Genomic DNA, 57,671 nt, shown 5'->3' on the forward strand with positions numbered 1-57,671 from the left:
AGCGATTTTAATTCAGAGTTAGAAAACGAAACAGGGGCAAAGGCAGCCAAATTCTTTGTAGTTTCTCTTTTTATAGAATTATTAAAATCTAAAAAAGAAGCTGAATATGCATAACTAATATTGTGGTCTTCAATTAAGTATTTTGGGTTTTGGTTATTAGTATTTAACGACTCAAAAGGAATGTTTTGAAGAATATCATTAGATAGAACAATTAGATTTTTATTTTTAATGAACTCTATTGATTTTTTATCAGGGAATAAATTATTAAACAACTTGTTCGAAGTAGAATAAAAATCATTGAACTCCGATTTTTGTGTTAAAGGTTTTGATATGAGTTTTTTATAATGACTAACTAACTCAAAGAAACTTGAATCTATTTTAGCTTTAAAAGTATAATTCTCTTTTTTTGAAGTAAAAAAACCAAATAAATTATTGTTGTTTGAATCTAAATGATAGGAAAGAATAACGGAGTTATCATCCAAGTTTTCTTTCATTTTTTCTAAAGAAATAGGTTGAATATTATTTCTTTTTGAAAAATATTCAGGATACACTTTGGTAATAGAATCTTTAAATCGATCGAAAGAAAGTTTTATATTAAATAAAGAGTCTTTTATTTTTTTATTCTCGTCAGATTTTTCTTCAAGCGAATAGATATCCTCTTGATATTTTTTTAATTGAGATTTTACTTGGTAAGGTAAATTTAGTTGGCTATTATTTTCCTTGATACTTTGAGTAAGTAAAAAAGCTTTATTTTTTTCGATAATTGAATTCATCAATTCATTCTCGCCTAAATGATATGCCGCTAATACACCATAGTTGTAGATTTCAGAAACATCATCTCTCCATAAGAATTTAGTGTTTATTTCAGTACTATTTTGAATGGTGTAGTTTATGAAAGCATCAGAAAAATTAACTGTTTCAATGCTTTCTTTTAAATGTTCTTTCTTTTGAGTTTTATTGTATAGGTGATTTAGAATGTTGAGTTTATCTTTAAAAGCTAACACTATATTTCTCCTGGAAATAGCATTTTTAAAATGGTTTTCGGTCAAAGATAAATTCTCTGTTATTGATATTTCAAAAATAAATTTCAAGGCGTAATTTATTTTTTTCAAAGAATTATTAATTTTATTTTTTTTTAAGTAATAGTTTGCTAAATGTCTATAAGCTTCAGAGATAAGAGCTTTTTTATCATATTCAATTACTTTAGAACTGTATTTTATTCCTTTATTTATGTAAAATACTGAACTGTCTTTATTTTCATATAATAGCAATTCACCTATATTATTGTAGGCAATAGCTATAGAATAATTATCTTTATTTTTCAGTCCAATTTTTAAGCAATGGTTATAGTTTTTTTTTGCTAGTTTATATGAATAATTTTTTTCAACAAAATATAGACTACCAAGATTGTTGAAGAGTAAACTTTTTTCTTTTTGATATTTCAATCTATCAAAAGCATCGATTAAACTATCACATTTTTTTAGATATTTTATACCAATATTAGCTGCTTCTTTAGTTTTAAGTTGATTACATGTATTGGATAAATTGAGAGAATAACTTATTGCATTATTGATGTTTCCTTGTTTTACAAGTAAGTCAATTGACTTTTTATAAAAATTCAGTGATTTATAAAGTTGCCCCTGCATACCATAACATCTTGCCAGTTGACCTAATGATTGACCAACTTTTTTTGGATAATAATTAATCTTTATTGCCTCATGGAAATAAACCGTAGCAGAGTCAAGCTCATTATTTTCCATATAATACTTACCTATTAAGTAATATGAATTATGGAAATGCTTTGGGAAAAATCTACCGTTTTGAGATAAATTGTTTTGAATTTTAGCATATTTAATAGCTAATGATAAGTTATTTTTTTTATAAAATATTCTTGAGTAATCAAAGGCTTTTATTATTTTTTCATTTGTATCTGAATTAAGTGTATTTAGGATGCTATCCGCTTCTTTTTCGTTTATTTTTTTATCACTAGTTGTTTTTAAATTATAGTTAAAAGAATTTTGCCCATAACAGTTTATAGAAATATATAGAATTAAAAAAAATATTATTCCTTTTCTGGACATATTAATTTCTATTATAAAAAAACAAAGTAAAAGAAAAAAGTGCTACGACACCTAATAAATAAATCCAATAAGGAGTAGCTGGATAGGTTGGAGAGGTGTCTCCAATTAATACAAATGACGCCCAATAATAAGGAGATTTCTCCGATAGTGAGTGTTCTTTTAAGTAGTTACGTTTAGCATTGTTTAATGCTTCCGATTTAGATTGGTTATTATTCAGATTTTTATAAAAATCTTTCATAATGCTAGACGTTGAAACATCATTTACATTCCATAAAGAAGAAATTACAGATTTAGCTCCTGAATAGAAGAATCCTCTAGATAAACTAAATACACCTTCTCCTTTTTTAAGTTCCCCTAAATTACTTTCACAAGCACTTAAAACCACTAAATCGGCATTGGTTTTATGAGTGTATAATTCATGTAGATGTAAAGTATCTTTAGAAAAATAAATAGCAGGATTATGCGAAGAACTTGCGTGAGTTGCTAAATGTAAAATTTTATAATCACTACTGTTGTTTAGGAAATTAGTTTTAGTAGCATTGGTATTAGTAAAAAGATCACCGCTAATTTCATTATCAATAGTTTTTACTTCAGCTTCGGTAGCTTGTAGCAATTTTAATTCTGAGTTAGAAAACGAAACAGGAGCAAAGGCTGCTAAATTCTTTGAAGTTTCTCTTTTTATAGAATTATTAAAATCTAAGAAAGAAGCTGAATATGCATAGCTAATATTGTGGTCTTCGATTAAATATTTTGGGTTTTCGTTATTAGTATATAATGATTCAAAAGGAATGTTTTGAAGAATATCGTTAGATATAATAATCAGATTTTTATTTTTAATAAATTTTCTAGATTCATTATCAGGAAACAAATTGTTAAATAATTTATTAGAAGTAGAATAAAAATTTTTGAACTCTGATTTATGAGTTAAAGGTTTTGATATGAGTTTTTTATAATTACTAACTAATTCATAGAAGCTTGAATCTATTTTAGCTTTGAAAGTATAACTGTCAATTTTTGAAGTAAAAAGACCAAATAAATTGTTGTTATTAGAATCTAAATGATAAGAAAGAATAATAGAGTTATCATTCAATTTTTCTTTAATTTTTTCTAAAGAAATAGGTTGAATATTATTTCTATCTGAAAAATATTCAGGATACACTTTGGTAATAGAATCTTTAAATCGATCGAAAGAAAGTTTTATATTAAATAAAGAGTCTTTTATTTTTTTATTCTCGTCAGATTTTTCTTCAAGCGAATAGATATCCTCTTGATATTTTTTTAATTGAGATTTTACTTGGTAAGGTAAATTTAGTTGGCTATTATTTTCCTTGATACTTTGAGTAAGTAAAAAAGCTTTATTTTTTTCGATAATTGAGTTTGTCAATTCATTGTCCCCTAAATGAAACGCTGCTAATACGCCGAAGTTGTAGATTTCAGAAACATCATCTCTCCATAAGAATTTAGTGTTTATTTCAGTACTGTTTTGGATAGTGTAGTTTATAAAAGCGTCACAAAGGTAAACTGTTTTAATGCTTTCTTCTAAATATTCTTTCTTTTGAGTTTTATTGTATAAGTGGTTCAGAATATTAAGTTTGTCCTTAAAAGCTAACACTATGTTTCTTCTAGAGGAAGCTTTTTCAAAATGTATATCATTTAATTCAATTTCCTTTTTATTAAATGGTATCTGGAAACTTTTTTTTATGGCAATATTTATATTTTTTAAAGCTAATTCTAAATTGTCTTTTTTAATGTAACACTTGGATATATTTCTATATATATCAGATTCAATGTCCTTTAGAAAGTTGTCTTTTGATTTTGCAATATGTTTCAATCCTTTATTTAAGAAATATAGCGAGCTATCTTTACCTTCATCAAGGTATAACTCTCCTAAATTTAGATATGCTAATGAAGTTATTTTCTCTTGATTCCTATTAAGACTAAATTTGAGAGCTTTTCTGTAATAATTAGAAGCTTTTTTATAATCATAGTTTGAAGGAAAAGCATATAGTACACCTTTACAAATATCTATTGATCCTATTTCAGGAGTCAAATATTTATTTTTATTTATTAAACTGTCACATTTTTCTAAAAAATGTAGGCCTATACGAGCACTTCTTTTAGTTTTTACTTGATTACATGCGTCTGTCAAACTTATTATGTGAAATAAGATGCTGTTAGGTTTAGCATGTTTTATCAAAAGAGGGATTCCTTCAGTGTAGTATTCAATTGATTTATGAAGATCCCCTTGTTTTCTGTAGCATGTAGCAATTTGACAAAATGATTGAGCGATTTTTTTCGGATAGTGATTTAATTCAAGCGCTCTTTTGGAATAAATAATTGCTGAATCTAATTTATTATTCACCATGAAATACTTACCAATAAGGTAAAAAGAAGTATGGTAATGTTTTGGATATATTTCCCCTTTTTGAGATAAGTTGTTTTGAATTTTGGCATACTTTATAGCGAGCTTTAAATTACCTTTTTTGTAAAAAATTCTGGAATAATTAAAGGCTTTTATTATTTTTTTATTTGTATCTGAATTAAGTGTATTTAGGATGCTATCCGCATCTTTTTCGTTTATTTTTTTATCACTAGTTGTTTTTAAATTATAGTTAAAAGAGTTTTGCCCATAACAGTTTATAGAAATATATAGAATTAAAAAAAATATTATTCCTTTTCTGAACATGTTAATTTCTCTTGTAAAAAAATAAAATAATTGAAAAAAGTGCTACGACACCTAATAAATAAACCCAATAAGGAGTAGCTGGATAGGTTGGAGAGGTGTCTCCAATTAATACAAATGACGCCCAATAATAAGGAGATTTCTCCGATAGAGAATGTTCGTTTAAGTAGTTACGTTTAGCATTGTTTAATGCTTCCGATTTAGATTGGTTATTATTCAGATTTTTATAAAAATCTTTCATAATGCTAGACGTAGAAACATCATTTACATTCCATAAGGAAGAAATTACAGATTTAGCTCCAGAATAGAAGAATCCTCTAGACAAGCTAAATACACCTTCACCTTTTTTAATTTCTCCTAAATTACTCTCACAAGCACTTAAAACGACTAAGTCAGCATTCGTTTTATGAGTATATAACTCATGCAATTGCAGTGTATCTTTGGTAAAATAAATAGCAGGATTATCAGAAGAAGTAGCATGTGTTGCTAAATGCAAAATTTTGTAATCACTACTGTTGTTTAGGAAATTAGTTTTGGTAGCATTTATATTTGTAAAAAGATCGCTATTAATTTCGTTATTAATATTTTTTACTTCCGCTTCCGTTGCTTTAAGAGATTTTAGCTCTGAGTTAGAAAACGAAACAGGAGCGAAGGCAGCTAAATTCTTTGAAGTCTCTCTCTTCAAAGAATTATTAAATTCTAAAAAAGAAGCTGAATAGGCATAGCTAATATTATGATCTTGGATTAAGTATTTTGAGTTTTTATTATTAGTGTTTAACGACTCAAAAGGAATGTTCTGAAGAACATCATTAGATAGAATAATCAGGTTTTTATTTTTTATAAAATCTCTAGATTTTTTATCAGGGAACAAATTATTAAATAACTTGTTAGAAGTATCATAAAAATCTTTGAACTCCGATTTTTGTGTTAAAGGTTTTGATATGAGTTTTTTATAATTACTAACTAATTCATAGAAGCTTGAATCTATTTTAACTTTAAAAGTATAATTCTCTTTTTTTGATGTAAACAGACCAAATAAATTATTGTTATTGGAATCTAAATGATAAGAAAGAATAACAGAGTTATCATTCAAGTTTTCTTTTATTTTTTCTAAAGAAATAGGTTGAATATTATTTCTCTTAGAAAAATACTCTGGATATACTTTGGTAATAGAATCTTTAAATCGATCAAAAGAAAGTTTTATATTAAATAAAGAATCTTTGATTTTTTTGTTTTCGCTAGATTTTTCTTCAAGAGAATAGATGTCTTCCTGATATTTTTTTAATTGAGTTTTTACTTGGTACGGTAAATTTAGCTGACTGTTATTTTCTTTAATACTTTGAGTAAGTAAAAAGGCTTTATTTTTCTCTATAATAGAGTTCATCAATTCATTATTGCCTAAATGAAACGCGGCCAATACACCATAGTTGTATATTTCTGAAACATCGTCTCTCCATAAGAATTTAGTGTTTCTTTCAGTACTGTTTTGGATAGTGTAGTTTATAAAAGCATCAGACAGATTAATTGTTTTAATACTTTCTTCTAAATGTTCTTTCTTTTGAGTTTTATTGTATAGATGATTTAGAATATTAAGTTTATCTTTAAAAGCTAGCACTATATTTCTCCTGGAAATAGCATTTTTAAAGTGATTAACCTTTATTTCAATTTTATCTTCTAAAGGTATTTCAAAGCCACTATTAATAGAGTAATTAATATTTTTAACAGAAAGTTTTGAATTGTTTTTTCTTAAATAATAATTTGATAAAACTCTGTATATATCCGATTTGAGTGCATTTTTATCATAATTTACTAGTTGGTTACAATAAAATAATCCCTTCTTTAAGAAGAATAAAGAACTGTCATTGTCTTTATTTATGTATAATTCACCTAAATTACCATAAGAAACAGCTAATGAGTAATTGTTTTCTTGTTGAAGACCTATTTTTAAAGCTTTTAGATAATTTTTTCTCGCTTTTTTGAATGAGTAATTATCTTCAACAAAATATAAATTTCCTAAGTTATTAAATAGATAACTTTTTTCTCTAATATTTGATAACTGATCATTATTGTTTAGTATACTGTCACATTTTTCTAAATATCTTATTCCGAGTAATGCATACTCTTTCGTTTTTATTTGATTACAGGTTACACTAAAATTTAGAGCATTAGATATCATGGCATAATATTGGCCTTGCTTGAATAATAAATCGACTCCCTTAATATAAAAATCTGATGATTTATGAAGTTCCCCTTTCATTCTATAACAATTACCTATCTGGCATAAGGATTGCCCAATTTTCTTAGGGTAAATATTTAATTTTACAGCTTTGTTAAAATAAATAATCGCAGAATCCAATTCATTTTTTTGCATAAAATACTTACCAATTAAATAATATGAATTGTGATAGTGTTTTGGAAAAAGGTTAAATTTTTTAGATAAGCTATTTTGTACTTTAGCATATTTAATAGCTAATGATAAGTTATTTTTTTTATAAAATATTCTTGAGTAATCAAAGGCTTTTATTATTTTTTCATTTGTATCTGAATTAAGTGTATTTAGGATGCTATCCGCTTCTTTTTCGTTTATTTTTTTATCACTAGTTGTTTTTAAATTATAGTTAAAAGAATTTTGCCCATAACAGTTTATAGAAATATATAGAATTAAAAAAAATATTATTCCTTTTCTGGACATATTAATTTCTATTATAAAAAAACAAAGTAAAAGAAAAAAGTGCTACGACACCTAATAAATAAATCCAATAAGGAGTAGCTGGATAGGTTGGAGAGGTGTCTCCAATTAATACAAATGACGCCCAATAATAAGGAGATTTCTCCGATAGAGAATGTTCGTTTAAGTAGTTACGTTTAGCATTGTTTAATGCTTCCGATTTAGATTGGTTATTATTTAGATTCTTATAAAAATCTTTCATAATGCTGGACGTAGAAACATCATTTACGTTCCATAAGGAAGATATTACAGATTTAGCTCCAGAATAGAAGAATCCTCTTGATAAACTAAATACACCTTCCCCTTTTTTAATTTCTCCTAAATTACTTTCACAGGCACTCAAGACTACTAAGTCCGCATTCGTTTTATGAGTGTATAACTCATGTAATTGTAATGTGTCTTTAGAAAAATAGATAGCAGGATTATCCGATGAAGTAGCATGTGTTGCTAAATGCAAAATTTTGTAATTACTACTGTTGTTTAGGAAATTAGTTTTGGTAGCATTAAAATCTAAAAAAGTATCACCATCTAATATATCATTAATACTTGAAATTTCGTTTCTAGTTGAGTTCAGTGTTTTCAGATTTTTACTTATAAACTCAACAGGAGCTAATCCAAAGAAATTTTTATTAGATTTAGTTTTTTTTGATTTCAATTCATTAAGAAAGGATAACGAGTAGTTATAGCTTATGTTATTATTCTCAACTAAATATCGAGTTGAATTTTTTGTTGTGTTTAAAGCTTCGAAAGGAATATCTTGAATTGAAGCATCTGGTATTATTATTAAATTTTTCTTTTCTCGACTAAGTTTTTTAAGGAGTCATTAGGCAAAAGATAATTATAGAGTGCATAAGAAACATTTTTAAAATTATTAAATTGATTCTCTGTTTTTAAGGGTTTTGAAATTAAGTCTCTAAACTCGTTGCAGTTTTTTTCAAAATTATTATAGTTAATTATTTCAAAGCTATAAATATTATTAGAGCTTATTAACTGTGCCAAAAGTGTTTTTTTTCTGAAATTCTCTTCATTTGATATATAAGATATAACTAAAGTATTTTCATCAAGATTGTTTTGTACAGTTTTAAGGTTTGTCAATTTAATTTCAGAAGTTTTACTCGATAAATTTGGATTTTTATTATAAATAGAATCCTTGAATAGCTCAAATTGTTTTTTTAATTGAAATAAAGAATCCTTTTGACTTGAGTATTCAATACTATTGGATTCTCTATTTAGATTTTCCAGTTCTAAAATATTTTTTTTAAAGGAAATAAACTTATCAGAGATATGTTTTGGCAAGGTGTTAAAATCACTATTTTGTTTTATTCCATGTATTAATAATAGAGCTTTATTTTTTTCCATAAAGTAAAACATCTCATCATTATCATTTAATAATTTTGCAGCCTTTGTTCCTAATAGGTATCCTCTAGAAGCTTCTTGTCTCCATAATAATCTAGTTTCTATTTCACTACTAGAATCTTAAGTTATGTTCACAATTCTATCTACAATTTTAATTGTGTTAATAGCTTTTTTAAGAAAATCTATATTATTGGTTTGAGAATAGAGGTTGATTAAAATGTCCGCTTTATTATTGAAGTAAATGATTATATTTTTCTTATCACTGTGAGTATAAATATTAACATCAGAAGGAATATAATCTATAATATTATCATCAATATTAAAACTAAGGTTAATAGCTTTATTTATATACTTTATAGAGGATTTTAAATCGTTTATGATAAGATTGTAATCTGCAATATTGTTATAAGTGATAGCTCTATTATATTTATCATTTAAGTTGTATTTTAAGCTTTGATTTAAATAATGTATTGCGCTATCATTACCTTGTTTTATATAAAGGTTACTTAAATCAAGGTTGGCTGATGATATTTTAGATGAGTCATTGTGTTTTTTTGCCAAGTATAGTACTTTTCTAAAATGTAATATTGCTTTACTTGAATACATTTTTCTTAGAGAGTCTGACTTATAGTAGACATCAAATAAAGAAGAATATGTATGCCCAATTGCTAAGTCTAGTAAGAAACACTTAGCAGGGGAATTTTTTAGTTTTTCGGATGATTCAACTAATTTGGAAGTTTCATTGATGAGATTTAAACTCTCAGTTATTGATTTTTTTGTGTTTATTAGTATTAATGTATTCACTGTTCCAATATCCGAACTAAAGAGTGAAGATTTTGAATTGTATTTAAGTAAAAATTTTCTTGCTAATCTAAAATAATCCATAGCTCGATAAAAATTACCTTTTTTTTGGTAGCATTTACCAATTTGTCTATAAGTAATTCCTATGAATGTAGTCTTTATGTTTTTAAGCTTTATTAAGTTAAAAAATGTTTTTAAAGATTCCTCATACTCTCCATTGGAATAGTAAAACATACCTTTATTATAAACTAACCTCTGATAAGAAAATTCAGAGGTCTTATTAAGGTTTTCATAAATGTTAATTCCAATATCTGCATATTTTATAGCAATCTCATCCTTTTTCTCTTGATAAAAGTACGTTGAAAAGAAACTTGACATTTTAAGTTTAAGTGAGTCATTAGAAGAATAAAATAATGAATCAACTTTATGTTCAGTAATTAGGTTTTTATTTTTTTTTTAATTCTAGAAATTTTTCATAACAATTTTGACTATTCATTAGCTGAAAGCAAGAAATGGTTAAAAGAAACAATAAAGTCTTTAGTTTACTCATAAAGTTTTAATAAGTATATAATTTTGATTTCAAAAATAGAGAGAACTTTATAAGAAAAAAAGCAGAATATTTTCCTGCTTTTTCAAAGTCATACTACCCTTACTTTTTTATGAAATTCTCTCCAACCTTACGATGTGTTATAATGATTTTCAAGGAAAAAACAAAATTATTATTGGTTTTAACGTTCATATTTCAGAGCAAATTTTCTGAAGTGTAGTAATTTAAAATAATGAGTATACCGAAATAGTTAAAGATTTTAAATAAGTGAAAATTTGCAGAATAATTAGGATAAGTGTCGCTTTTACAAAGACTAATTAATAACTAAAAGTTCATTGCTTAAAACAATGAACTTTTGTTGTAAATATTTAAACCTAATTATTCGAGTTCAAATTCAATCATCTTACCTTCGCTTTGGACAGAATATACTCCAAAATCAGCGCTAAATTTAGTGTTTCCAACATAAAAATTGTCACCAGTTGTAGATGAGTCACTTGGTGTAGAATTAAATGGATCACTTACAACTGTAATATTAGGATTAGGAGGAGTTGTAGGGAAGTGGTATGTTTCAATACCTATTTCATTAGATCTAGCATACTGTTTTTCCATAATAAAGTTTAATCTAAATTTATTACCAGTTACATTATACCAGCTGACATCATAGCTATGAATAACGAATTTGGTTTGTATTTCAGCAAAACTTTTAACAGTACCATCATATATTACTTTTACTTCTTTTAATTCTTTGGTTTGTTTATTATATTTTCCTGTAAATGTTATATAATTACACCCTTCAGTATTCGGTTCGTAAATATCAAGTGTCGCTTTCAAAGTGAAGCTTCCAGTAATTCCATCTGAGCTGGGTTTAAATGAGTTATAGTCTTCACAATTACTCTCTTCATCTACACTTATAAAACCCGTCCTGTTCATTAGGATTTCATCATTATTAGAGTTAATTAACTCTTCATGAGTTTTTACATCATCTTGACATGATATAAATAAAGTTAAGAAAGTTCCAAAAATTAATAATTTTTTCATTTTGTTTTCTGTTTAAGTTAAATTCAACTTCTTGTTCACAAGAAAGTAAAACGTTACCCTCTTTTTTTGAAAAAAAATAAAATAATTGAAAAAAGTGCTACGACACCTAATAAATAAATCCAATAAGGAGTAGCTGGATAGGTAGGGGAAGTATCTCCAATTAACACAAAAGAAGCCCAATAATAAGGTGATTTCTCCGATAGTGAGTGTTCTTTTAAGTAGTTACGCTTAGCATTGTTTAAAGCTTCCGATTTAGATTGGTTGTTATTCAGATTTTTATAAAAATCTTTCATAATGCTAGAGGTAGAGACATCATTTACGTTCCATAAGGAAGAGATTACAGATTTAGCTCCTGAATAGAAGAAACCTCTAGATAAACTAAATACACCTTCCCCTTTTTTAATTTCACCTAAATTACTTTCACAAGCACTTAACACGACTAAGTCAGCATTCGTTTTATGCGTATATAATTCATGTAATTGTAATGTATCCTTAGAAAAATAAATAGCAGGATTATCAGAAGAAGTAGCATGTGTTGCTAAATGCAAAATTTTATAATCATCACTATTATTTAAGAAATTGGTTTTGGTAGCATTTATGTTTGTAAAAACATCACTACTCATTTCGTTGCTAATAGTTTTTACTTCAGCTTCGGTAGCTTGTAGCGATTTTAGCTCTGAGTTAGAAAACGAAACAGGAGCAAAGGCAGCCAAATTCTTTGAAGTTTCTCTTTTTAAAGAATTATTAAAATCTAAAAAAGAAGCTGAATAAGCATAGCTAATATTATGATCTTCGATTAAGTATTTTAAAGATTTCTTTTTAGTAACAAGAGCTTCAAACGGTAAGTTTTGAAGTTCACCGTTAGTTATGATTATAAAATCTTTATTCTTTATTAATCTATTTATTTCACTATTTGGAAATAAAAATGTATTCAATTTATAAGAAACTTCTTTGAAGTCAATAAGTTGTTCTTTTTGAGAAAAAGGTTTAGAAATTAATTTTTTGTACTTAGAAAATAATGAATATTCTTTCTGAGTGAGTGGCACTTTAAAAGAAATAGATTTTTCTCTGGTGTTTACTAATCCTAATAATTCATAATTATCAGAGTTGTAATTTTTTACAATATCATAAGATAAAACAGCTGTTTTATTATCTAACTTCTGTTTTAGTTCAGACAAAGAAATAGATTGGACATTGTTTTTTTTGCTAAAATAATCAGGGTAAATAAGTTTAAGAGAATCTTTAAATCGTTCATACTTTAACTTCAAATTGAATAAAGAATCATTCAAAAATTTATTCTCATTGGTTGTTCTACTCTCGATATCTAGTATTTTTTTTCTGAATAGCGCGTCATCAAGAGTTGCCTTATATGAAAGATTTGAAGTTAGGTTGTTTTGTTTAATACTTTGAGTTAATAAAAAAGCCTTGTTTTTTTCAATAAAATCAAAAAATAAATTATTGTCTTTTAAATAATAAGCGGCTAATACTCCGTAAGAATAAATTTCAGATACATCATCTCTCCAAAAAAGTTGAGTGATAGTTTCAGTACTCTCTTTTAAAATTAAATTGACAAGTAGATTGGATATGTTTACAGATTCAATTATTTGATTTATATATGATACTTTTTGTTCTCTTTCATAAAGTTTAAACAAAATATTAACTTTTAACTTTAAAGCGATTAGAGTGTTTTTTTTATACTGGTTTTTAAGTAAGTTTAGGGAATTAATATCGTTTATATCATTAACAAAGCAATACTTTTTCATTGCTTTGTTAGCATAATCTAATGATTTTTTTAATTTTTTAGAACTTAAAAAGTATCTAGATGCATTTAAATAACTCCCTGCGATTATAAAATTACTGTCTTCTTCATTGACTATTTTTTCTGAGTATTTTAAGCTTTCATAAACATAGAATTTTGCACTATCCCTTTGTTTGTAAATATAGGATTCAGCAATATTCATATTTGTTAGAGCCAAGTAATAGAAGTTTTTGTTTTTAATTGATAGCTTCAAGGCTTTTTTATAATAACCCATGGCTTTTTGTAAACTATCAATAGGTTTTAAAGAATATAAATTACCAAAACCAACGTTCAAATTAATCTTACGAGTATTGGATATTATGTTAGCATTAGATTTTGTAATACTATCAATCATATTAAAATAATAAATGCACTTTAATATAATGTGTTTGTTTTCAGTTTTATAGGCGTTTTGGCTCATGTTTATGGCATGAATAAATGTACTTGAAGGTTTGCCATATTCTTTCAGTAAATCTAATCCTTTAGAATAGTAATTAGTAGATTTATGATAGTAACCTTTTTTAAAGTAATGACGCCCCAATTCGCAATATGCTTGACCTTTTCTTTTTTTGTAAGTATTTATTTCACTTGCTTTTTTCAAGTAATAAATTGCCGAATCGTACCTTTGAGCATATATATTGTATAAGCCTAATCTATAAATTGCACTATGGTAATGATTACTTTCTTCACCTATTTGATCTAAAAGTTTTAGTTCTACGTTAGCATATTTAATGGCTAAGTTTAGATTAGGGTTTTGTTTTTTGTAAAAAAATCTAGAAAAGTTGAAAGCTCTTTTTCTTAGTTTTAAAGTGTCATTTTTTATTTCATTAAGTATTTGATCAGCTTTATGTTCTGTCAAATCATTTTCTTTTATTAGACTATCAATATAAAAGTTTTGCCCATTAACCCAATTGTGAAATGATAGGATAATGAGCAAAATCATTATATTTTTTTTTGTTAAATACAAATTTATATTAAGTAGATATTATTAGGGATTGATACAATCGTTACCATATGAAAAAGCAATTATTTCAGCTTTACGAGGGCAATGATCATCATCGTCATTTTCTACTTTAACATCTTTGCCTCCTGAAGGTATTAATGTCGTGAGTGTCCATGTTTCAGTATCTCCTGAACTGTGAATTAAGCTAAAAAATGTAATACCATGATAAGCTGCAAAACAATCTCTAGTTCTTTCTTTTGAAATATTGTCTAAGCCGCTCTTATAAGTAATAGTGATACAAGTTGTGTTTAGTGATGTTTGTTCTATTAATTCATTATTATGAGGAGTAATTTTAAAAGAATAAATCCCCACAGTTACCAAAGCAATTAATACAATTTTTAATAATTTCATAATTTAAATTTTTATATGTTCCTTACATCTTAGTAATTAAAAAACTAAAATGTTACCCGCGCAAAAATAGAAAATTTTATTTTTGTTTTATAATTGTATTTTATGGATGGAAATTATTACCTCGATGCACTTGTCAAAGGCGACTCAAAAGTAGTTTCAAAAATATATGATGTCAACTTTAAACAAGTAAAACGATTTATATTACAAAACAAAGGAAATACTGAAGATGCTGAGGATATTTTTCAAAAAGCATTGCTGCAAATAGCAGTTCGTCATAAAAAAGATGGGATTCATATAAATACTACTTTCGATGGTTTTTTATTTACAGTTTGTAAAAATTTATGGCGTAGAGAATTAAATAGTCATAAAAGTCGGGTAACAAATAGCGAGATAGTAGAACAAGTAAGTGAGGCTAAAGACAATGCAAGAGCAATTATTGAGCAAAAAAGACAAGAACTGTTTATAGAAATGCTTGATAAAATCTCTGAAAATTGTAAAATGATTTTATCGCTATTTTTTGCAAAAGTATCGTATGCAGAAATTATAGAAACTACCGAATATACTTCGGAGACAGTAGTTCGTCAGCGAGTTTTTAAGTGTAAAAAAAAGCTAACGGATTTAATTAAAGAAGACCTTAGATTTAATTCTTTACGAGAACTATGAATTTAGAAGACGACATATTAATAGAACAATTTTTGAGAAATGAACTTTCTGAACAAGAAAAAGAATCATTTCTTGAAAGAGTTAAAAATGATGCTGATTTTAGAGAGGAGTATCTATTAGAAAAGCAACTTTTTGAATCTTTAAATGAGGAAGAATGGAGTTTTGCTGAAAATATAGACAATAAAGAAACTAATGAATTAGAAGCTTTATTTGAAAGTAAGGAGATACAGAATTTAAAAGAAGTTATTAAGAAGGCTTCAACAAAACCTAAAGTCAGTAGAGGTAAAATAATTAGTTTTTTATCTGGATTTGCAGCAGCAGTTGTGCTCGGCTTTTTGATATTAAAACCAATGTTTTCTCCATCTGTTTTGGATACAAATGTATTGTATGCCGAATATGTAGACTTTAATAATTTACCATCTTTTATAGAAAGAGGAATTGATGATGCTAAAGGCACATTGATTGAAGCCGAAAAGCTTTTCAAGCAAAAAAAGTATGATGAATCAGCAGTCATTTTTCAAGAATTTCTTAAAGAAAACAAAAGTGAAAGTGGAGCTTATATTTATGCTGCATTATCGCACGCTGAACTTAAAAACTTTGATAAAGCAATAGAAATATTGGATACTTTAAAAGAGAGTGATTTAATTGATGCTGAAAAAGCCTATTGGTATAAAAGTCTAATATACTTAAAAGAAAAACAAACTGAAAAAGCTGAAAAGGAGTTACAGTACATTATTGATAATTCGCTTTTCAATAAAATTAAAGCAGAAGAATTAATACGTAAATTTCAGTAAGCTTCATTTGTCAACCTGAACTTGTTTCAGGTTCTCATCAAGTATAAAAATTATGAAATTTGCAATTAAAAAGAAAAGTAGCAACTAATGTTGCTACTTTTTGTTTTGTAAGACCCCTACATCTTACGACTTTACTTCTTCATGTTAACCTTCCCTTCTTTTTACTATTCTAAAATTCCCCAATAACAGAATAGTATGTTGGTTCTTTTTCATGAAGCATATTTTGTACTTATTTCTTATCACAGCAATTTTTTTATTTCACACACTGTGTGATACGAGAAAAATTGTTTAAAAATAAATTGCCTTCAAAGTATAGAAGAACTATATGAAAGACTTATTTACTAGTAAGTTTCAATTGTTGTTAAAATGTTACTATGAAATTTTAAAAAAAAGTAAAAAAAGTTTTAAAATAATTTTTAAGTCCTGATAAACAATGTTTTATTTCAATTCTTTTTTTAAGAATTTAGCGGTATAACTAGTTTTATGAGTTGCTACCTTTTCTGGAGTTCCAGTAGTAATAATTTGTCCACCACCTTTTCCGCCTTCCATTCCAACATCAATAATATGGTCTGCAAGTTTTATAACATCTAAGTTGTGTTCAATAATTAGTACCGTATTTCCTTTGTTAACTAGTTTATTTAAAACCTCCATTAAAACACGAATGTCTTCAAAATGCAGTCCTGTAGTAGGTTCATCTAAAATATAAAAAGTGTTTCCTGTATCTCTTTTAGAAAGTTCCGATGCTAACTTTATTCGTTGTGCTTCACCTCCAGATAGGGTAGTAGATTGTTGTCCTAAGGTAATATAACCCAGTCCAACATCTTTGATAGTTTTTAATTTTCTATGAATTTTTGGAATATGCTCAAAGAAATCAACAGCATGATTAATTGTCATTTCTAATACATCAGAAATGGATTTTCCTTTATATCGAATTTCTAAGGTTTCTCTGTTAAAACGTTTTCCTTGACAAGTTTCACATTCCACATGAACATCAGGCAAGAAATTCATTTCAATAACTCGTAATCCACCACCTTGACAAGTTTCACATCTTCCGCCTTTTACATTAAAACTAAAACGCCCAGGTTTGTATCCACGGATAGAAGCCTCGGGAGTTTTGGAAAACAAACTTCTAATTTCACTAAACACTCCAGTATAAGTTGCTGGATTAGATCTTGGTGTTCTTCCAATTGGAGATTGATCAATATCAATTACTTTATCGATATGTTTTAAACCAGAAATCTTTTTATAAGGCATTGGTTCTTTTACACCTCGGTAAATATGAGCATTTAAAATAGGATATAATGTTTCGTTGATTAACGTAGATTTCCCACTTCCTGAAACTCCGGTAACACAAATCATTTTCCCCAAAGGAAATTCAACAGTAACATTTTTTAAGTTATTACCACTAGCACCAGAAAGTTTAATGCTGTTTCCGTTACCTTCTCTTCTTTTTTTGGGAACTTCAATGGTCTTTCTTTTCGACAAATAATCTGAAGTTAGTGTAGCTTGGGTAATAATTTCTTTATAAGAACCATTACTCACAATTTCACCACCATGTGTTCCTGCTCCAGGTCCGATATCCAAAACATAATCCGCATTTTTGATCATGTCTTCGTCGTGTTCTACAACCAAAACAGAGTTACCAACATCACGAAGTTTAATTAAAGAATCAATTAACTTTTGATTATCTCGCTGATGTAAGCCAATACTAGGTTCATCTAAAATATATAAAACGCCAACCAATTGAGAACCAATTTGTGTAGCCAATCGAATACGTTGAGCTTCACCACCAGAAAGTGATTTAGAGGTTCTGTCGAGTGTTAAATAATCTAGTCCAACATCCACTAAAAATTGGATTCGGGTTTTGATTTCTTTTAGAATTTCAGTGGCAATAGTTAATTGTTTCTTAGAGAGTTGTTTTTCTATATCAGAAAACCAATTTGCTAATTCATTCACATCCATTTGTGCTAAATCGCTAATGGTTTTGTTAATAAACTTAAAATGTAAAGCTTCCTTTTTTAATCGTTTTCCTTCACATGAGGTACACTTTATTTCATCCATAAAACCTTTTGCCCAACGTTTTATAGAAGAACTATCAGTTTTTTTATATTGACTTTCAATAAATGAAACGATTCCTTCAAAATCTATTTGATAGCTTCTTGTAACGCCAGCAGCTTTTGATTCTACTTTAAAAGTTTCTTTTCCTCCATGTAAAATGATTTCAAGAGCTTCATTAGGAATTTCAGAAATAGGATCTGTAAGTTTGAAGGCATAACGCTCTGCAATGGTTTGTAGTTGTTTGAAAATCCAACTATTTTTTTGTTCACCTAAAGGAGTAATAGCACCATTTTTAATAGAGATTGAATCGTCTGGAATAACTTTATGTAAATTCACCTCATTGGTAATTCCTAAACCATTACATTTTTCACAGGCTCCTTTTGGAGAGTTAAATGAAAAAGTGTTGGGTTCTGGATTAGGATACGCAATTCCTGTAGTAGGACACATTAATTCTCTACTGAAATAACGAGGTTTTTCATCATCAACATCAATAACCATTAAAATATTATCACCAGTATATAAAGCCGTTTTAATAGTTTCTTCTAAACGCTTTTCTGAATTTTCATCAACAACTAATCGATCAATAACAACTTCAATATCATGCGTCTTATATCGATCTAATTTCATTCCTTTTTCGATTTCTCGAATTTCTCCATCTACTCGAACACGTAAAAAACCTTGTTTCGAAATTTGTTCAAATAATTCACGATAATGTCCTTTTCTAGACTTGATTAATGGAGCTAAAACAGCAATTCGTTTTCCTTTAAAGTCATTTAAAATAAGTTCTTGAATTTGATCATCAGAGTAGCTTACCATTTTTTCACCAGTATTGTATGAATAAGCATCAGAAGCTCTGGCAAAAAGTAAACGTAAAAAATCGTAAATCTCTGTGATAGTACCAACAGTAGAACGTGGACTTTTATTAGTGGTTTTCTGTTCAATTGAAATTACAGGAGATAATCCTTCAATTTTATCAACATCTGGTCGCTCCAATCCACCTAAAAACTGACGGGCATATGCCGAAAATGTTTCGATATACCTTCGTTGTCCTTCTGCATAAATAGTGTCAAAGGCTAAGGAAGATTTTCCACTTCCACTTAAACCAGTAATAACGACCAATTGTTCGCGAGGGATTTTTACATCTATATTTTTTAGGTTGTGAGCTCTAGCTCCGTATACTTCAATGAATTCTTGTTCTTTCAAGGTTAGGATTTTACACAAAAAAGCAAAGTTACCAAATAGAATTTATTAATTCATGGAGATTTCAAATTGTATTTAGAGTTCTTTATTTAGGTAAATTTTTTAGAAGCTTTTGAGCTTTTTTATACTGAGTAAATTCTGTAGGAAGTTGCGTTAACAACTCTTTACATTCTGAATATTTTTCCTGTTTCAGGTTACTCAAAGCTAAATACCAAATAGCGGTGTATTTATAACTTGAGCTTCCAGTAGCAATAGGTTTCAAAAGAATTGTTGCTTCCTGAAATTGATTAATTTCAATTAAAGAGAATCCTTTGTATAACTTCAACTCCGTGTTTTCAGTGTCTTTTTTCAAAGCTTCCGAAAATAATTTGCTAGCAGTATCAAAATCTTTTTTGTTGAAAGCTTTTTGAGCATCGAGTAGTGTTGTGTTTTCATTGCCTCTAACTGTGAAATTCACATTAGGATACTCTACATACTCCTCGTATGAAAGTTCAGAATTTGGATAAAATAGGTATACACTAATTAATAAAGCTATACTAGCTGCAACAGAATAATACCATTTTTTGCTACCTGTTGATCTTGTCTTTTTGAAATGCTTTCCTGATATTTTCTTAAGGTTGTTTTCAAATTCTTGTTGTTCCTTCTTATTTTTAAAATTACTTTCTAACAAAGTATGAGTTTCTTTGTATAAATTGAAAGACTCATTAAAATCAATATCAGTTTGAAGTAAATTTTCAAATTTTGTAAGCTCTTCTCCTAAAAGCTCTCCTGCTAAATACTGTTCAAATACTAAAAATTTATACTCCATTAAGAATTGTTTTTTAATTCATTATACTCAGAAGTAGCTGAAATTAATTGTGTTAATTTACCTATGCATTGTGATTTTTTCTTTCTAGCATATGCATAAGAAATACCCAGTTTTGTTGCCACTTCTTCCATAGATTGTAGACTAAAGCATACTTTTAATAAGTCTTTACATGCGTTACCTAATTGTTGAAACATTTTTTCAAGTAATTGATGTTTACGTTCAAATACAGAAGCTTCTAAAACCAACTCTTCTAACGCTTCATCTTTAGATACTTCTTCGTTTAAATTTGTTACCTGTAATTTCTTGGCTTTTTTTAATTCGTTTAACCATTTTCGTTTACATAGTAGAAAAAAATATGCATCAAACGGACAAGTGAGTTTCAAATTCTTTTTAGTTGCCTGATTGTAAATGGCTATTAATACTTCTTGAATAACATCTTCTGCTTTTTCAGTATTACCACTATTGTTTTTTATGAATTGAATGATTTTAGGAGCAAACTGTTCATAAATATCATGTATGATTAGTGAGTTATTGGAAGCTAATCCATCAATGTATCGTTGGTCTTTGTGTACCTTTTTTTCAGGCATTTAGGTTGGTTTTTTTGCTAATTTAAAAAAAATGGGGTAACAATATTTCCATCTTGTTGATATAAGGGTGTAAAAACTTTAAAACTTAAAATTATGAAGGCAACAAGATTTTTATTCGGAATGATATTTTCAATGTTATTATTTATGAACTGTTCGAAGGATAATAACGGTTTAGATAACAACTGTGATGGTAATTGTGAATTAGTGAATTACAATTCAATGGAAGAGTTTTTTGAAATTAACGGAGTACAATATCAATCATTTAGTGTTTCAGCTGATGCAGGAGGAGAAATCACAGGAGAAAAAGGAACAAAAATTACATTTCAACCAAACTCATTTCAAGACCCAAGTGGAAATATAGTAACTGGTAATATTGATATTAAGATAAAAGAGCTATTTACTGTTAGTGACATGATTTTATCAAATAAACCAACAAATGCAGTAAACAATTCTGGAGAAAATACTTTTCTATTATCGGAAGGAGAAACAGAAATCATAGCAGAACAGAATGGTATTACTTTAACAAGTGCGCCAGGAAAACCAATTGAAATTAGTGTCCCTTCAACGGGAGGAGAAGATCCTAACATGAGAGCGTTTATAGGTACTGTTGGTGCTGATGATAACATAGTTTGGAATCAATTTTTCAATACAGAAGTAAGATTTCAATCGGCTCCTGATAGTTATATCTATGATGTTTTTGAATTAGGATGGACTAACTGTGATAAGTTTTATAGTTATCCTGGAACTAAGACTACTAATTATGTTGATTTAACATCAAGTCCAAATCAAAGTGAAGCTAGAATCTTTTTAATATTTAAAGAAAATAATTTGCCTGCGGTTGTCAGTTTTACGCAAACTTATGCTAATGGTTTACAAAGTTATGTGAATTCATTACCACTAGGTTTAGAAGTAACTTACGTTGGATTAACGATAAAGGATAATCAACAATATATGGCTACAAAAACGGTAACTATTGGAACTGATGCATACGTTAATTTAAACTTCAATGCTGTTTCAACAGATGATATTTTAGATGCATTGACCTTATTAAATTAATTAATGATGGCACAAAAAGCGACAAAAGAAAATTTAGTAAAGTTTTCAATACTATTATTTATTACTGTGTTAGTGATATTAGTTACGCTGATTTAGAGGCTTGTTTGGTAGCATCTTAATTCTAATTATAGAGTTAAGATGCTTTTTATATATTTACTTAACTATTAGAATGTTACTCTATGCATTTTCAACCAAATCTAAAAGCAACGTTAGTTTTTTTATTCTTTCTATTGATATTCAAATTTCAAGCTCAAGAGATTATAAAAAAGGATACAGTCAGAAAAGAGGCTAAAATTAACTACGTCTTAAAAAACAACGAAATAGTTTTAACGCCAATTCCGCCTAAGCTTACTCAGATTGCTGGAGCTCCTAAAGCCTATTATTCTTACTTCTGGGAGTTTGGGGATGGTAATTATAGTAAAGAGAAATCACCAAAACATACATACAAAGAAAAAGGAGATTATGAAGTGAAATTATGGGTTACCAATCATTACGATTCTGGTAAGCCACCTGCAACAAGACCACAAAAAGTTTCAATTAATGAGAATTCATCTGCAAAAAATACTGTTGCAACTATGAACAACGATTTTGATTTGCTTATTAACAGAAATCCTGTCCCAGATGAAGAAATGGTTTTGGTTTTGAGGTATAAAAATCCGAAACAATATGTAGCAAACGGACAACTGTATGTTTTTTATAATGAAAGACAATACAAGAGCAATAATTTTGAAATAGAAGATATTAGAACACATCATGATGAGAAATTGTTGTTAGAAGAAGAGAATCAAGTAGCTGAGATAAATGAGATAAACGATAATGCTATTTTATATAGTTCACTTTCAGATGAATTTGTAGGCTTTCAGCAATTGCAAGATTCTACAAAAACAGATTTAAATAAAACCTTGAAAGAATCCAAAGAATACTATAAGAATTGGAGCATTTTTAATTTCGATAACTTAAATCCTAATGAGGAAAGAAATGTTTTTTTTACATTAAAAACACCTCCAGAAATGTTAAAAGATACTAGCGCTATCATTACAATTAGAGGAGTGTATGTTCCAGATAGAAACTTTAAAAATCATAAAGTAAAGGAAAAAGAAATGGAAATCGTTACGTCACATGATCCTAATAAAATGTCTTCAAACGGAACAATTTTAAACTATCGATTTGTAAAGTTTAAAACGGTGAAGTATAAAATCCAATTTCAAAATGATGGAGAAGGACCCGCTAAAACGATTCGTTTAGAAACTGATATTCCTGATATGTATGACAAATCAACTATTAAAGTGGTAGATATGTACCCGAAAGCTGTTATTTGTCCGAAAAAACCAGTTACTTATAGCTGTTTGGACACCACCTTTACAAAAGAACAAGCAATTTTTACCTTTAAAAATATTTACCTTCCGGGTAGCAATCAGAAAGGAGTTCAAGAAAAAGACTCTACTAAAGGATTTGTGAAATACAGTATTAGATTTGGAGATGATTTTCATAAAAGAAAAACAGTAAGTAAAACCTCAATTATTTTTGATAAAAATGACCCCATTATAACCAATAGGTCTACCACAAGGTTTTTACCCGGAATATCAATAGGAGCTAAAGCAGGATATAGCTCGTATACCAATTTAAATAATTCAAGCAGTTATTTTTTAGGAGCTACAATTTCTCCTTTTAAATCGTACAGATGGTATTGGCAGTTAGAACTTTTGAACAGTTTACATTCTTATAAAAGTAATACTCAAACCACTGAAGTTGTTGAAGATTTGCCAGCAGTAAATATTAGAAGAACAACCCGAACATCTGTTGTGTCGGATTATTCTAATGTAGATGTTGAAATTCCACTATTAGTTCGATATAACGTAAATAATTACATTGGTTTAGGAGGTGGTATACAAGGTAAGTTTAGCTTGAATGAAAAGAGAACTAACAATACTTCTATAGAAATAACGGAACAACCAATTCAAGGAGATGGAGAAATACAAGTAACTACTAATACAGTTTCAAATAAAGAGAATACTTCGTTTACAAACTTTAGAAAAGGTTTTCTCTTGGAAGCTACAGCAGGATTTTCTAGGATTGGTCCTAGTTTAGGTGCACGTTATGTTTTTAATACGAACAGAGATGATAACTATTGGCAGCTATACTTAATTTGGAAATTTTAATGCATGAGAATATTTCAAGCACTTTTCTTTTGTAGTTTTTTATGCATTTCAGCTCAAAAATTAGAGGGCAAAATTTATACAACCTTAGATGATTTTTTAGCAAATCCGACTGAGGCAGTGCTTCAGCAATTATTAGAAAAAGAGAAAAGTTTTGAAGTTGAAGTTAGTTCAAGAGAAGAACAATTAGCATTGGTAATTCTTCAATGTAATACAGCTTATTTTCTGAAAGAGAAGAGCTTGTTTCAAAAAGCCATTACATATTATGAAAAAGCATGGGCAAGATTTAATAAGAAAGAGCTGAGTAACTATGATATTATTGAATATTGCTTAAAACCTTTGGGTAATTTATATACCCAAACCAATAACTATGCTAATGCAGAGCGGATCATTAAACTCTATATTTCTATAGCAGAAGAGAAACAAAGTCTGATACAGAAAGTAGCGGGAATTATCAATTTGTGTTTGTTGTATCAAAGTATTGGCAAGCATGAAACAGTTGTAACTATCATAGATGAAACACTGCAACTGTATGAGGTAAATGGTAAACAACAACAGCGGTTGAACGTCATTAAGAACAATAGTTATGTTCTGTTGAGAAATTGGAAGGAAGATGTAAATTCAGATTACTTAAACTACAAAAAGAAATTGGTGAATGGTAATTATAAAGAAGCCTATGTGTCTTTTGAAAAAGCAAAAAGTGAACGTTTTAAAGATGTTCAATCCATTCGAGAGAAAGTTAAATGGTGGTTAGAAGAAGCACAGCTTTTACTACTTCTAGAAAAAGAAAAAAACGCAAATCAAATTTTAAACTTAGCCTTACAGGGTTTACTTCCTGATTATAAAGAACCTATTGATGTAAGTGGTTTATATCCCGAAAGTCTTTTAATAGATATTTTTGATATGAAAGCTCAACTGGCAAATAATATCGAATCATCATTAGGGTTTTATGATATGAGTTTTTATGTCGAAGACTTAATGAAACAACAAACAACAACTCAGCAAACTCAGTTATTATACGAAGTGAATTCTAGGAAAAGAAGTGAAAAATGTATTGAGTTAGCTTTAAAAAACCATTCTGAAACTCAGAATAAAAACATGATTGAAAGAGCTTTTCAGTATACTAATAAAGGGAAATCATCAGTGTTACTTAGGAAAAGAAATATTAGAGAGTTAAGAAGAAAAAATACAACTGATAGCTTATTAATTAAAGAAGAATTACTCCAACAACAAAAAGAGAAACTGATAACAAAGTTTAGCAAAGTAAACTATCATTTACAATCTAAAGATTCTATTGAAAAGTATAATTTACTATTTTCAGAAATAGACAAGGAGCTAATAATATTGAATAAAAAGCTATGTGATAAATATCCTTTTTTAGCTAGTGATAACGTTGATTTGTCAGAGATAAAACGGATGGCAAATAATCTGGAAAGTGTTTTTGTGGTTTACTTTTTTGGGAATAATAGAATACATCAATTTATAGTTGATGAAAGTGAATTAAAAGTAAACAGTATTGAGATTACAACAGAATTGAGAGAAGATATAATTAATTACATTCAATTATTTGACACGCCCAAAAATATAGTCAACAATGTAAAGAACTACACAACGCTTTCTTTTAAACTCTACAAGAGCTTGAAATTTGATGAGCTGGCTTCTTACGATAATGTTGGGATTGTAACAGACGGACTTTTAAACTTTATTCCATTTGAAACTTTATTGACTGAAAAAACTGAATCTATTTTTTTTCAAAAGATGCCATTTGTAATCAAACAACAAAATATAGTCTACAACTTTACTACACAGATGTTTTCAGCTAGTAAACCGAGAGAAAAAGATAATTATGTAACAGGCTTTTTTCCAATTTTTAAAAATACATCTAAAGAATTGCAGTTCTCTGAAAATGAAGCTGAGGCAATAAAAGCGAATTTCACATCGAATATCTTTAAAAATGAAGAAGCTAATAAGATAAATTTCATCAGAGAAGTAGGTGAAAATTCAATAATCCATCTTTCTACTCATGCAGAAAATAAAGGAATTTCAAGCGAGGCTTTTATCGATTTTTACGATCAAAAGTTATATCAGAATGAATTGTACAGTTTAAATTGTAAGGCCAATCTAGTAGTGCTTAGTGCGTGTGAAACAGGAGTAGGAGGCTTAGTTAAAGGTGAAGGTTCTATGAGTTTAGCAAGAGGTTTTAGTTATGCAGGTGCAGAAAATATTCTTTTTACCTTATGGCAGGTTAATGATAAATCTTCTTCAGAGATTGTAAGGAATTTTTACGCAAGCTTAAAAAGTAAGGCTGATATCTCAAAAGCAAATCATCAATCTAAAATAAAGTATTTAACCAATCCAACTATAGAGAATGCTTACAAATCTCCGTACTATTGGGGAGCATTTGTGTATTATGGCTCTATACAGCCTAAAGAAGATTCTAATCAATTATTATTTATGATTTTTAGTTTACTACTATTATTTATAATATTTTTACGGTTAAGAAAACAGATAAAGTTATGATAGTTAATGGTATTAGACACTTTTTCGAACGAAATGGTTTTGATGTCTCATCAAGACTGGCAGATCGTTTAGGTATGAGAGCAGTAAATGTACGTTTGTTCTTTATTTACATTTCATTTGTTACTGTTGGGCTGTCGTTTGGATTGTACTTAATTATTGCATTTCTACTTCGACTAAAAGATATGATTTATACCAAAAGAACTTCAGTTTTTGATTTATGATTCGAATTGTACTAAGGTCTCGTTTATACAAAGCTGTTTTTTTTACAGGATTAACTTTTTCAATAGGAATAATGGGTTATTTCTTGTTGTTCGGTTATTCGTTTGTTGATGCTTTTTACATGACGGTTATAACTGTAACTACTGTCGGGTTTGGAGAAGTTCATCCTTTTACATCTGAAGAAAAGGTATTTACTATATTTTTAATTTTATCGAGCTTATTTACATTTGGGTATGCAGTTTCTTCATTTTCTGAGTACCTTATCAGTGGAGATTTTTTTCATCAACTAAAAATCAAAAGAGTGCAAAAACAAATAGAATTATTAGATGGTCACATTATTGTTTGTGGATTTGGTCGAAATGGAAAACAGGCATTAGCTAAATTAAAGAGTTATAAACGTAATGTAGTAGTTATTGAAAAAAATAAAGAACTTATTAAACTGTTAGACGAATCTAAGGTGCTAAATGTTGAAGGAGATGCTACTTCTGATGATACGCTATTAAAAGCAGGAATTAATAAGGCGAAGTTTTTAATCACAGCTCTACCTTCGGACGCAGATAATTTATTTGTAGTATTAACAGCTAATCAGTTAAATAATCAATGTAAAATTATTAGTAGAGCATCAAAAGAAACTACTTACAATAAGTTAAAAATTGCTGGAGCTAGTAATGTTATTATGCCCGATAAGTTAGGTGGCGATCACATGGCTTCGTTAGTAGTTACTCCAGATGTAATCGAATTTGTTGATCGATTAACTATTGATGGTGATACTTCTGCTAATTTAGAAGACATAGATATTGATGGTTTACCAAAAGAATATTTAAACAAAACAATTCTGGATTTAGATTTAAGAAGGAAAACAGGTTGTACAGTTATTGGTTATAAAACAGCTGATAATGAGTATATAATTAATCCAGAGTCTTCACTAAAATTAGAAGCTGGAGGAAACTTAATTGTATTAGGTAGACCAGAACAAATAATAAAACTTAGAGAGCTTTTTTAGTTTTATTAAAATAATATTTGTCTAATTTTTCCTGTAAATACTTGAGCTTAGTCTTAAAATAATCAAAAAAAAACTATTAAAATTCAGTTTTAACTTGAAAAACTTGGCAAAAGGTCAGTTTTTTAAGATATTGCGCACCACTAATTCAAAAAAACTATTATTTACACTATTATGAATAAAAAACTATTAACGTTACTACTAACTATAGTACCGATGTTAACCTTTGCTCAAGAAAAAGGTTTGGATCAACAAATTGACGAAGCCTTTAAGCCAGTTTCAGACTTCTTTAGCAGTGTTATTTTCTTTCCTATTTTTGGAACTCCTTTCGTATTAATTTTGTTAGTAGCCAGTGCTGCTTTCTTTACAATTTACTTTGGGTTTCCTAATATCAGGTATTTCATGACGGCTATTAATGTTGTTAGAGGAAAGTATGAAGATATTGAAAAACATGGAGCTCAAATTTTATATGGTGAAGATGGTATTGCTCAAGGAGTTGATATGAACAATGTAGATAATATTGAAGAGCATATTGAAAATATTGAGAATTTACACAGCGATTTAGAGATTGATGGTGATATTAAAGATACCATTAGAGATGAGAGCGAACAAGGTGAGGTTTCGCATTTCCAAGCGTTAGCTACAGCTGTATCTGGTACTGTAGGAAATGGAAATATTGCCGGAGTAGCACTTGCAATTGCTTTAGGTGGTCCAGGAGCAACATTTTGGATGATTATCTGTGGATTATTAGGAATGTCTACAAAATTTGTTGAATGTACTTTAGGTGTTCAATATCGTGATGTTGGAGAAGATGGAACCGTATACGGAGGTCCAATGTATTATTTATCGAAAGGACTTAAAGAGAAAGGATTCCAAAAACTTGGTAAGATTACAGCAGTATTATTTGCTATTTTCTGTATTGGTGGATCTTTCGGTGGAGGTAACGCAGCTCAATCAAATCAGGCTACTATTGTTATCAAAGAATTATTAGGATTAGAGAGTACTGCTGCTGGAGCTATCATTGGTGTTGCCTTAGCTATTCTTGTAGGAATTATAATCATCGGAGGAATTAAAAGAATTGCTTCGGTTACTGAGAAAGTAGTGCCTTTTATGGCAATATTATATTTATTAGCTTGTTTGTATATTTTAGGAGCTAATTTTAGCTTAATTGATGATGCAATATCATTAATTTTAAGAGAAGCTTTTAACCCTACAGCAATAGGTGTAGGTGGTGTAATTGGGGTATTACTTGTTGGATTTAAAAGAGCGGCCTTTTCTAACGAAGCAGGAGCAGGATCAGCTTCAATTGCCCATTCAGCAGTAAAAACTAAGTATTCAGCTTCAGAAGGTTTAGTAGCATTATTAGAGCCTTTTATCGATACAGTTGTAATTTGTACAATGACAGCTTTAGTTATTATTATTTTCAACTTCGGAGGTGAGTTTGTGTATGGAGGAGATGGAACAGGAACCGTGTTTATCGACGGAGTAGCTTATGAAGGTGCAGGAATTACTTCTAAAGCATTTGCTAAATACATACCATATTCTAATCTATTTTTAACGGTAGCAGTAGTTTTATTTGCTGTTTCAACAATGATCTCTTGGTCTTACTATGGTTTACAATCATGGAAATTTTTATTCGGAAGAGGAAAGAAAGCAGATTTAACGTATAAACTTTTATTCTTAACTTTTGTTGTAATTGGTGCTGCTGCAAGTATGAAATCAATTTGGGATTTCTCTGATGCTATGATCTTTGCAATGGTTTTCCCTAACATGGTAGGTTTATACCTTTTAATGCCAGTTGTTAAAAAACAATTGAAAAGGTATTTAGGTGATATTCAACTGAAAAGAGACGCAGTAGAATAATAGTTGTTTTATATAAATATGAAAAAAAATAAACTCCATTTCTGGTACACAAAAAGCCAACGAAATGGAGTTTTGTTTTTAATTATACTTATTTTTTTAGCGCAATTAGTTTATGTTTTTGTAGATTTTTCTACTACAGATGAGGTAAATTTAAACACCTCCGAAATCATTGCTTTTGAAAAGGAAATTGATAGTTTAAGAAACGTTGAGATAGAAAAAAGAAAGCCAAAGTTATTTCCATTTAACCCTAATTTTATTACTGATTTTAAAGGTTATCAATTGGGAATGTCTACAGAGGAAATAGATAGGCTTCATCAGTTTAGGTTAACTGATAAATATGTAAACTCGGCTCAAGAGTTTCAAAAAGTTACAGGGGTGTCAGATTCATTACTTTTAATAATCTCACCTTATTTTAAATTTCCTGATTGGGTTACTAATAAAAAAGTAGTAGCATCTTCAAAACAAACCAGTTTTAATAAAGAAGTCAATATTTCTACTAATGATATTAATTTAGCCACTCAAGAAGATTTTAAAACAATTAATGGTGTAGGAGATAAGTTGTCAGAAAGAATTATTAAGTATCGTTCTAAATTACAAGGTTTTTCATTCGATGACCAGTTAAATGAAGTGTGGGGTTTAGAGGATGTAGTAGTTAAAAGAATCTTAAAAGTTTTCTCAATTCAATCAATACCTACTATTAAAAAATTGAATGTTAATACGGCTAAATTCAAGGAAGTATTGGCTATTCCTTACATAGACTACGATTTATGTAAGAAAATTTTCGAGTACCGAGATGAGGTAGCCGAACTACAAGACATTGCAGAATTAAGAAATATTAAAGATTTCCCACAAAAAAAATACGATAGAATAGTCTTATATTTGAACGCAGAATAAACAAACAACCAAATTAAAATTTATATACAGTATGTATTTTACTGAAGAGCATGATTTTTTTCGTAAAAGTTTTAGAGACTTTTTACAGAAGGAGGTAGTACCGCATATAGAGAAATGGGAGGAAACTGGAACTATAGACCGTTTTATCTGGGAGAAATTCGGAGAAATGGGCTATTTTGGTTTAAATCAACCCGAAGAGTATGGAGGACTAAACCTCGATTTATTTTACACTGTTATTTTTCTTGAGGAATTACAAAGAATTAATTCAGGAGGTTTTGCAGCTGCAATGTGGGCGCATGCTTATTTAGCAATGACACACTTGAATAAAGAAGGAGATGACAGAATCAAAAGAGAATATTTAACACCAAGTATTGAAGGAAAAATGATTGGTTGTCTTTGTATTACTGAACCTTTTGGAGGAAGTGATGTTGCAGGAATGAGAACTACTGCTATCAAAGATGGAGACAATTATGTAATTAATGGTTCAAAAACATTTATTACTAACGGTGTGTATTCAGATTACTTAATTGTAGCGGCTAAGACAAATCCAGATGATAAACACAAAGGAATGAGTATCTTTTTAATTGATAGAGATACGCCTGGTGTTTCTTCTACCAAATTAAATAAACTTGGATGGAGAGCTTCAGATACTGGTGAGATTGCTTTTGATAATGTTGTAATCCCTAAAGAAAACTTAATGGGAGAAGAAGGAAAGGGTTTTCCTTATATAATGCAACATTTTGCGTTAGAAAGATTGGTAATGGGAGTAAACGCTCATGCTAGAGCCGAATATGCTGTCGACTACGCTATTCAATATATGGATGAACGTGAGGCTTTTGGAAAAAAGATTAATAATTTCCAAGCATTGCGTCATAAAGTAGCTGAAATGGCTTCCAAAGTAGATATGTGTAAAGAATATAATTATTCAATCACAAAAAGATTAAATGACGGAATTTATGTAGTAAAGGAAGCAAGTATGAGTAAATTACTGTCTACAAAAATGGCTGATGAGGTAATTTACGATGCCTTACAGTTATTAGGAGGTTACGGTTATATGGAAGATTATCCGTTAGCGAGAATGTTTAGAGATAGCCGTTTAGGACCTATTGGAGGAGGAACTTCTGAAATTCTTAAAGAAATTATTGCGAAAATGGTTATTGATAAAAAAGAATATAAGCCAGCAACGTAATACTATATTGATACAACTATATTAAAAATGAGAATCTTTTTAGGTTCTCATTTTTGTTTTTATACTATTTCGGACTATTATTTTTATTAATTCATCAATTTATTAACACGAAATCGTTTTCGTTTCTACACCGATTTCGCAATTTGGTTTTCAATACATAACTTCACTAAAAACAAAAACTTACATAAAATGAAAACCTTTCAAAAACTATTGATTATCATTTTGTTTGTTCATTATTCATGTTCAGATGAAACAACTATTCAACAAGATAATCAACAATTAGAATCTAATTTAAAAGAGAACGTAAATGTATCATCAAGAGCTGGGCTTAAACAAATTGGTACTGGTGTAATGATGCAAGCATTTTATTGGGATGTTCCTGCCGGAGGAACTTGGTGGCAAGTTGTAGAAGGTAAAGTGCAGGATTGGAGTAATGCTGGTATTGATGCTATTTGGTTACCACCAGCTTCCAAAGCACAAAATGGAGCTTTTTCAATGGGGTATGATCCATTTGATTATTATGATTTTGGACAATATAACCAAATGGGAAGTACAGAAACCAGATTTGGTTCTAAAACAGAACTACAGAGTTTAATCAGTAATGCACACAATGTTGGACTAAATGTTATTGCTGATATAGTAATTAATCATAATAGTGGAGGAGATTTAGAACCTAATCCATATACTGGGACCCCATATTATACAGATTTTAATCCTTTATCTGGGAATTTTTACAGAAGTAATGCAGATTTTCACCCAAACAATGTTCATAGTAATGATTCAGGAGGTTTTGGTGGTTTCCCTGATTTATGTCATCATCAAGCATACGTGCAAGACTGGTTATGGAAACGTAGTAATAGTGTTGCTAAATATTATAAGAATGTAATCGGATTTGATGGATGGAGATTTGATTATGTGAAAGGGTTTGAGCCTTGGGTTGTAAGAGAATGGAAAAATGCGGTTGGAGGTTTTTCTGTTGGTGAATATTGGGATGGTAATGCTGGGACTTTAGATTGGTGGTCTGGAGAAGCTCAAGCATCTGCATTTGATTTTGCTTGTTATTACAGAATGAGAGATGCTTTTGAAGGTAATAATTTGAATAGATTAAATGATGATATGTTATGGAAGCGAAACTCTTCAAAGGCGGTAACGTTTGTAGCAAATCATGATACTGATGAGATTTATAATGGTAAACTATTGGCGTATGCTTACATATTAACTCATGAAGGATATCCGACTATATTTTACAGAGATTATGAAGAGTGGTTAAGCAAGTCGAAATTAAATAATCTTATTTGGATACATAATAATTTAGCAGGTGGAAGTACCTCTATTTTGTATACGGATAATGATGAATATGTTGCTAAGAGAAATGGATACAATAATGCAGGTCTTGTAGTGTATATAAATAATTCAAATTCTTGGCAAGAGCGTTGGGTAGAAACAAATTGGTCAAATACTAGAATTAAAGATTATACAGGACATTCAAGCTGGGAACCAGTTACTCAAGGAGGTAGATGGGTTAAGATTCAAGTTCCTCCAAAAAGTTATTCTGTTTGGGCGCCTAAATAAAATTAAAATAAATAGAAAAATAAAAATTAATATGTATATTTGCAGCCCAATAAAAATATAAAAACTATTATTTACAGCTATTTAAATAGTAAGTAGATAACAAAATATATAAGATACATATGGAAGGAGGTGCAAAAACATGTTAATTATTCCAGTAAAAGAAGGTGAGAATATCGATAGAGCTTTAAAACGTTACAAGCGTAAGTTTGACCGTACAAAGACAATGAGAACATTACGTGATCGTAAGCAGTTCACTAAACCATCTGTAGCAAAAAGAGCTCAGAAAATTAAAGCATCTTACATTCAAAGATTAAGAACACAAGAAGAGGTAGGATAGTATGCTACTCTGCTTTAAATTATTTAGACAACCTGTACAATTATGTGCAGGTTGTCTTTTTTAGTATATTTACTAATCATGTATATTAATTCTTTTTTAGACTATTTATTATTAGAGCGAAACTACTCTAGTCATACAGTAAAAGCATATCAAACCGATTTATTAGCTTTCAAGAATTTCTGTGTGGAGAGTTTTGATATTAGCTCTTTAGATGAAGTACATTATAATATGATTCGTAATTGGATTGTGAGTTTAGTAAACCAAGGAGTTTCTAATCGTACAGTTAATAGAAAAGTGAGTAGTTTAAAAACGTTTTATAAGTACCTTCAAGAAATAGAGGTTATTACTATTAATCCTCTAGCTAAACATAAATCATTAAAAATAAAAAAAGAACCCCAAATTCCTTTTAGTTTTCAAGAAGTAGAACAAGTACTTCGAAATTTAAATGAAGAAGATTTCGACTCTTTAAGAGATAAATTGTTAATAGATCTATTGTTTTCTACGGGTATGAGAAGGATCGAATTAATCAATCTTAAAGAAACAGATATAAAGTTACATTCAAGAACAGCAAAAGTTTTAGGAAAAAGAAATAAAGAAAGGTTGGTGCCTTTATTACCAGAGACTATTAAAGTCTTTAATAAGTATTTAGGAGAGAAGTCAAAATTAGGCTTTGATAAAGAATATTTATTTGTTACTTCAAAAGGTAATAAATTATATGAAACACTTGTTTATCGAATAATAAATTCTTACTTTAGTAAGGTATCAGTTAAGGTAAAATGTAGCCCACATATACTCAGACACACTTTCGCTACAGAATTACTCAAAAAAGGAGCTGATTTAAATTCGGTTAAAGAATTACTAGGACATTCAAGTTTAGCCTCAACCCAAGTTTATACTCACAATAACTTGGAACAATTAAAACAAGTGTTTAATAATGCTCATCCTAGGAGCCCAAAAAAAGGTTGAAAATTATGAAGGTATTCACACAATCTGTAAATTTCAAAGCGGACATTGATTTAGTTAAATTTATTGAAAAAAAAGTCGGGAGCTTAGATAAGTTTCACGATAAAATTGTAGATGCTGAAGTTTTTATGAAAGTTCAAAAAACGAGTGATAAGGAAAATAAAATAACTGAAATAAAAATCAATATACCCGGTAATGAACTTATTGTCAAGAAAACGACAAAAACCTTTGAAGAAGGAGTGAGTTTAGGTGTGGAATCACTAAAAAGGCAGTTAAGAAAGTCTAAAGAAAAGCAAAGAGATGCTTTAGTATCATAAAATCGAAAAAAAAACTTTAAAAAGTTTTACAAATTCGAAATTACTTTTTACATTTGCAGTCCGTTAGAAATAACGGATTGTTTTTTTATGGCAAAAGCCGATATAGCTCAGCTGGCTAGAGCAGCTGATTTGTAATCAGCAGGTCGTGGGTTCGAGTCCCTCTATCGGCTCAAAATAGAAAAAAATAAGTTCATTAAAATAGTAAAAATTTGTAGGGGAGATTCCAGAGCGGCCAAATGGGACGGACTGTAACTCCGTTGTCTTACGACTTCGCAGGTTCGAATCCTGCTCTCCCCACAATTTTTTAAAAGTTTAATTATTGCGGGAGTAGCTCAGTTGGTAGAGCGTCAGCCTTCCAAGCTGAATGTCGCCGGTTCGAACCCGGTCTCCCGCTCTAAATTATCCAGGCCGGTGTAGCTCAGTTGGTAGAGCGCATCCTTGGTAGGGATGAGGTCACGGGTTCAAATCCCGTCATTGGCTCTATTAAAGTAGAGTTTATAAATAACACTAAATATATTTAACTAAGAATTAAAATTAATAATCATGGCAAAAGCAACTTACGATCGTTCGAAACCGCACTTAAACGTGGGTACTATCGGTCACGTAGATCACGGTAAAACTACATTAACTGCTGCTATCACTAAAGTTTTAGCTGACGCAGGTTATTCTGAGGCTAGAGATTTCGATCAAATCGATAACGCTCCGGAAGAAAAAGAGAGAGGTATTACAATTAACTCTTCTCACGTAGAGTATGCAACTGCTAACCGTCACTACGCGCACGTTGACTGTCCAGGTCACGCCGATTATGTAAAGAACATGGTAACTGGTGCTGCTCAAATGGATGGAGCTATCTTAGTAGTAGCTGCTACTGATGGACCAATGCCACAAACTCGTGAGCACATCTTATTAGGGCGTCAGGTAGGTATTCCAAGAATCGTTGTATTCATGAACAAAGTGGATATGGTTGATGATGAGGAGTTATTAGAGTTAGTAGAAATGGAAGTAAGAGATTTATTATCTTTCTATGAGTATGATGGAGATAATGGTCCTGTAGTAATGGGTTCTGCTTTAGGTGCTTTAAATGGAGAGCAAAAATGGGTAGATACAGTTTTAGAATTAATGGAAGCTGTAGATACTTGGATTGAGGAGCCACCAAGAGATACTGATAAGCCATTCTTAATGCCAATCGAAGATGTATTCTCAATTACTGGTCGTGGTACTGTTGCTACTGGTCGTATTGAAACTGGTATCATCAACTCTGGAGATCCTGTTGAGATCATCGGTATGGGTGCTGAGAAATTAACTTCTACAGTTACTGGTATTGAAATGTTCCGTCAAATCTTAGATAGAGGAGAAGCTGGAGATAACGCTGGTATCTTATTAAGAGGTATTGCTAAAGAAGATATCAAGAGAGGTATGGTAATCGTTAAGCCAGGTTCTGTAACTCCACACGCTAAGTTCAAAGCTGAGGTATATATCTTAAAGAAAGAAGAAGGTGGTCGTCACACTCCTTTCCACAATAACTACCGTCCACAATTCTACGTACGTACAACTGACGTAACTGGTAACATTAACTTACCTGATGGAGTAGAAATGGTAATGCCAGGGGATAACTTAACTATTACAGTTGATTTAATCCAACCAATCGCATTAAACATCGGTTTACAGTTCGCTATCCGTGAAGGAGGTAGAACAGTTGGAGCTGGTCAGGTAACTGAAATCTTAGACTAATTATAGTTTATAAATAAGTTAAAGGTATCCCTTTAAGGGATGCCTTTCTAATACGGGTTTAGCTCAGTTGGTAGAGCACTGGTCTCCAAAACCAGGTGTCGGGAGTTCGAGCCTCTCAACCCGTGCAAATTTTCTAGAAGCAATGAATAACTTTATACAATACATAAAAGACTCTTTTGAGGAGTTAAATACTAACATGACTTGGATTTCTCGTGAAGAGGCTCAAAAGTCTACAGTAGTTGTAGCAGTTTTTACTATTATTTTTGCATTAGCTGTTGCAGTAATAGATAAGGTTTTTCAAACAGGTTTAGATAACTTCTTTAAAATATTCTAAGAAATGGCTGATTCGGTGATGAAATGGTATGTGGTGAGAGCTATCGGTGGTCAAGAGAATAAAGTGAAGACTTACATAGAGACTGAAATAGCTAGACATGGGCTTTCAGATTATGTTAGTCAGGTTATTGTTCCTACTGAAAAAGTTGTTCAAATTAGAAATGGAAAAAAAATAAACAGAGAAAGAGTTTACTTTCCTGGTTATATTATGGTTGAGGCTAACCTTGCAGGTGAAGTTCCTCACGTAATTAAATCTGTTACTGGTGTAATAGGTTTTTTAGGGGAAACAAAAGGAGGAGATCCTGTACCTATGCGTAAATCTGAAGTTAATAGAATGCTAGGTAAAGTTGATGAGTTATCTGTTAATGAAGAAGCTGCAGCTATACCATTTTCTGTTGGAGAAACTGTAAAGGTAGTGGATGGACCATTTAATGGTTTCGACGGTATTGTCGAAAAAGTTAATGAGGAAAAACGTAAGCTTGAAGTAATGGTTAAGATTTTCGGAAGAAAAACACCATTAGAGTTAAGTTACATGCAAGTAGAGAAAATATAACTGTTACATATATATTTTAAGTGTGTTTGAAGCTTCCACGACAAACGCACAATTAAATCTTAAACAATGGCAAAAGAAGTAAGTAAATTAGTAAAACTACAAGTTAGGGGAGGTGCTGCGAATCCGTCGCCACCAGTTGGACCCGCTTTAGGTGCTGCCGGTGTTAATATCATGGAGTTCTGTAAGCAGTTTAATGCACGTACACAGGACAAACAAGGTAAAGTTTTACCTGTTGTTATTACAGTTTATAAGGACAAATCTTTCGAGTTTGTTGTTAAAACACCACCAGCTGCAGTACAATTATTAGAAGCGGCCAAAATTAAGAAAGGTTCAGGAGAACCAAATAGAAAGAAAGTAGCAAACGTTACTTGGGATCAAATTAGAACTATTGCAGAAGAAAAAATGGTAGATTTAAATGCCTTTGAAGTAGAATCTGCAATGAGAATGATCGCTGGTACTGCTCGTTCTATGGGATTAACAGTAACAGGTGATGCACCTGCTTAAACTTAAAAGAGATTTAAAATGGCAAGATTGACAAGAAAGCAAAAAGAAGCTCGTGCAAAGATTGACAACTCTAGAGTTTATGACTTAAAGGAGGCATCTGCATTAATCAAAGATATTACAAAAGTAAAATTTGATGCATCTGTTGATATAGCAGTACGTTTAGGAGTAGATCCTCGTAAAGCTAATCAAATGGTACGTGGAGTTGTAACATTACCTCACGGAACTGGTAAAGATGTAAAAGTTTTAGCATTAGTTACACCAGATAAGGAAGCAGAAGCTCAAGCAGCTGGAGCTGATTATGTTGGTTTAGATGAATACCTACAAAAAATCAAAGGAGGGTGGACTGATGTTGATGTTATTATAACAATGCCTAGTGTTATGGGTAAATTAGGTCCTTTAGGTCGTGTTTTAGGACCAAGAGGTTTAATGCCAAACCCAAAGACAGGTACAGTTACTATGGATGTTGCAAAAGCAGTACAAGAAGTAAAAGCAGGTAAAATTGACTTTAAAGTTGATAAAACAGGAATCGTACATGCTGCTATCGGAAAAGCATCTTTTGATGCTCAAAAGTTAGCTGAAAACGCAAATGAATTAGTTCAAACACTTATTAAATTAAAGCCAACAGCGGCAAAAGGAACATATATTAAGAGTATTTTTATGTCTTCAACTATGAGTCCTAGTGTTCCTGTAGATGTGAAATCTGTTTCATAAGGCAGTTAAAATGTATCAATCATGACTAGAGAAGAAAAATCACAAGTAATACAAGATTTAACAGCACAATTAGCAGATACAAGTACAATCTATTTAGCAGATATTTCTGGTTTAGATGCTTTAACTACATCAAATTTACGTAGAGCTTGTTTTAAGGCTAACGTTAAATTGGCTGTTGTGAAGAATACATTGTTAGAGAAAGCAATGGAAGCTTCAGATAAAGACTTTGGTGATTTACCAAATGTTTTAAAAGGTAATACGTCTTTAATGATTGCAGAGGCAGCTAATGCACCAGCAAAATTAATTAAAGAATTTAGAAAAAAGTCTAAAGATAGACCTTTATTAAAAGGTGCTTTTGTTGAGGAAGCTGTTTATATTGGAGATGATCAATTAGATGCTCTTGTAAACATCAAATCACGTGAAGAACTTATCGGAGACGTTATTACATTGTTACAATCTCCTGCTAAGAACGTTGTTTCAGCGTTACAATCTGGAGGTGGTAAGTTAGCTGGTATCTTAAAAACGTTATCAGAAAAATAATTAAGCGCACTAATAAACTAATAATAAAAAATTAAAAACAATTTAAAATGGCAGATTTAAAAGAATTCGCAGAACAATTAGTTAACTTAACAGTAAAAGAAGTTAATGAATTAGCTGATATTTTAAAAGAAGAGTACGGTATTGAGCCTGCAGCAGCAGCTGTAGCAGTAGCAGGTCCAGCTGGTGGAGCTGGAGGAGATGAAGCTGAGGAGAAGTCAGAATTTGACGTAATCTTAAAAGCAGCAGGAGCTTCTAAATTAGCAGTTGTTAAATTAGTTAAAGAATTAACTGGTTTAGGATTAAAAGAAGCTAAAGGTATCGTAGATAGTGCTCCAGCACCTATTAAAGAAGGAGTATCTAAAGATGAGGCTGAAGGTCTTAAGAAGTCTTTAGAAGAAGCAGGAGCTGAAGTAGAGTTAAAGTAATATAACTCCCCACAAAAAAGTGGGATAACAAAATACAGGTTTAGGTGCTAGAGCTTTAGCTTTAGCCCTAAACCATTTTGTGTATATATTTGTTCTTATAAAATCACAATATTAATTTGTGTTTTTTTAAACTTCTTTAAAGTTGATTATTAAATTGTTAATTATCAATTTTAAGTAGTAAAAATTGCAAGAAAAACTGTAAAAGTTTTTTAATAAAATATTTTTAATTAAAAATAGATACTCTTTTGGCAACGATAAACACTACTGAAAGAATCAATTTCGCATCTTCTAGAATTGGATATGATTATCCAGATTTTTTGGATATACAAATTAAATCTTTCCAAGATTTTTTCCAATTACAAACAAAAGCAGAGGAGCGAGGTGAAGAAGGTTTATACAAAACCTTCATGGATAATTTCCCAATTACCGATACTAGAAATCAATTCGTATTAGAATTTTTAGATTACTTTGTTGATCCACCAAGATATAGCATTCAAGAATGTATTGAAAGAGGATTAACGTATAGTGTTCCATTAAAAGCAAGACTTAAGCTTTACTGTACAGATCCTGAACATGAAGATTTTGAAACCATTGTTCAAGATGTGTATTTAGGTACAATACCTTATATGTCTGGTTCTGGAACATTTATTATTAACGGAGCTGAGCGAGTTGTAGTTTCTCAGTTACACCGTTCTCCAGGGGTGTTCTTTGGACAATCTTTCCATGCAAATGGTACTAAGTTATATTCAGCAAGAGTTATTCCTTTCAAAGGATCTTGGATTGAATTCGCAACAGATATCAACCAGGTAATGTATGCCTACATTGATAGAAAAAAGAAGTTGCCTGTAACTACATTATTCCGTGCAATTGGATTTGAAAGGGATAAAGATATCTTAGAGATTTTTGATTTAGCAGAGGAGGTTAAAGTTTCTAAAGCTGGATTGAAAAAAGTATTAGGTAGAAAATTAGCTGCGAGAGTATTAAAAACATGGCACGAAGATTTCGTTGATGAAGATACAGGAGAAGTAGTATCGATTGAGCGTAACGAAATTATATTCGATCGTGACACATATTTAGAGAAAGAACATGTAGATGAAATTATCGAATCAGGCGCAAAGACTATCTTACTTCATAAGGAAGATAATCACATGGCTGATTATGCAATAATTCATAATACATTACAAAAAGATCCAACAAACTCTGAGAAAGAAGCTGTTGAGCATATTTATCGTCAATTACGTAACGCTGAACCACCAGATGAGGAAACAGCAAGAGGTATTATCGATAAATTATTTTTCTCAGAACAGAGATATAATTTAGGAGAAGTTGGTCGTTTTAGAATGAATACTAAGTTAGGTCTTGATGAAGAATTAGACCAAAAAGTATTAACTAAGAATGATATCATTACAATTGTTAAATATTTAATTGAGCTTATCAATTCAAAAGCAGAAGTAGATGATATTGACCACTTATCTAACCGTCGTGTACGTACTGTAGGTGAACAATTAGCAGGACAATTCGGTGTTGGTTTAGCACGTATGGCTCGTACAATTCGTGAACGTATGAACGTTCGTGATAACGAGGTGTTTACTCCAATTGATTTAATTAATGCAAAGACATTATCGTCTGTTATTAATTCTTTCTTTGGTACAAACCAGTTATCTCAGTTCATGGACCAAACAAACCCATTAGCAGAGATTACTCACAAACGTCGTTTATCAGCTTTAGGACCTGGAGGTTTATCTAGAGAAAGAGCTGGATTCGAGGTTCGTGACGTTCACTATACACACTATGGTCGTTTATGTCCTATTGAAACACCTGAAGGACCAAACATTGGTCTTATATCATCTTTAGCAGTGTATGCTAAGGTGAATAACATGGGATTCATTGAAACACCATATAAGAAAGTAGCAGATGGACAAGTATCATCAGATGAACCAATTTACTTAAGTGCTGAAGAAGAGGAAGGAATGAAGTTCGCACAATCTAACATTGAAGTAAAAGAAGATGGTACTATTGACAGAGATAAAGTAATTGCAAGAGAAGAAGGTGATTTCCCTGTAGTAACGCCAGATGTAGTAAACTACATGGACGTTGCTCCAAACCAAATCGCTTCTATTTCTGCGTCTTTAATTCCATTCTTGGAGCATGATGATGCAAACCGTGCCTTAATGGGATCTAACATGATGCGTCAGGCAGTACCATTATTAAGACCTGAATCACCAATCGTAGGTACTGGATTAGAGCGTAGAGTTGCTAAAGATTCTCGTATTTTAATCAATGCTGAAGGAAATGGAGTTGTAGAATATGTTGATGCAAATACAATTACGATTAAATATGACAGAACTGAGGAAGAACGTTTAGTAAGTTTTGATCCGGATGAAAAGTCATATAACTTAATTAAGTTTAGAAAAACGAACCAAGGTACTAACATTAACTTAAAACCAATTGTTAAGAAAGGTGATAGAGTTGAGGAAGGACAAGTACTTTGTGAAGGATATGCAACTCAACAAGGTGAATTAGCCTTAGGAAGAAATATGAAAGTTGCCTTCATGCCTTGGAAAGGATATAACTTCGAGGATGCGATTGTAATTTCTGAGAAAGTTGTTCGTGAAGATATCTTTACATCTATCCATATTGATGAGTATTCTTTAGATGTTCGTGATACTAAATTAGGTGCTGAAGAATTAACTAACGATATTCCAAATGTTTCTGAAGAAGCTACTAAAGATTTAGATGAAAATGGAATGATTCGTATTGGAGCTGAAGTAAAGCCAGGGGATATCTTAATTGGTAAGATTACACCTAAAGGAGAATCAGATCCAACACCAGAAGAAAAATTATTAAGAGCAATTTTTGGAGATAAAGCAGGTGATGTAAAAGATGCATCATTAAAAGCTTCACCTTCATTAAAAGGAGTTGTAATTGATAAGAAATTATTCAGGAGAGCAGTTAAAGATAAAAACAAAAGAGCAAGAGATAAAGAAGCAGTTGCTACTTTAGAAGCTTCATTTGTTTCTAAGTTCGAAGAATTAAAAGATCATTTAATCGAAAAGTTATTCGGATTAATTAATGGAAAAACTTCTCAAGGAATTCACAACGATTTAGGAGAAGAAGTTTTACCAAAAGGTAAAAAGTTCACACAAAAAATGTTAAACTCAGTTGATGATTTTACGCATTTAAGTGGAGTTTGGACTACCGATAAAGATCTTAATAGATTAGTTGGTGAATTAATTCATAACTATAAAATTAAAGTTAACGATTTACAAGGGGTTTTACGTCGTGAGAAGTTTACAATCTCAGTAGGAGACGAATTACCAGCAGGTATTTTAAAGTTAGCTAAAATTTACATTGCTAAAAAGCGTAAGTTAAAAGTAGGAGATAAGATGGCAGGACGTCACGGTAACAAAGGTATTGTTGCAAGAATCGTTCGTCAAGAAGACATGCCATTCTTAGAAGACGGAACTCCAGTTGACATCGTATTAAATCCATTAGGGGTACCATCTCGTATGAATATTGGTCAGATTTATGAAACTGTTCTTGGATGGGCAGGTCAAAAGTTAAACCAAAAATATGCGACACCTATTTTCGATGGAGCTTCATTAGATGAAATCAATGAATTAACAGATGAAGCAGGTATTCCAAGATTTGGACATACTTACTTATACGATGGAGGTACAGGAGAGCGTTTTGACCAGCCTGCTACAGTTGGGGTAATTTATATGATTAAGTTAGGACACATGATTGAAGATAAGATGCATGCTCGTTCTATTGGACCTTACTCATTAATTACGCAACAACCATTAGGAGGTAAAGCACAATTTGGAGGTCAACGTTTTGGAGAAATGGAGGTATGGGCACTTGAAGCTTATGGTGCGTCTAGTATTTTACGTGAAATCTTAACGATAAAATCGGATGATGTATTAGGTAGAGCTAAAGCTTACGAAAGCATAGTAAAAGGAGAGCAAATGCCAGAACCTGGATTACCAGAATCATTTAACGTATTAATGCACGAACTTAAAGGTTTAGGTTTAGACGTTAAATTAGAAGAGTAAAAAGATAATCAAGGTTGAATTAGATTTCAGCCTTGATTTCAGTGTTTATATAATTTATAAGTTTAAGCAACATTGCTTAAAACATTTTGCAAAACATTATGGCAAGAAAAAACGAAAAATACACTGTTAAGAAGTTTAACAAAATTTCAATTGGTTTAGCTTCTCCGGAGTCTATTTTAGAAGCATCTAAAGGAGAGGTTTTAAAACCAGAAACAATTAACTACCGTACGCACAAGCCAGAAAGAGATGGATTATTCTGTGAAAGAATTTTTGGTCCTGTAAAAGATTATGAGTGTGCATGTGGTAAATATAAAAGAATTCGATATAAAGGTATCGTTTGTGATCGATGTGGAGTTGAAGTAACTGAGAAAAAAGTTCGTAGAGATAGAGTAGGTCACATTAACCTTGTTGTACCAGTAGCTCACATTTGGTATTTCAGATCATTACCTAACAAGATGGGATATTTATTAGGATTACCATCTAAGAAGTTAGATATGATTATCTATTACGAGCGTTATGTAGTAATCCAACCAGGTATTGCTAAAAGTGCTGAAGGTGAGCCATTACAAAAACTTGATTTCTTAACGGAAGAAGAGTATTTAGACATTGTTGATACTTTACCACAAGATAATCAGTACTTAGAAGACACAGATCCAAATAAGTTTATCGCTAAAATGGGAGCTGAGTGTCTAATTGATTTATTAGCTCGTATCGATTTAGATGATTTATCATATAAATTAAGACATAAAGCTAATACTGAGACTTCTAAGCAACGTAAGAATGAAGCATTAAAGAGATTAAACGTTGTAGAATCATTTAGAGAGTCTCAAAATAATAGAGAAAATAAGCCAGAGTGGATGATCATGAAAGTGATTCCTGTAATTCCACCAGAATTACGTCCATTAGTACCATTAGATGGTGGACGTTTTGCTACTTCTGATTTAAATGATTTATACCGTCGTGTAATTATCCGTAACAACCGTTTAAAGAGATTAATGGAGATTAAAGCTCCTGAAGTAATCTTACGTAACGAGAAACGTATGTTACAAGAATCAGTAGATTCTTTATTTGATAATACACGTAAATCTTCAGCAGTAAAAACAGAATCAAACAGACCATTAAAGTCGTTATCTGATAGTTTAAAAGGTAAACAAGGACGTTTCCGTCAAAACTTATTAGGTAAACGTGTTGACTATTCTGCTCGTTCTGTAATTGTTGTTGGTCCTGAATTAAAATTATACGAGTGTGGATTGCCTAAAGATATGGCAGCTGAACTTTACAAGCCTTTCGTAATTCGTAAGTTAATCGAAAGAGGAATTGTAAAAACAGTAAAATCTGCAAAGAAAATTATTGATAGAAAAGAGCCTGTTGTTTGGGATATTCTTGAAAACGTAATTAAAGGACACCCAGTGTTATTAAACCGTGCTCCTACGTTACACCGTTTAGGTATTCAAGCTTTCCAACCTAAATTAATTGAAGGTAAAGCTATTCGTCTTCACCCATTAGTATGTACGGCCTTCAACGCCGATTTCGATGGGGATCAAATGGCGGTTCACTTACCATTAGGTCCAGAGGCTATTTTAGAAGCGCAGTTATTAATGTTAGCTTCTCACAATATCTTAAACCCAGCAAACGGTGCTCCTATTACTGTACCTTCACAGGATATGGTATTAGGTCTTTATTACATGACTAAAGAGCGTAAATCTACTCCAGAATTAATAGTTAAAGGAGAAGGTTTAACATTCTATTCTCCAGAAGAAGTTACTATTGCTTTCAATGAAGGTAAAGTTGATTTAAATGCTGGTATTAAAGTTCGTACCAAGGATGTAGAAAACGGAGAAGTTGTAACAAAAATTATACAGACTACTGTAGGTAGAGTTTTATTCAACGAGGTAGTTCCTGAGGCGGCTGGTTATATCAATGAGGTATTAACTAAAAAGTCTTTAAGAGGAATTATTGGTGGAATCTTAAAAGTAACTGATATACCTTCAGTTGGAGAGTTTTTAGACCAAATTAAAAATATGGGATATAAATTCGCTTTCCAAGGTGGTTTATCATTCTCATTAGGAGATATTATTATCCCAGAAGAAAAGCATGCCATGATTGCTGAAGCTAACGAAGAAGTGGATGGAATCGTTATGAACTATAACATGGGTATGTTAACTCAAAAGGAACGTTATAATCAGGTAATTGATGTTTGGGGTTCTACGAATAACAGATTAACAGAATTATCGATGAAGCGTTTACGTGAGGATCAACAAGGATTTAACTCTGTATTTATGATGTTAGATTCTGGAGCCCGTGGTTCTAAAGAGCAGATTCGTCAGTTAACAGGTATGCGTGGATTAATGGCAAAGCCTAAAAAATCTACAGCTGGTGGTGGAGAGATTATTGAAAACCCAATTCTTTCTAACTTTAAAGAAGGTCTTTCAATTTTAGAATACTTTATCTCTACGCACGGTGCTCGTAAAGGATTAGCGGATACGGCATTAAAAACGGCAGATGCTGGATACTTAACTCGTCGTTTAGTTGATGTATCTCAAGATGTAATTGTAAATGAAGTAGATTGTGGTACATTACGTGGTTTAGAAGTAATGCCATTAAAGAAGAATGATGAAATCGTAGAATCTTTAGCTGATAGAATTGAAGGTAGAGTTTCTTTACACGATGTTTATCATCCAATTTCAGACGAAGTAATCGTTAAAGCTGGTGAATTAATTACATTCAAATTAGCTGATAAAATAGAAGAATCAGGAATTGATAGAGTAGAAGTAAGATCTCCATTAACATGTGAATCTAAGCAAGGAATTTGTTCTAAATGTTATGGTAAGAGTTTATCTACTGCTAAGAATGTTCAAAGAGGTGAAGCAGTTGGTGTAATTGCAGCTCAGTCTATTGGAGAGCCTGGTACACAGTTAACATTACGTACATTCCACGTTGGAGGGGTTGCAGGAAATATTTCAGAGGATAATACATTAATAGCTAAATTCGAAGGAGATGTTAAGATTGAAGATTTACGTACTGTAAAAGGTAAAAATTCTTCTGGTGATGTAGTTGATATCGTTATTTCTCGTACTGCTGAAATTAAAATCATAGATAAGAAAACAGGTATCACGTTAAGTACTAATAACATTCCTTATGGTTCTATTATTTTTGATAAAGATAGAAACACAATCAAAAAAGGAGATGCTATTTGTCAGTGGGATCCATTTAACGGAGTTATTGTATCTGAATTTGGAGGAAAAGTTAAGTTTGATAACTTAGAGCAGGGTATTAACTATTCTGTTGAAGTTGATGAACAAACTGGATTCCAAGAAAAAGTAATTACAGATTCTAAGAATAAAAAGATTATTCCATCTTTAATTATTGAAGATGCAGACGGTAATGCTTTACGTTCGTACAGTTTACCGGTAGGAGCTCATTTAATGGTGGATAATGGAGATAAAGTTGATGAAGGTCAAACATTAGTTAAGATTCCTCGTAAGTCAGGTAAGGCTGGTGATATTACTGGAGGTTTACCTCGTGTAACTGAATTATTCGAAGCGCGTAACCCATCTAACCCTGCAGTTGTAGCGGAGATTGACGGTGTTGTTTCTTTCGGTAAGATTAAGCGTGGTAACCGTGAAATCATCGTTGAGTCTAAAACTGGAGATGTTAAGAAATACTTAGTTAAGTTATCGAACCAAATTTTAGTTCAAGAAAATGACTTTATTAAAGCAGGTATGCCTTTATCAGACGGAGCTATTACTCCATCAGATATCTTAAGAATCAAAGGACCTTCTGCTGTTCAAGAATACTTAGTAAACGAAATTCAAGAAGTATATCGTTTACAAGGGGTGAAGATTAACGATAAGCACTTCGAGGTTGTTGTACGTCAGATGATGCGTAAAGTTAGAATTATTGACTCAGGAGATACATTGTTCTTAGAGAATCAGTTAGCTCATAAAAACGACTTCATCGAAGAGAATGATAAAATCTACGGAATGAAAGTTGTTGAAGATGCTGGAGATTCTGATAGCTTAAAAGCAGGTCAATTAGTTACATCTCGTCAATTAAGAGATGAAAACTCAATATTACGTAGACAAGATAAAAATTTAGTAGTAGCAAGAGATGCTCAACCTGCAACAGCAGAGCAAGTATTACAAGGTATTACTAGAGCTTCATTACAAACGAAGTCATTTATCTCTGCAGCTTCATTCCAAGAAACTACAAAAGTATTAAACGAAGCAGCTGTAAACGGTAAGATTGATAATCTTGAAGGATTAAAAGAAAATGTTATTGTAGGTAAGCGTATTCCAGCTGGTACTGGTATCAGATCTTACGAAAACATCATCGTTGGTCCTAAAGATGAAATAGAAAGAAGTTTATAATAATAACTATATAAAAAGACCTCATTTTTGAGGTCTTTTTAGTTAATACTCTATTTATGGAAGAAAATATAGAATCACAAATCAATATAGAATTAGATCAAGATATAGCAGAAGGAACGTATAGTAATTTAGCCATTATAAACCATTCTGTATCTGAATTTATTGTTGACTTTATCAATATCATGCCAGGAGTACCAAAGGCAAAAGTAAAATCAAGAATTATTTTAACTCCGCAACACGCTAAGAGACTCACAAAAGCATTAGCTGATAATGTTAGAAAATTCGAGCAAGTGCATGGAGAAATAAAAGATTATGAACAGCCTCCAATTCCAATGAATTTTGGAGGAACAACTGGAGAAGCATAAAAAATGAAAACCGAAACAAATTTGTTTCGGTTTTTTATTTACGTATTTTTAGAATCCAAATACTATTCAATAATGAAACTTAAAAACAGAACTAAATATGTGGCATTATCTCTAATGTTAGTTAGTGCGGCATGTAAAACGGATCAACAAGATAAAGAGCCAACAGCGGAAGAAATCCAAAAAGAATCGGCAAAAGTAAATGCGTTTTTTCAAAAACAATTTCAAGAATCATTAGACTTACATCCTATGTATCAAACGTATTTAGGAATTAAAAAAGATGCTGATAAATGGGATGATCTATCTGATGAATTTGCAGATAAAGAATTAGCATTAACAAAAGAAGCTTTACAATGGATCAATGATTCAGTAAATGTTAAAGCGTTAGATACAAACACTAAGCTAAGTCATGATTTATTTAAGCAAGGACTAGAAAATACGATTGCAGATGATAAGTACAGATTATACACCTATCCTGTAAATCAAATGCATGGTGCACAAGCTGAAATTCCGGCTTTTTTAATCAATATGCATCAAATAGGCGATAAAAAAGATGCTGAAAATTATATAAGTAGATTAAAAGGAATTAAGCCTATGTTTGCTCAGTTATCTGAGAATTTAAAGAAAAGGCAGGAGGCTGGAATTATGATTCCTAAGTTTGTTTTTACTAAAGTTTTAGATGATTCAAGAAATTTAATCAAGGGGCAACCTTTTGATAGTTCTGAAAAGAAAAGTACCTTACTTAATGACTTTGAAACAAAATTGGCTAAGCTAGATGTTAATGATGATGAAAAAAGCAGCTTATTAGAAGATGCAACGAAAGCTTTAAAAGAAGATGTTTTAGCTGGCTACACAACTTTAATTACTACGTTAGAAGAACAAGAAAAAATAGCTACCACTGATGATGGTGCTTGGAAGTTTCCGAATGGTGAAGCGTTTTATAACAATGCATTACAAAGAACAACAACGACTAATTTATCTGCGGATGAAATTCATAAAATAGGACTAGCAGAGGTTGAAAGAATTCATGGTGAGATGAAAGCAATTATGGAAAAAGTTGGTTTCAAAGGAAGCTTACAAGAGTTTTTTCAATTTATGAAAACAGACAAGCAATTCTATTTTGCAGCAACAGATGAAGGAAGAAAAGAGTATATGGACAAAGCGACAGCGATCATAAATACTATGAAAGGTCGTTTAGATGAATTGTTCATTACAAAACCAAAAGCCGATTTACAGGTGAAAGCAGTAGAAGCTTTTAGAGAGAAATCTGCTGGAAAAGCGTTTTATCAACAACCTGCAATTGATGGCTCTCGTCCAGGAACTTATTATGCAAATATGTATGATATGGCAAGTATGCCTTCTTATCAAATGGAAGCATTAGCCTATCACGAAGGAATTCCAGGGCATCATATGCAAATTGCAATTGCACAAGAATTAAAAGATGTTCCGATGTTTAGAAAGTTTGCTCGTTACACGGCTTATGTGGAAGGTTGGGGTTTATATTCTGAATTTATTCCTAAAGAAATGGGGTTTTATGCTGATCCGTATTCTGATTTTGGTCGTTTAGCCATGGAATTATGGCGAGCTTGTCGTTTGGTTGTAGACACTGGTATTCATTCAAAAAAATGGACTAGAGAACAAGGGATTAAGTATTATACAGATAATACACCAAACGCCGAATTAGATGCTATTAAAATGGTAGAAAGACATATTGTTATGCCAAGTCAGGCAACAGCTTATAAAATAGGAATGATTAAAATTATTGAACTTCGAGAAAAAGCTAAAAATGCTTTAGGAGAAAAATTTGATATTAGAAAATTCCACGATGTAGTTTTAACTAATGGTCCACTACCACTTGATATTTTAGAAAAATTGGTTGATGAGTATATTGTTTCTGAAAATTAGAAAGTAAACAAATTATAATATCTAAACCGTTGAATTTTTCAACGGTTTTTTTATACTTCAAATTCAACTTATCTGTTTGGTAAAAAGAAAATTAATAGTACTTTTGCAACCGAAAATTAAAAAATTGTTGAATTACAAATTGCTAAAAATCAAATACTATTTATGAAGAATATAAAGCTTTTAGTAGCCTTACTGTATAGCACTATTTGTTTAGGACAAATAGACGCAAATACGCAATTACCGAATGTTTTACCGATGTCTCCAGAATCATCTGAATTTATTAGATATGGTGACGTACCAGTAAATAATTATACAGGAATACCACAAGTTAATATTCCTATTTATACATTAAAAGCTAATGGTATAAATATTCCTATTTCACTGTCGTATAATGTAAATGGTATAAAGGTAAATCAAGAAGCCACATGGGTCGGATTAGGATGGCATTTAAGCGCAGATATGGAAATTGTGCAGTCCGTTGTGGGTTTAGATGATTTTGGGTACTACGCATACAGACAATATCCAGATTTTGATTGTTTAATTTCTAAACAATCAAGTGGATTAACCGCTACATCTGTTATGAGTCAAGAGAATTCATTTTATTTAGGTTTTGATGATAGATGGAATATTGAAAATCCGGATTGTTTATTTAATCCTGTAAATTACGCAGGGACAAAAGATACACAACCAGATATTTTTTATTTTAATGTTTTGGGTTACGGAGGTAAGTTTATGTTGGATTGGACAACTGAGACTTTTGTTTGTTTAACAGATAAAAGAATAAAGATACAAGCTCCGAATTATTCATTTCCGAATAAGCCAAACAATTTTACAATTATTGTTCCAGAAGGTCATAAGTTCGAGTTTGACCTTAAAGATGAAGTGGCTGTAAACAGAAGTTTAAGTGTTAATAGTTTTGGTGGTGCTGCAGGTTCAAGTATCGATATGGTAAATAGAAATGAAAAGACTTCTAGAGTATTTAAACTATCTAAGATTATTACAAATAAAGGAGGATTTGTAGATTTTGAATATACTACTTCATTAGTAAGTAAAAATTTACCTACGATTAATCTTATAAGTCGAAGTTATGACCCTAAGGAAGGTGCTGGATCAACTTACATTCCGGATAATACAGGAATTACTACTTCTTATTTTGCTACAGAACAAACTTTTTCTTACCTATCCGCTATTAAATATGAAGATACTCAAATAAATTTTTTGACATCTTCTAGAATAGATTTGAAAGAAGCAAAAAAGTTGGACAAGATTGAAGTAAAATATAAAGATGTTGTTGTAGATTCTTTCGATTTCGATTATTCATATTTCGAAGGCCATACAATAGGAAATAACTGGGATAACTTTTTGAATTACGATAATTACGTTGTTGGTAAAACTAATGAAGAATTGACGCATAGATTAAAATTAAATTCATTTAAAAGAACCGGTATTAACCCTTATATTTTTGACTATGATCAAACTGTATTGCCTAAGAAAACATCATATGCAACGGATTATTGGGGTTTTTATAATGGAATACATACTAATGACTCTTTTTTTCCAAATATTTACAGGTTCAATGTAGAAAGACACGATCCACTATATCTAGATTATCAAAATAATAATAAAAGTGCTGATATTAATTATACAAAGGCAGCTACTTTACTTAAAGTAACGTATCCAACTAAAGGAGCAACCATTTATAATTATGAGTTAAATTCTTTTTCAAATTTTGATGCTCCATCGAAAGAACAAGGAGAAGCTAAGAACTTTTCTATAACAACGGGAACTGGTTCTGGACCAAATCCCAACGAAGTTATTTTAGTTAAAGGTGGAAGTACTATTTTTAATGGAAATGCCTTATTGAGTACTAGGGGATGTAATTTTGCTGACTTATATGATGATACTTATATTGAGATTTTTCACTTTAAACCTTCTTTAACAGCATTGATTGAAAATACGTCATATAATTATTTATATGAATTAGCAGCTTTAGGTTTAATAAAAGGTTCTTCAAATTTTAATCAAGCTAACTATGATACTTACATAAATGAAGTAAAATCAGTTAGAATGAGATATGATGATCCTGAAGAATTATTAATTAGTGATTTGCAGTTTATTTTTCCTGAGGGAGTAGTTTATTTTACGGTAAAGGGAGGTTGTGGCACGTATAATGGAACTGTTAATTCTAGCCAGGTAACATTAAGTTTATCTTATAGAGATTATTTACCATTAGCAAATGAATCATACGGAGCTGGATTACGTGTTCAGGCAATAACTGATTATACGGATGGAGAAAATCCATTTCAAGCGGCAAATAAAAAAGTATTTGATTATACCAATGGTAAACTTATGAGCCCGTTGATTTTTTATAGTAAGGCAGAAACTTCATTTGAAGTTCCGATGTTAGTAGGGTATCAAGGAGCAGGTTGTACACCTCCATCGGACTATTTAGATAAACAATCAGCATATTTATATGCATATAAAGAGTTTGTAAAAAACCCAAGTTTGAAAAATGCGGAATCACTACGTTTAGCATTATATCAATTGGACAATACAACCCTTAATGCTGGGGCAAATTGTAGTCCTATTTATCAAATAAACAGTTTTATTGGTAATAAAAGAGAGCTTACTTCAGGGAGTTTTGTTCAGCCTTCATTAAATGCAAATGGTAATTATGTTGGGTATTCAGAAATTATTGAAAGGAGAGTTGATGTTAATGGGAATGATAATGGTAAGGTTGTCTTTGAGTTTATAAACAACCAAGATGATGGTGTTCCTCAGGATAACGAAGGTAATTCTTATTTCCAAGAAATAAATTTACCGTTTACAAAAAAATATCCTGAAAATGGATTATTACTTAAAACTAGTATTTTAAATAAAAACAGTGATACAATCCAAAAAGTAGTATATACTTATAATTCAAGTATGGAAGAAGCTTTATGGGGTGTTAAAACTATTCATACAGATACAAGAGCTTTTTATACAAGTACTACAGGACCAGTTATTGAGCAGTCCTATTTAACCGGTGTTTATCCAATTCGTTCTGGAGTTAGTTTATTAGAAAAGGAAGAGACTTTTAATTTTGATTTAGATAATAAAATCGAAACTAAAGTAGAATATACTTATGATGATTATAATCAAAATAAAACTACTAAAGTTACTTACTCAGGTAATAATATTAGAGAAGTAAGAAATAAATATCCATATGATTTTCAAAATTCATCTGTGTTATCAGGAATGATAAGTAATAATATTTTAACTCCTGTAATAGAGGAAGAAATCCTGAAAAATAACGAAAGATTAACACTTCAGAAAAACAATTTTAAATTAGTTAGTGGAGAAAATAATTATCCAATGTATTTGCCAGAAAGTGTTGAAAATGCTAAAGGATCTCATGCTTTAGAACAAAGAATTCTTTTTAGCACTTATGATTCTAAAGGGAATTTGACACAAGTAAGTAAAAAAGATGGTTCGAAAATTTACTATGTTTGGGGGTATAATAAAGAATATCCAATTGCTAAAATTGAAGGATATAATAATAGTATTACTTCTTTTCAACAGACTGCAATTGATGATGCAATTACGTCTTCAAATTTTGATAAATCTGACACTACGGAGAACACTTTAAGGACGAAGTTAGAAAGTTTAAGAAATGCTTTTGGAATACAAGCTATGGTTACTACCTATACTTATAATCCGTTAATAGGTGTAACAAGTATAACCGATACCAGAGGTGAGACGGTTTTTTATGAATACGACAGTTTGAATAGATTGTTATACATAAAAGATGCACAAGGAAATATTTTAAAAGAAAATAAATACAATTATAAAAACTAAGACCGCTATGAAAAGATTTATATTATCATTAGTTTTTTTATTGCCAATTATAGCATTTTCTCAATCAGAAGAGAATGTTATAATAGAAAACGAAACTATTACAGGAAATAGTCAAATTATTGCTTCCAATAGTATTGTTATTCGTCCTTCTACAATCATACAATCTGGAGCAAATTTTTCAGCGAGAATTCTTTGGGATGTATACACTCCTTTAAGTTTAAGTAATGAAAACTATGTGTTAACAAGAGATTTTCAAATTGCAACACAAGGTACTACTGTAGAAAGTAATAAAGATGTAATAGAAACAGTTGTGTACTATGATGGTTTAGGTAGACCTATTCAAAATATTGGAATCAAACAGTCTCCAACAAAAAAAGATATTGTTACACATTTTGAATATGACGATTATGGAAGACAGGCTAAAGAATATTTACCTTATCCATCAGACATAGGAAATGGTAGCTTGAAAACCAATGCTACGGATAAAATAAATAACTATTATTGGACTAATTATCAAGAGGACTTTTCAAGTAATACTAATGTAAATGCATATGCTGAAAAATTATTTGATGGTTCTCCATTGAATAGAGTTTTAAAACAAGGTGCTCCAGGTAACGATTGGAAAGCAACTGGCATAGGAGGGTATTCTTATTATGATCATGCAATTGAGTCAGATTATAAAAACAACATTGTTAATGAAGTTTTTCATTTTACAATGACCCTTGATAACACTAGAAACTCAAAAGTTTACGAAGCTACTCTAAATCCTAACCCATCGTATTACCAAGCTAATGAGTTGTATAAAAGTATCGTTAGAGACGAAAATCATACAGCCCCAGCTACAGGAAGTAAATTGCACACTAAGGAAGAATTTACTAATAAAGAAGGCCAAGTGGTGTTAAAAAGAACTTATGCGTTAGTGAATAATGTCGAGGAAGCACATGATACGTATTATGTATATGACGATTTTGGAAATCTAAGTTTTGTATTGCCTCCTAAAGTTACTATTGTTGATGGCGTTTCTACTACAGAGTTATCAGAACTTTGTTACCAATATACCTACGATTACAGAAATCGAATGGTGAAAAAGAAAATCCCAGGTAAAGGCGAAGAATATATTATTTATGATAAACTAAATAGGCCTGTATTAACCCAAGACGTAAACTTAAGAGCTAATAAAGAATGGTTGTTTACTAAGTATGATGCTTTTGGACGTATTGTGTATACGGGAAAATATACACATGCTACTATTTTGGATCAAGCAGCAATGCAACAAGAGTTTGATGCTTATAATATAGGAATTAATGCGTGTTATGAAGAAAAGTTAACAACTCCAGGAGCATTAGATATATATTACTCTAACATTAATTTCCCAAGTACAAACCTTGAAGTGTTTACTGTAAATTATTATGATGACTACACTTTTAATAAAGCAGGAGCACCAATTAACGCTAGTTCCTTTGGTGTGGATGCTACAACTAGATTACAGGGATTAGCCACAGGTGCTAAAATTAAAGTATTAAATACCAATGATTGGATAACTTCGGTTACCTACTATGACGAAAAAGCTCGACCTTTTTACATATATACAAATAACAGTTTTCTACAAACAACTGATATTGTTACTTCTAAGTTAGACTTTGTAGGTAGAGTAGAGGAAACTATTACTACCCATAAAAAAGTAGGGCAGGAAGATATCATTATTGGAGACAATTATACATATGACCATGTAGGTAGACTGTTAAAGCAATCTCAAGAAATAAATAATCAAGAAGCGGAAATATTATACGATAATAAATATAATGATTTGGGGATGTTGTCTCAAAAAAATGTTGGGAGTACTTTGCAAACAGTCGATTACGCTTTTAATGTAAGAGGTTGGTTAACTAAGATAAACGAAGATAGCAACGACGATAACGATCTGTTTAATTATGAAATAAAATATAATACACCAAGTTCGGGTCAAGCCTTATTTAATGGTAACATTGCTCAAACTAGTTGGCAGACGTTAAATGTAGATATTACAAAGAGAGGTTATAATTATTCATATGACGCATTGAATAGAGTTTTATCTGCTACAGGATTAACTAGTTCAAATTATGATATTTCTGGTATTACTTATGATAAAAATGGAAATATTCAGAGTTTAGTTAGAAAAGGTCATACACAGTTAGCTCAAGATGGTAGTGTGAATTCTTTCGGTGTAATGGATGATTTAGTTTACACTTATGATTCAGGTAATAAGTTAACCAAAGTAATAGATAATAGTAATATAGATTTTGGATTTAAAGATGGAGATAATATTAGTAATGATTATAGTTTTGACGATAATGGTAACTTGATAATAGACGAAAATAAAGGTGTTAATTCTATTACTTATAATCATTTAAATGTTCCAGAAACAGTTGTTTTTACTGACCAAAGCACTATTAAATATACTTATGATGCTACAGGAGCTAAAGTATCAAAGGAAGTAATAGATAATTTATCTGGAAATAATACTACTATTCATTATGCAGGTGATTATACTTATCAAGATGGAATTTTAGAATTTATTAAACAGACTGAGGGATATATTGTAAAAAATAATAGTAATTTTAATTATGTTTATACTTATAATGATCTTCATCAAAATACTAGATTAACATATTCAGATTCAAATAATGATGGATTTATATCTAAATCAGAGATTATTGAGGAATCTAATTACTATCCTTTTGGGCTTAAACATAAGGGATATAATAATATTACGAGTTCTAATGGTAATAGTTTAGCCCAAAAATGGGGATTTCAAGGGCAAGAGTTACATGATGAATTAGGTTTAAATGTAAATGAATTCAAGTATAGGTTTTATGACCCTGCCCATGCTCGTTTCTGGAGTTTAGATCCGTTGGCAGAAGATTTTGTTTACAATTCTACCTATGCGTTTGCTGAGAATAAGATAGGTATGGGTATGGAACTTGAGGGTCGAGAGATATTTTTTAATGATATAGCCTCTCAGTTAGCTATAATGGCATATCAGGGATATCAAAGTATTAAAAATAAGTTTTCCAGCGGTGTAAATGATGTTACCGATTCCTATCAGCAGGAAATGAAACATAAAGTTGGAGTTACTAATTCTAATTATGATCCCGAAACCGATAGAATTAAAAGAATGGCAGGGGTTGGTAAAGTTGCTGAAACAGTTACAGACTCTGCTCATTTGGTGGCTGATTTGGCTGGTACGGCAGAACCAACTCCAATTATTGACACGTTACATGCATTAACATACGGTTTAGAAGGTGATTGGACTAGTGCAGGGTTTACTTTTTTAGGTGTTTTTTCTTATGGAGGTGATAGTTTTAAAATGGCTAAGTATGCAGATGAGTTCGGTGAATTAGGTGGTGGAATCGTTAGGAGATTTATTGACAATTTAACACGAGAAAATGTTGAAGGAACTTCAGTTTTATCATCTCAAATATGGGAATATGGAAGTGAGTTACTTGTAGATGTTCAATTGATATTTAGAGAAGAGGGTTATGGAGGGAAAGTACTCAAGAATTTTTTAGATGAAATAAATAAAGCAAGTGCAAAATTAGGTTCTAAGTCGCAGAAGATTACATTTGAAACCGTTCTTGACAACGAAACCGTAGAGATGTATAGAAAACAAGCAAAGATTTATGGTTATGAATTTTCAACTACTTTTAATGAAATTACTCAAGCAATTGATGTTATATGGACAAAAAAATAGATAAGTTTGAACTAATAAGGGAACAAAAAGATA

At 30.7% G+C, this 57,671-nt stretch carries 39 protein-coding genes and 5 tRNA genes; 32 read left to right on the plus strand and 12 right to left on the minus strand.

Annotated features, from left to right (window positions below):
• The 9 genes from EV195_RS10335 to EV195_RS10375 all read right to left on the minus strand — a co-directional run.
• Window positions 1-2,081 (minus strand): tetratricopeptide repeat protein (locus EV195_RS10335; RefSeq protein ID WP_132794885.1); only part of this gene is annotated, 2,081 nt, incomplete at its 3' end.
• Window position 2,082: 1 nt separating this feature from the next.
• On the minus strand, window positions 2,083-4,767 hold the full coding sequence (locus tag EV195_RS10340) for a CHAT domain-containing protein (protein ID WP_132794886.1): 2,685 nt from the start codon (window positions 4,765-4,767) through the stop codon (window positions 2,083-2,085).
• 1 nt (window position 4,768) lies between these two features.
• On the minus strand, window positions 4,769-7,456 hold the full coding sequence (locus EV195_RS10345) for a CHAT domain-containing protein (RefSeq protein ID WP_132794887.1): 2,688 nt from the start codon (window positions 7,454-7,456) through the stop codon (window positions 4,769-4,771).
• 1 nt (window position 7,457) lies between these two features.
• Entirely contained in the window at window positions 7,458-8,276 is an 819-nt protein-coding gene (locus tag EV195_RS10350) for a CHAT domain-containing protein (RefSeq protein WP_132794888.1), read from the minus strand.
• A complete protein-coding gene (locus EV195_RS10355) occupies window positions 8,276-8,851 on the minus strand; it encodes a hypothetical protein (protein WP_132794889.1) in 576 nt (191 codons plus the stop codon). Before EV195_RS10355 ends, EV195_RS10350 begins: the two co-directional genes overlap by 1 nt.
• A gap of 117 nt (window positions 8,852-8,968) precedes the next feature.
• Window positions 8,969-10,027: a tetratricopeptide repeat protein gene (locus tag EV195_RS10360; RefSeq protein ID WP_132794890.1), complete on the minus strand. Its 1,059-nt coding sequence runs from the start codon at window positions 10,025-10,027 to the stop codon at window positions 8,969-8,971.
• A gap of 547 nt (window positions 10,028-10,574) precedes the next feature.
• The gene (locus EV195_RS10365; protein ID WP_132794891.1) at window positions 10,575-11,234 is read right to left on the minus strand and encodes a hypothetical protein; all 660 of its coding nucleotides are present in this window, start codon (window positions 11,232-11,234) and stop codon (window positions 10,575-10,577) included.
• Window positions 11,235-11,287: 53 nt separating this feature from the next.
• Window positions 11,288-13,975, minus strand: a complete 2,688-nt coding sequence (locus tag EV195_RS10370) for a CHAT domain-containing protein (RefSeq protein ID WP_132794892.1) — start codon at window positions 13,973-13,975, stop codon at window positions 11,288-11,290.
• Between the two features lie 45 nt (window positions 13,976-14,020).
• Complete coding sequence (locus EV195_RS10375; protein WP_132794893.1) at window positions 14,021-14,386, minus strand: hypothetical protein; 366 nt, start codon at window positions 14,384-14,386, stop codon at window positions 14,021-14,023.
• Between the two features lie 102 nt (window positions 14,387-14,488).
• Here EV195_RS10375 and EV195_RS10380 point away from each other — a divergent pair, with 102 nt between their 5' ends.
• Together EV195_RS10380 and EV195_RS10385 are read left to right on the plus strand one after the other, a co-directional pair.
• Window positions 14,489-15,049 (plus strand): RNA polymerase sigma factor, encoded by a 561-nt coding sequence (locus EV195_RS10380; protein ID WP_132794894.1) that lies wholly within the window; start codon window positions 14,489-14,491, stop codon window positions 15,047-15,049.
• A complete protein-coding gene (locus tag EV195_RS10385) occupies window positions 15,046-15,843 on the plus strand; it encodes a tetratricopeptide repeat protein (RefSeq protein WP_132794895.1) in 798 nt (265 codons plus the stop codon). Before EV195_RS10380 ends, EV195_RS10385 begins: the two co-directional genes overlap by 4 nt.
• 438 nt (window positions 15,844-16,281) lie before the next feature.
• Here the strand turns inward: EV195_RS10385 and uvrA are convergent, their stop codons facing one another.
• The 3 genes from uvrA to EV195_RS10400 form a co-directional block, all read right to left on the minus strand.
• Window positions 16,282-19,104 (minus strand): excinuclease ABC subunit UvrA, encoded by a 2,823-nt coding sequence (gene uvrA, locus EV195_RS10390; protein WP_132794896.1) that lies wholly within the window; start codon window positions 19,102-19,104, stop codon window positions 16,282-16,284.
• Between the two features lie 82 nt (window positions 19,105-19,186).
• Window positions 19,187-19,909, minus strand: a complete 723-nt coding sequence (locus tag EV195_RS10395; protein ID WP_132794897.1) for a tetratricopeptide repeat protein — start codon at window positions 19,907-19,909, stop codon at window positions 19,187-19,189.
• Window positions 19,909-20,496 carry an RNA polymerase sigma factor gene (locus EV195_RS10400; protein WP_132794898.1) on the minus strand — a complete coding sequence of 196 codons (588 nt, stop codon included), beginning with the start codon at window positions 20,494-20,496 and terminating at the stop codon, window positions 19,909-19,911. Before EV195_RS10400 ends, EV195_RS10395 begins: the two co-directional genes overlap by 1 nt.
• Window positions 20,497-20,589: 93 nt before the next feature.
• Between EV195_RS10400 and EV195_RS10405 the strand changes: the two genes are divergently transcribed.
• The 30 genes from EV195_RS10405 (at window position 20,590) to EV195_RS10550 (ending at window position 57,638) form a co-directional block, all read left to right on the plus strand.
• Window positions 20,590-21,552 carry a hypothetical protein gene (locus EV195_RS10405; RefSeq protein WP_132794899.1) on the plus strand — a complete coding sequence of 321 codons (963 nt, stop codon included), beginning with the start codon at window positions 20,590-20,592 and terminating at the stop codon, window positions 21,550-21,552.
• Window positions 21,553-21,731: 179 nt separating this feature from the next.
• Window positions 21,732-23,711: a PKD domain-containing protein gene (locus EV195_RS10410; protein WP_132794900.1), complete on the plus strand. Its 1,980-nt coding sequence runs from the start codon at window positions 21,732-21,734 to the stop codon at window positions 23,709-23,711.
• 3 nt (window positions 23,712-23,714) lie between these two features.
• Window positions 23,715-26,228, plus strand: a complete 2,514-nt coding sequence (locus EV195_RS10415; RefSeq protein ID WP_132794901.1) for a CHAT domain-containing protein — start codon at window positions 23,715-23,717, stop codon at window positions 26,226-26,228.
• Window positions 26,225-26,449, plus strand: coding sequence for a PspC domain-containing protein (locus EV195_RS10420; RefSeq protein ID WP_394851310.1), 225 nt, complete (start codon window positions 26,225-26,227; stop codon window positions 26,447-26,449). Before EV195_RS10415 ends, EV195_RS10420 begins: the two co-directional genes overlap by 4 nt.
• On the plus strand, window positions 26,446-27,450 hold the full coding sequence (locus EV195_RS10425) for a potassium channel family protein (protein WP_132794902.1): 1,005 nt from the start codon (window positions 26,446-26,448) through the stop codon (window positions 27,448-27,450). Before EV195_RS10420 ends, EV195_RS10425 begins: the two co-directional genes overlap by 4 nt.
• 171 nt (window positions 27,451-27,621) lie before the next feature.
• Window positions 27,622-29,310 (plus strand): alanine/glycine:cation symporter family protein, encoded by a 1,689-nt coding sequence (locus EV195_RS10430; RefSeq protein WP_132794903.1) that lies wholly within the window; start codon window positions 27,622-27,624, stop codon window positions 29,308-29,310.
• An 18-nt stretch (window positions 29,311-29,328) separates the two neighbouring features.
• Window positions 29,329-30,204 carry a ComEA family DNA-binding protein gene (locus EV195_RS10435; protein WP_132794904.1) on the plus strand — a complete coding sequence of 292 codons (876 nt, stop codon included), beginning with the start codon at window positions 29,329-29,331 and terminating at the stop codon, window positions 30,202-30,204.
• Between the two features lie 22 nt (window positions 30,205-30,226).
• Entirely contained in the window at window positions 30,227-31,393 is a 1,167-nt protein-coding gene (locus EV195_RS10440; RefSeq protein ID WP_132794905.1) for an acyl-CoA dehydrogenase family protein, read from the plus strand.
• Window positions 31,394-31,582: 189 nt separating this feature from the next.
• The gene (locus EV195_RS10445) at window positions 31,583-32,965 is read left to right on the plus strand and encodes an alpha-amylase (protein WP_132794906.1); all 1,383 of its coding nucleotides are present in this window, start codon (window positions 31,583-31,585) and stop codon (window positions 32,963-32,965) included.
• Window positions 32,966-33,104: 139 nt separating this feature from the next.
• On the plus strand, window positions 33,105-33,302 hold the full coding sequence (gene rpsU / locus EV195_RS10450) for a 30S ribosomal protein S21 (RefSeq protein WP_132794907.1): 198 nt from the start codon (window positions 33,105-33,107) through the stop codon (window positions 33,300-33,302).
• 78 nt (window positions 33,303-33,380) lie between these two features.
• Window positions 33,381-34,268, plus strand: coding sequence for a tyrosine-type recombinase/integrase (locus EV195_RS10455; RefSeq protein ID WP_132794908.1), 888 nt, complete (start codon window positions 33,381-33,383; stop codon window positions 34,266-34,268).
• 5 nt (window positions 34,269-34,273) lie between these two features.
• A complete protein-coding gene (locus EV195_RS10460; protein WP_132794909.1) occupies window positions 34,274-34,582 on the plus strand; it encodes an HPF/RaiA family ribosome-associated protein in 309 nt (102 codons plus the stop codon).
• Window positions 34,583-34,678: 96 nt separating this feature from the next.
• Window positions 34,679-34,752: transfer RNA gene (locus tag EV195_RS10465), tRNA-Thr, on the plus strand.
• Window positions 34,753-34,796: 44 nt separating this feature from the next.
• Window positions 34,797-34,879, plus strand: a tRNA-Tyr gene (locus EV195_RS10470).
• A 24-nt stretch (window positions 34,880-34,903) separates the two neighbouring features.
• Window positions 34,904-34,976: transfer RNA gene (locus EV195_RS10475), tRNA-Gly, on the plus strand.
• A 13-nt stretch (window positions 34,977-34,989) separates the two neighbouring features.
• A tRNA-Thr gene (locus tag EV195_RS10480) sits at window positions 34,990-35,062 on the plus strand.
• Window positions 35,063-35,125: 63 nt separating this feature from the next.
• The gene (gene tuf, locus EV195_RS10485; RefSeq protein WP_132794910.1) at window positions 35,126-36,313 is read left to right on the plus strand and encodes an elongation factor Tu; all 1,188 of its coding nucleotides are present in this window, start codon (window positions 35,126-35,128) and stop codon (window positions 36,311-36,313) included.
• 52 nt (window positions 36,314-36,365) lie between these two features.
• A tRNA-Trp gene (locus EV195_RS10490) sits at window positions 36,366-36,438 on the plus strand.
• A gap of 17 nt (window positions 36,439-36,455) precedes the next feature.
• Window positions 36,456-36,647 carry a preprotein translocase subunit SecE gene (gene secE, locus EV195_RS10495; protein ID WP_132794911.1) on the plus strand — a complete coding sequence of 64 codons (192 nt, stop codon included), beginning with the start codon at window positions 36,456-36,458 and terminating at the stop codon, window positions 36,645-36,647.
• A 3-nt stretch (window positions 36,648-36,650) separates the two neighbouring features.
• Window positions 36,651-37,199 (plus strand): transcription termination/antitermination protein NusG, encoded by a 549-nt coding sequence (gene nusG / locus EV195_RS10500; protein WP_132794912.1) that lies wholly within the window; start codon window positions 36,651-36,653, stop codon window positions 37,197-37,199.
• Between the two features lie 66 nt (window positions 37,200-37,265).
• Complete coding sequence (gene rplK, locus EV195_RS10505) at window positions 37,266-37,703, plus strand: 50S ribosomal protein L11 (protein WP_132794913.1); 438 nt, start codon at window positions 37,266-37,268, stop codon at window positions 37,701-37,703.
• A gap of 18 nt (window positions 37,704-37,721) precedes the next feature.
• The gene (rplA, locus tag EV195_RS10510) at window positions 37,722-38,414 is read left to right on the plus strand and encodes a 50S ribosomal protein L1 (RefSeq protein WP_132794914.1); all 693 of its coding nucleotides are present in this window, start codon (window positions 37,722-37,724) and stop codon (window positions 38,412-38,414) included.
• A gap of 21 nt (window positions 38,415-38,435) precedes the next feature.
• Complete coding sequence (gene rplJ / locus EV195_RS10515) at window positions 38,436-38,954, plus strand: 50S ribosomal protein L10 (RefSeq protein WP_132794915.1); 519 nt, start codon at window positions 38,436-38,438, stop codon at window positions 38,952-38,954.
• 47 nt (window positions 38,955-39,001) lie between these two features.
• Window positions 39,002-39,379, plus strand: a complete 378-nt coding sequence (gene rplL, locus EV195_RS10520; protein WP_132794916.1) for a 50S ribosomal protein L7/L12 — start codon at window positions 39,002-39,004, stop codon at window positions 39,377-39,379.
• Window positions 39,380-39,624: 245 nt separating this feature from the next.
• Window positions 39,625-43,434 carry a DNA-directed RNA polymerase subunit beta gene (gene rpoB / locus EV195_RS10525; RefSeq protein WP_132794917.1) on the plus strand — a complete coding sequence of 1,270 codons (3,810 nt, stop codon included), beginning with the start codon at window positions 39,625-39,627 and terminating at the stop codon, window positions 43,432-43,434.
• Window positions 43,435-43,532: 98 nt separating this feature from the next.
• Window positions 43,533-47,804, plus strand: coding sequence for a DNA-directed RNA polymerase subunit beta' (gene rpoC / locus EV195_RS10530; RefSeq protein ID WP_132794918.1), 4,272 nt, complete (start codon window positions 43,533-43,535; stop codon window positions 47,802-47,804).
• 56 nt (window positions 47,805-47,860) lie between these two features.
• Window positions 47,861-48,169, plus strand: coding sequence for a DUF3467 domain-containing protein (locus EV195_RS10535; protein WP_132794919.1), 309 nt, complete (start codon window positions 47,861-47,863; stop codon window positions 48,167-48,169).
• 72 nt (window positions 48,170-48,241) lie between these two features.
• Window positions 48,242-50,071 carry a DUF885 domain-containing protein gene (locus tag EV195_RS10540; protein ID WP_132794920.1) on the plus strand — a complete coding sequence of 610 codons (1,830 nt, stop codon included), beginning with the start codon at window positions 48,242-48,244 and terminating at the stop codon, window positions 50,069-50,071.
• A 162-nt stretch (window positions 50,072-50,233) separates the two neighbouring features.
• Window positions 50,234-53,908 carry an RHS repeat domain-containing protein gene (locus tag EV195_RS10545; RefSeq protein ID WP_132794921.1) on the plus strand — a complete coding sequence of 1,225 codons (3,675 nt, stop codon included), beginning with the start codon at window positions 50,234-50,236 and terminating at the stop codon, window positions 53,906-53,908.
• 7 nt (window positions 53,909-53,915) lie between these two features.
• Complete coding sequence (locus EV195_RS10550; RefSeq protein ID WP_132794922.1) at window positions 53,916-57,638, plus strand: DUF6443 domain-containing protein; 3,723 nt, start codon at window positions 53,916-53,918, stop codon at window positions 57,636-57,638.
• The last annotated feature ends 33 nt before the right edge of the window (window positions 57,639-57,671 follow it).

The sequence above is a fragment of the Tenacibaculum skagerrakense genome (assembly GCF_004345825.1).
In the GTDB taxonomy this organism is placed as follows: domain Bacteria; phylum Bacteroidota; class Bacteroidia; order Flavobacteriales; family Flavobacteriaceae; genus Polaribacter; species Polaribacter skagerrakensis.

Coding starts and splice junctions, on each gene's coding strand:
- EV195_RS10340 (WP_132794886.1), bottom strand. CDS start 4,767: ATGTTCAGAAAAGGAATAATATTTTTTTTAATTCTATATATTTCTATA.
- EV195_RS10345 (WP_132794887.1), bottom strand. CDS start 7,456: ATGTCCAGAAAAGGAATAATATTTTTTTTAATTCTATATATTTCTATA.
- EV195_RS10355 (WP_132794889.1), bottom strand. CDS start 8,851: ATGGAAAAAAATAAAGCTCTATTATTAATACATGGAATAAAACAAAAT.
- EV195_RS10360 (WP_132794890.1), bottom strand. CDS start 10,027: ATGTCAAGTTTCTTTTCAACGTACTTTTATCAAGAGAAAAAGGATGAG.
- EV195_RS10365 (WP_132794891.1), bottom strand. CDS start 11,234: ATGAAAAAATTATTAATTTTTGGAACTTTCTTAACTTTATTTATATCA.
- EV195_RS10370 (WP_132794892.1), bottom strand. CDS start 13,975: ATGATTTTGCTCATTATCCTATCATTTCACAATTGGGTTAATGGGCAA.
- EV195_RS10375 (WP_132794893.1), bottom strand. CDS start 14,386: ATGAAATTATTAAAAATTGTATTAATTGCTTTGGTAACTGTGGGGATT.
- EV195_RS10380 (WP_132794894.1), top strand. CDS start 14,489: ATGGATGGAAATTATTACCTCGATGCACTTGTCAAAGGCGACTCAAAA.
- EV195_RS10385 (WP_132794895.1), top strand. CDS start 15,046: ATGAATTTAGAAGACGACATATTAATAGAACAATTTTTGAGAAATGAA.
- EV195_RS10395 (WP_132794897.1), bottom strand. CDS start 19,909: ATGGAGTATAAATTTTTAGTATTTGAACAGTATTTAGCAGGAGAGCTT.
- EV195_RS10400 (WP_132794898.1), bottom strand. CDS start 20,496: ATGCCTGAAAAAAAGGTACACAAAGACCAACGATACATTGATGGATTA.
- EV195_RS10405 (WP_132794899.1), top strand. CDS start 20,590: ATGAAGGCAACAAGATTTTTATTCGGAATGATATTTTCAATGTTATTA.
- EV195_RS10410 (WP_132794900.1), top strand. CDS start 21,732: ATGCATTTTCAACCAAATCTAAAAGCAACGTTAGTTTTTTTATTCTTT.
- EV195_RS10415 (WP_132794901.1), top strand. CDS start 23,715: ATGAGAATATTTCAAGCACTTTTCTTTTGTAGTTTTTTATGCATTTCA.
- EV195_RS10420 (WP_394851310.1), top strand. CDS start 26,225: ATGATAGTTAATGGTATTAGACACTTTTTCGAACGAAATGGTTTTGAT.
- EV195_RS10425 (WP_132794902.1), top strand. CDS start 26,446: ATGATTCGAATTGTACTAAGGTCTCGTTTATACAAAGCTGTTTTTTTT.
- EV195_RS10430 (WP_132794903.1), top strand. CDS start 27,622: ATGAATAAAAAACTATTAACGTTACTACTAACTATAGTACCGATGTTA.
- EV195_RS10435 (WP_132794904.1), top strand. CDS start 29,329: ATGAAAAAAAATAAACTCCATTTCTGGTACACAAAAAGCCAACGAAAT.
- EV195_RS10445 (WP_132794906.1), top strand. CDS start 31,583: ATGAAAACCTTTCAAAAACTATTGATTATCATTTTGTTTGTTCATTAT.
- rpsU (WP_132794907.1), top strand. CDS start 33,105: ATGTTAATTATTCCAGTAAAAGAAGGTGAGAATATCGATAGAGCTTTA.
- EV195_RS10455 (WP_132794908.1), top strand. CDS start 33,381: ATGTATATTAATTCTTTTTTAGACTATTTATTATTAGAGCGAAACTAC.
- EV195_RS10460 (WP_132794909.1), top strand. CDS start 34,274: ATGAAGGTATTCACACAATCTGTAAATTTCAAAGCGGACATTGATTTA.
- tuf (WP_132794910.1), top strand. CDS start 35,126: ATGGCAAAAGCAACTTACGATCGTTCGAAACCGCACTTAAACGTGGGT.
- secE (WP_132794911.1), top strand. CDS start 36,456: ATGAATAACTTTATACAATACATAAAAGACTCTTTTGAGGAGTTAAAT.
- nusG (WP_132794912.1), top strand. CDS start 36,651: ATGGCTGATTCGGTGATGAAATGGTATGTGGTGAGAGCTATCGGTGGT.
- rplK (WP_132794913.1), top strand. CDS start 37,266: ATGGCAAAAGAAGTAAGTAAATTAGTAAAACTACAAGTTAGGGGAGGT.
- rplA (WP_132794914.1), top strand. CDS start 37,722: ATGGCAAGATTGACAAGAAAGCAAAAAGAAGCTCGTGCAAAGATTGAC.
- rplJ (WP_132794915.1), top strand. CDS start 38,436: ATGACTAGAGAAGAAAAATCACAAGTAATACAAGATTTAACAGCACAA.
- rplL (WP_132794916.1), top strand. CDS start 39,002: ATGGCAGATTTAAAAGAATTCGCAGAACAATTAGTTAACTTAACAGTA.
- rpoC (WP_132794918.1), top strand. CDS start 43,533: ATGGCAAGAAAAAACGAAAAATACACTGTTAAGAAGTTTAACAAAATT.
- EV195_RS10535 (WP_132794919.1), top strand. CDS start 47,861: ATGGAAGAAAATATAGAATCACAAATCAATATAGAATTAGATCAAGAT.
- EV195_RS10540 (WP_132794920.1), top strand. CDS start 48,242: ATGAAACTTAAAAACAGAACTAAATATGTGGCATTATCTCTAATGTTA.
- EV195_RS10545 (WP_132794921.1), top strand. CDS start 50,234: ATGAAGAATATAAAGCTTTTAGTAGCCTTACTGTATAGCACTATTTGT.
- EV195_RS10550 (WP_132794922.1), top strand. CDS start 53,916: ATGAAAAGATTTATATTATCATTAGTTTTTTTATTGCCAATTATAGCA.